Raw genomic sequence first — 45,211 nt, 5'->3', positions numbered from 1 at the left:
CAGACATCCTATCGGGTGCGCGCCGAAGCCGATGGTTTTGTACCGCAGGTGCTGCGAGTCAGCGGCGAGCAAGACGGCATCATGCCCATTCGGATGGTGCCGGTAAAACAGACGTTGCCGGTGGATGACATTGAAGCGGCCCGCACTTTGAGCGCTGTGGATCTTGGCGCCCGGGTGACCTTTCCGGCCAACGCCTTTGTCACTCCCGATGGCGAACCCGCCTCCGGTGAAGCCACGGTTCAGATTACTCCCTGGGATATCACCAGCGATGAGCTCAATGCCATGCCCGCCAATGGTCAAGCGACCGATGCCGGCGGTGAGTCGGTCGAGCTGATCAGCGCCGGTATGATTACCGTGGACGTGCACAACGCCGAGGGTGATTACCTGCAGATCGCACCCAACACCACCGCCGAGATCCAGATGGATCTACCGGTGGCGAGTATCAACAATGAGCCACTGTCGATCGGCAGCACCATTCCCATGTGGCACTTTGACGAAGACCAGGGCCTGTGGATTGAAGACGATTCCATTATTGGCACCGTGGTCGCCTCGGCCACCTCACCGGTGGGGCTGGCGGTCTACGCTGAAGTGAGTCACTTCTCCACCTGGAACTGGGACTTCAAATTCGAAAACGGCGGCAGCATCAATGTCGAGTGTCGGTTGAGTGACAGCACAGCCATTCCCTGCGGTATCAATGCCGGCGTAACGCTGGATGATGGCTCAGTGTTTACCCGCAACGGTTACCTGCCCGAAGGTGGCTCTACCATTATCAATATGCCCAACAGTGCCACCATTGACTGGTACGCGACTTCCGACACCGGTCTGATTGGCGAGAAAACCACCGATATGTCCGCCGATGTGATTATCGAGTTGGAAGACCCGAGCAGTGAAAATGTGGTGCGCTGTGAATTGCCGGACGGCACCGGCGTGGGCTGCTCGGTAACCCTGACCGATGGTACTGAAACCCTGACTCAATCTGTTCCGGCGGGAGGTGCCACCATTGTTACCGGTTGGGACAATCTGGATGAGAACAGCGAGTTGACCTGGACCGCGGAAACCCCCTTTCCGATCAGCGTGGGTGGTCAACAAGTCATCGCCGAAGGTACGGCAACATCCGGCATAACCGGAGACGTTGATGTGGCCCTCGCAATCACGCCGATTGATGAAGTAGAGGTTCAGTGTCTGGGCGAGTCCGGTGTGTCGATTCCCTGCACCGTTGATATCACCGCGACCTTGTCCGATGGCACGGTGTTCACCGATACCGATATTCTGATTCAGGACAGCCTGGCAGTAGCGGTTCCCGCTGAGGCGACACTGCTCCAGTGGACAGCCGAATCCAACGGCGCCTTCAGCCAGAATGGTCAGTTCGTCACCATGGCCGGCAGCATGGAAACCAGCCTGGTCAGCAGCGTAGCGCTGGTGCTGGATGAAACCGTGGTGCAGGGTCCCGCAGCGCAGAGCATCGAAATTTCCTGCATCAACGGTCCGGACACCTCGGCAACCAGCTGTGATATCGATGCTTTCCTGGAGGGCAACCGCACGGGTTATGTCGAGCTGGGTGAGTTCGAAGCGGTAGCGCTGGGTGATTCGGTCACTCTGGAATTCCCGGAAGGTATGGCTGACGAAAACGAGTGGGTACAGGTGATGGTCACCGGCGATGATGGATCCACGGCCTACACCTTCTCCCAGTATGGTTCCCTGACTGACGGTGAGATGATTGAACTGGAGCTGCAATGTTCGGATGCCGTCGGTGGTGTAAGCTGCCCCCAGTAACCCGAAACCACAACCTTTGATCTTCAGGCCGGCTGCTCGCAGCCGGCTTTTTTATGGAAGAGCGTGCCTACATCAGTGGCGCGTCAGTTACACCAGGTTCCCACCTGCACCAACCCCCGGCCAAAACGATCATCCCGCCCCGTGGGCCCCAGGTCTTTGACCGCTGCCATCAGGTCCGCACCTTGCTGTCGGGCCAAAAGAGAGGCGGCTGTGACCAGCGGCGCGGCGAAGGAAGTGCCGGTGTGATAGCGCCCGGCCGTCTCGCCATCGGCGGCCCAGATATCCATGCCCGGTGCGGCCAGATCGATGTAGTCGCCCCGGTTGGCATCGGGGTACAGGCGCTCGGCGGCGTCCACGGCGGTTACGGCGATCACACCGGGCTGGGCGGCGGGAAAGCTTGGCGGTGCCTCCGGCCCCTGATTACCAGCGGCGGCAATCAGCAGGATCTGGCTGCCCAGCAATTTTTCCAAGGCCAGTTCAAACACCCGGTTGCGCTCACCGCCCAGGCTCAGGTTGATGGCCTGTACCTCCTGGCCGACCAACCAGTCCAGCGCGGATAGCAGAATTTCGGTGCTGGTGTCGGTACGCTCTCCTCTCTGGCGGAACACTTCGGCGGCCCACAAGGTGCTGCCGGGCAGCAGACCCGGGGTTTCCGAGTTGACGCTTCCCACCAACAGACTGGCAACCGCGGTACCGTGCAGTGCTTCGGCCGAGGGGCCGCGCACAAAGTTGCGTCGGGTCAGTTGGCTGTCCGTCAGGGCAGGGTGCTGGTCATTGACGGGGGTATCGAGCATGCCAATGCGGAATTGACCGCTGCAGGCGCCGGTATCTTTTGGCCAGGCGATCATCTGCTGGGCGTAGCGGCGCCGGGCGTTGAGTAACTGGTAGCGCTGGTTGGTGTCCAGGTCCAGATCCGGCAGGTCCTCTTGCACCTGAGCGACCAAATCGGGTGTGTCGGTCCCCGGAGGCAGACGGAAAACGCTGATCACCAGGCCCAGGTTGTCCAGGCGCTGACGGGATTTGACCCGCAGTTGGTAGCTTTGAAGTTGCCGGGCCGCCGATTGCGCCTCGGCCATATCCGCACTCACCAAAAGTAATTCGCCCGGCTCGTAGGGTAGCGAGTCCGGGGCCGGGGGGATGGGATCGTTTGATGGTGCTGGGGGTGGCACCGGCGGCGGTGGCGGCGGTGCGCGCCCGAGCAGACTGCCACCGCGCTGGATTGGCGGTCGAGTGGGCTCCGGTTCGGCGGCTTCCGGTTCCTCGCGATCGCTTGACGTTGACTCTGCCTTTTCGGTTCNNNNTCGNNTTCGGGTTCGGGTTCGGGTTCNNGNTCCCGCTCGATCACCTCTGCTTCCCGGGGCTTCGCCGGAACCGGCCGGGTGAGTTGTGGTTGAGCCTCTGCCTCTTCTATCGGACGCTCCTGTTCTACTTCTGAAGTCTCGGTTGTCCGATCGAGCGTCTGTACGGCGGTTTTGCGCTCTGTGTCTTGCACCGCTTCCCCGCGCCTGAGTTCAGCGGCGCGTTCGCGGTCGATGGTGATACTTTCCCTTGCTTTTTCCCGGTCCTGATCGTCCTGGGCCAGCAGTGTCACCGGGCAGAGCGCCAGGCTCCCGAGACAAAAGCAGGATGCCAGCCGTAGCGCTGCCNTCATGGTGCGATCACCTCATCCACAAAATCGTAGGCNCTCAGCGCATCCACCGCCGCCTCGATTGAGGCATCTTCCGGTAGCCCCAACTGGATAATGCCNAGGGCGCTGGGTCCGGAGACNATACTACCGTTCACGCTCAATACCGCCGTCTGCACATCTGCCATGGTGGCGGCCGGGTCGAANACCATCTGGACCCGTGGCCCCTGGGGCGCTTCNTCGCCGGAGGCGGGNACCATGTCCACCGCTGAGCCGTCGTCCCAGGGTTCCGGCCCCAGCAGCAGGGCGGCCTGNANGNCCACNATCANGCTGGCGGCGATGGCTACCGGGCGCCAGAAATTCCTCCGGGGCAAGACNACGGGTGCCTCCTCCTGCTCGGCCCGAATGGCTTTCTGCAGNCGCGCCAGACCCAGTTCGCCGGGGCCCGTGGCCGGTTCNCTCTGNACCGTGCTTCTCAGCGCTTTCAGGAACTCGGCTTCCCGGGCCAGGGCAGGATCGTCCGCCATTTTCTGNTCGAGTGCGNGGCGTTCCGCCTCCGGCAGTCGGCCGTTGGCCCACAGGTTCAGTTGTTCATCTATGTCTTTCACGATGACCTCATGGCTCTGGCCAGTTGTTTCTTCAGTAAGTNTTTGGCGTGGTAGACGCGGGACTTCACCGTACCTTCCGGTACGCTCAGGATACGGCCAATCTCCGCGTAATCCAGCTCTTCAAAAAACACCAGGTGCAACACCTCCCGGTGTGGGGGCGACAAGGTCTGCATGCCTGAGCGTACCCGTTCTGCGTCTTTGACCGCTGAGAGAGCCTGCTCCAGATCGGCCGCCGGGGTCTCATCCGCCAGGGTGTCATCCACCTCGGTAAATTCCCGGACGCCCAACTTGCGCCAGTGGGTCAGCACCTTGTTATGGGCGATGCCGAACATCCAGGTGGTGACCTTGGAGCGTCCCGCAAAACGGGCCGCCGAGCGCCAGACTTCCAGCATCACCTCATTGAGTAGGTCGGCGGCCACGAAGGAATCGTTCAACTTGGCCATCAGGAAGCGGTACAGCCGGGTTTCATGGCGGCGGTAGAAGGCGCTCATGGCCTCCATCTCGCCGCCGGCCATCGCGAGTAAAAGTTGTTCGTCGGTATCCTGTTCCGATAGGGCCATAGTGATTATCCGTGATTATTCTTCTTCGGTGCCTAGGGTCTGCAGGGGGCTGGCGGCCAATACGCGGCCGCTGGCATCCACCGCCACCACACGCCAGGAATAGGTTGTTCCCGGTTCCAACCGATGCAGCACCGCCGATGACAACCGAGTGCTTCGGGTGTTGCTCTTCAGCACCAGGCCGGTGGTCGGTTCCCGGGTGAAACGGTTGGGCACCCGGTCGGGTCCGGGTCGCTCGCTGGCGACATCGGGCTCGGGCGGCTGGGCGTAAAATTCCAGCTGATAGGCGTGGGTGGTGGCGATCGCCGGCCAGGTAAACTCGGTATCCGCCCCCAGGGTGGCTGCCACTGCTCGGGCGCCGTTCAGGTGCGGTACCCACTGGGCTTCATGGGTCGAGCGGCTACTGACCTGGTAGCGCAGCACTATGTCGTTTGGCTCCCGCGTGCCGCTCTGTTCCAGCGTGGGGTGTACCAGGCGCAGGCGCAACAGATACAGGCCGGGTTGATCGGTGGGCAGTTTCGGGCTGCGCAGGTTCGACTGCTGACCGGCTCCAAGATATTCGCGCACATTGTCCAGACGTCGAAACACCGGTTGGCCGCGGGTGGTGGCGGGCGTCGCGACCTCCCACACCGCCTCCAGCAAGCCGGCCCGGTCGTAATGGATGATCGCTTCGGCGCGCAGCGCCTCATCCCGTGAGACCGAGGCCACTGGCGCGCCATCGTCAAAGCGCAGGGCGAGCCGGCGGAGGATCAGGCCGCTGGCGGTCACCTCTGAATTTTCCGGTAAGGAGCGCGCGGTATTGGGCAGCGGAGCGGCAGGGTCGGTCAGGCGCAGTGCCTGCACACCGGTGACCGGAATGCCGTTGACGCTGAACGGGCGCACGTAGGACAGCTCGCGCGCGCCCTGAGCGGCGGCCTGGGTACTGATAGCCGCGGGGACGGTCAGGGTTTCACTGAAGCTGAACGCGGTCGGTTGACCATCGGCGGAGCCGGAAATGCGCTCCATCAAGGGCCGGCGAACCATCCCCAGTGGCTCGCTTGAGGCCGGGTCACCGAGCGTAAAATAACCCACATCCGAGCTGACATCGCCAATGCGGTCAAAAAAGGCGCGCCCCCGCCAGACCACTGACAGGGTGGTATCGGTGCCGATCACCACCGGGCGGGCGACCGAGCAGGGTTGCATGGAAGAGCACAGCTCCACCTCCTGGGCGGAGGAGGGTAATGCGTATCCCAGCGCGAGGAGACAGAGGAGCGCGAGGCGATAGCCGATCTTGGCTGAACGCTTGAGAGCGGGTCGGTTCATGGTTGAATCCCCGGATAGGTCACCGGTAAATGGGTGCGCAGTTCAATAAACGCCTGATAGCTGTTCACCGAGTTGGGCAGCACGAGCTGATCCCGGTAATCATTGCGGGCAATGGACAGAATCAGCTCCACCCCCGGGCGATGACCTTCGGCTTCGCGTAGACGCCAGTTGAGGTTGGCGTTGAGGTAGGTGGTCTGGTCCCACTGGGCAAAGAAGGGGTCGTCCCGGGCACTGGTCTGGTTGAGCCCCATGCTGAAACTGCCCGCCAGGCGTTCCGGAACAAACGTGGCGTTGGCATCGAACGAATAAATGTGCCGGTCGGTGCTGAGGTTCTGTTCCGGGTAGGTGGTGTGTTGAAGCTCCCATCCGATATAGAAGTTGTAGTCGCTGTTCAGGTACCAACCGGCGTCCAGCCGGGTGGCCCGGGTGCGATTGTCGGGCTGCCAATCGGTGCCGTCCTCCAGGGTGTCATAGTGAATGCCGGCGGACCATTGCAACTGTTCTTTGCTGAAGGCGGCGGTCAGCTCAGCGCGCCGGGTTTTCAGGTCGTTGGCCAGGTAACCCTGGGGGGTGTAGTCATCTTTCAGGGTGGTGCCGCCGAGGTTGAGCGAATAGGTGGGTTGGCCCAGCAGGGTCAGCAGGGGATTTTCCGGAAGGTCATAGTCAAAGTAGGCAGTGCCCAATTGCCACTGCCGGGTTTCGGAAATCGCGTATCGGTCATCCTCGGTGAGGTTTGATTGTTCCACCGCGTAGTGGCCATCCCAGGTCCATTTGTCTTTGGTGGCATCAAAGAACGCGCGCTCGAGCTTTTTGTCGGCGGGGGCGTGACGGTTGGCGAGGCTGCGAAACCAGGTGCCCATTTTTCGGGCTTCCAGCCCCAGCCGCCAGTCCAGCGCATCGGTGCCCGAAGCGGTCGGGTCCAGCACCAGCAGGGCCGACCAGGCATCGCCCTGTTCCGGATCGAACCCCTGGTCCATGCCGTCAAAATCGTATTCGCTTTCTGCCTGCTCCAGACGCACCCGGAGCTGACGCTGGAAAAACAGGCCGTCCAGGGTAAGGTTCCAGGCATCCCCTTCGTGCACTACCGGGTCGGCATTGGGGTCCAGGCTACCGTAATCCGGTTGACTGACTCGCCCGGACAGGTGTTCACCGGCAAGCATCACCTGGGTGGTATCGCTGCGCCAGGGCCAGAACGTCAGCCGCCCGCCGGTCATGCGGTTGTTTTCTTCATCGGTTCCGAGGCCGGCATCAACCCCCACCGTCTGGCGGCTGGCCGCTTGATAGATCGACGCGGTACCGTCCCAGAGGGGCAGCTTGGCGCCGGTGGAGACGCCACGGCGTTCAAAGCCGTCCTGAATCAGACTGGCGGTGGTGAGTTGCTGGTCGCCCAACGCCAGGTGGTAGCGGTCGAACTCGCCGCGTAGCTGAAACCGGGCAAGGTCCACACGCCGGTCGGCGATGGCCAGGGCCTGGTCGTTTACCGCCATCAGGTCCAGATTGCTGCTTAACGTCCAGCGATCGCCGCTGAGTTCGGATTCCAGATGGCCGCCGCCCTGGGCCCGAAAATCGTCGCCGCCGATGCCCTCGCTCTCCGCCACCCGCTGGCTGAGCGCCAGATCGAGTTGGCCGTCGACATGGGCCGAGCGAAGTCCGCTGGAGTGGCGCACCTCGACCGACCAGTAACCCAGCTCCTGCACTTCGCCCTGGTCGCCATAGAACATCAATCGTAGTTCGTGGTGGCCGGGCGCCAGTGGGCGCACCGGGACATAAACCCAGCCCTCGGTGCGACGCTGTGCCAAGGCAGAGACGTCCATGCCGTCCAGCTCTAGGCTCAGTTGTCCCGGGTCTGCGGGGCGTGTGTCGGCGGCGAGCGTGATACGCAGCGGTTCGCGCGGTTGGAAAAAACCGTCGATTTCGGAAGGGGCCAGCCGGGCGTCAGCCTGGGCAATCGCGTGGGCGCCACTGAGCATCAGCCAACCGCCGAGCAGCAGCGTCAATGGCGTTGCGCCCCGTCGCTTCGGCGCCGGTGTTGTCAGGGGGGGAAATCGGGCCATCCAGTGCTCGCTCTGCAAGAACCGTCGTTATCGGTGGGTTGCAACCGATCCGATGCGGGTTCAATGTTTTTCAGTTATTTTTGCAGTGGGCCACTCACACCCTGCCCCTACCTCGGGTTAAAGCTACACGAAAATGGGTACGCTTCCAAACACAGCGGTCGCATCCCGAGACCGGCGTCGCATTTCACCTGCAAGGAGCTCCACGGGTTTGGGCACTAGCCGGCGTCAGTCCGCTTCAAGCGAACGCTTCCGGTATTGGGAGGGGGTTTGTCCAACATGCTTTTTGAAGATGGCGTTGAAGGTCGATTTGCTGGTGAAGCCTGCGCCCGCCATGATTTCCAGGATGGTGCGAGCGCGGTGGTCGGGGTCGATCAACAGCTGTTTGGCGCGCTCCACCCGGTAGCCGTTGATAAACTCAAAGAAGTTTTTTCCAAAGTGCTGGTTGAGTATGCGCGAGAGGGTGCGCTCGGGTAGGGACAACTGCCGCGCGAGTGATTCCAGTGATACCGTGCTATCCAGATACGGACGGCGCTCCGTCATCAGGGCTTCCACCCGGCGGACCTGCTCGGGCTTGTAGGGCTCGGCGTCGTTGCCTGGCGCGCGCTCGGGCAGGCCGCTGAACAGATGGGTGTAGCGAATGCTGATAAACACCAGCGAGTTCACGAACACAAAGTTGAGGTAGTTGCTTGCCACCCCGGTCAGATTGGCCAGGTGGGCGGGCATGTATTCCGCCGTGAGGTGCACCCCGAGTTGCCAGGAGGCAATCAGAACGAAGCCCAGAATGATCCAGGTCAACCAGCGACGTTCGCTGACCTCGACATTGGCATAGCGCTGCTGGAGCTGGCGGCGATAGCGCCAGAGCAACAGCAGGCAGTAGCCGCCGTAGCCGATGACGCTCAGATGCCAGAGGGTGACGGTGTGGCTCATCAGCGAAGACCAGATGAGATCCAGCTCGCGCATCAGCGCGACCTGTTCGGTGGCGGGGCGCCAGTGATACTGGCTGAGCATCATCAGGGTGGCCAGTAACGCCGGCAGCAGGTGTAGCCCGTGGTACCAGCGAAAGCGCGTCTGTCGGTACAGCACGGACAACACATAGGCATAGAGCAGCGGCCCGATGAGCCAGTAGCTGAAGCTGCCCAATAGCAGCAGGTTCGGGTTCCATTCCAGAATGAGTTGGCGCAGCGGGTCACTCCAGATCAGCAGGGTATCCAGATAGCGGACCGCACTGGCCAGCAGAAGACCGATCAGCAAATAGGTGCTGCGTATGGCGGGGCGGCGGGTGAAGAACAACAGGGCGGCCAGCAACAGATACTGACTGGCGGACATCAGCAGCACCAGGTCGTGAATGTTGAAGAGCAGTGCGTCGTGGGTCAGGTTTTTCAAAGGCCCGTCTACCGCCTCTGTTATAAAGTGATTCGTTGCAGCCCAATAGTAGTGGGACTTCCGCAGGGGTGCGAAGTCCCGCCCACCGGTATTCGGACGTGCGGTTTAGTGTTTCTGCCGGAAGTCGGGCGCGTGACTGTCTGTCCGATGATACCGTCATGGACAGGTCGGGACTGTAACCAGTTGCCGACGGCTCCACAAGCGCCGGGCCGGTTTTTGAGTCTGTCCCCAGCGCTCCAGCTTCCATCCAATAATAAGGTCATACCATGTCATCGAATGTATCGATCATTGTCCGCGCCTGCCTGATCAGCAGCCTGTTCAGTCTGGTGGCCTGTGGCAGTTCCGGCTCCACGCCCGAGCTTCCGAGCTCCAGCAGCGAATCGAGTTCCAGCAGCAGCTCGGAAACGTCCTCCAGCGCCAGCGCACCGGCCATGACCGCGCCCGATGACCCTCTGGAGCCTCACGCGACGGTGGCGGAGATGGGTATCGGTATTAACCTGGGTAACACGCTGGACGCTTACCCCAATGAGGGCGACTGGGCGCTGCCCGCTCAGGAGCGGTATCTGGAGGATTTCAACGAGGCCGGCTTCCAGCATGTCCGTATCCCCGCCACCTGGGATGATCACACCGCTGAATCCGCGCCCTATACCGTCGACAGTGGGCGTATGAATCGCGCTGAAGAAGTGGTGGACTGGGCGCTGGACCAGGGCTTCTACGTCATTCTCAATGCGCACCATGAGCGCTGGATCTGGGAGGGTGAAGGCCTGACCGAGGAAAAGCGGGCGCGCTTCCAGGCCATCTGGACCCAGATCGCCGAACGCTTCAGTGGCAAATCCCACCGGCTGATATTCGAAATTCTGAACGAGCCCATTGGCTTGAGCGCCGAACAGACCAATGACTTGAAAGCGGACATCCTGCCCATCATCCGGGCGCAGAATCCGACCCGCTTGGTGATCATTTCGGGGCACAACTATAGCGGTGTTCACACTCTGAGTGATATCGACCTGCCGGACGACGATTACCTGATTGCCAACTTCCACTCCTACGACCCCTGGGCTTTTGCCGGCCAATGCACGCGCCGGTGGGGCAGTGAGGCGGATCGAGCGGAGCTGGCCCAGATCTACGCCACCGCCGCCGCCTGGCGAGAGCAGAGCGGTGTGCCGGTGATGCTCAATGAGTTTGGGGCAGCAAAGTTCGACTTCCAGAACCCGGAGAACGTCTGTGAGCTGGAAGACCGGCTGGCGTATATCGGTCACCATGTGAATCTGGCGATCGAAAACGGCATCCCGGCCACTTTCTGGGACGACGGCGGCTCCTTCTCCACCTACGATCGTGAGGCCGGAACCTGGGGACCGGAGAAAGACGTATTGGTTGCGCCGAACAATCCCTGATGACGGGGCGATGCCACTCTTATTCGGTACGCTCCAGGTAGCGCCGGGCGAGGACTCTCAGTCGATCACGGTTGAAGCTCGGATCGTGGCCGGCATGCACTACTGACACCGGCAGGTCAAGCAACCGCTTCATGGTATGCCGGTACTGCTCAATGTCGGACTCGGGGAAATTGTCTAACAGGGGACCATCGTAGATGGCGTCCCCGGAGAACAGTACGCCTGAGTGGGCGTTCCAGAGGCCGATACTGCCCGGTGAATGGCCGGGCAGGTGAAGGACCTCAAAGGTCTCGTCTCCGAGGTCCACGATCTCACCGGCGGACAGCGTATCGGTGAGTTCACAGGCCGGGATACGAAATTTCAGTGGCTCGAAGTCGGCCTGGGGCAGGGCGTCAATCATTGATTCTGGCACTTCGTAGCCCGCCGCCTCGATATCGGCCTTCATCCCGTCGGGCCAGTGGTGGCTGCACAGCACCGGAAAGTCCTCCGGTTCGCGGAGTGAGGACTGCTCCAGCGGATGGGCCCGACGATCACTGAACTCCCCGATCGCCCCGACGTGATCCAAGTGGCTGTGGGTGGCAATGGCGGTCACCGGTTTGTCCAACTGATCGGCGATGATCGGCAGCAGCGGGCGGATTCCCATCCCGCCGTCAATGAGGAGGTGCCGGTGGCGGCCCCGCACCAGCCAGATATTGCATTGCAGTACTCGGGCGACATGGGGCTCCCAGAGTCGGTGAATACGATCGTCTATGCGCTCGCGCCCAAACCAGGTGTCGGCGATGGGCAGGCTCATGATGACCAGCTCTCGGTCAGGGCCTGGACGGACGCGTGGGCGCCGAAGATGCCTCCCTCGTTGTCCATCATCGCCAGCGCGGCGTCATGCAGAGCCTGGTCGCCAGCGCCACAGCCGTCCTCCAGCACGAGGCAGTCGTAGCCGCGATCGTTCGCTTCACGCAACGTGGAATGCACGCAGACATCGGTTGTGACACCGGTGATCAAAAGGTGCTTTATTCCCTGAGCCCGCAGCATCTGGTCCAGGTCGGTGGCGTGGAAGGCGCCATTGCCCGGTTTGTCGAGCACCGGCTCGCCGGGTTCGGGGGCCAGTTCCTGGATGATGTCGCAGCCCGGTTCGCCGCGCACCAGGAACCGACCGAGGGGACCGGGGCCACCGATGGGGGTGCCCATGGATTCGGCCCGCGCCCGCTTGGTGGGGCTGAGGTCGGTCAGGTCTGGACGATGTGATTCGCGGGTATAGATTACCCGGATACCCCGGGTCCGGGCGGCCTGCAAGACCCGTTGTAATGGCTCTATCGCGGCCCGGGTGCCTTCCAGTGAATTGCCCATCCGGGCGAAGTAACCATCAGGACTGAGAAAGTCGGCCTGCATGTCGATCACCAGCAAGGCGGTGTCGGCCGCGCTCCACTGACCCGCGAGGGGCCAGTGGTAGGGGTGGGACTGAGTCAGAGGTGACCAGCTCATTGCGCGGCTGACTCCATAAACGTTGTGGGGAAGCGAAGTTTGATGTAGCCGGGGTCGCCCAGCACCGTCTCTCCCGGAAACTCCACGCCGATCACTTCTGGGCCGCTGGCGCCCTCACCCAATAGGCCTTTCTCAAAGGCGAACTGGGTCATTGCCTTGAGGCCGTTCGAGAAGTCGTCGCTGCTCACCAGGTCGATGGCCTCTTCGGGGCTGAAAAAGTTGATGGTGGCGATCTGGCTCATAAAGCCGGCCCGATCCGTTTGCACAGCATCCGCCATGTCGGCGATGGCTTTATCGTGGTTGGGATGATCCGGTTCCAGCATGGCGATGACTTCGTACCAGGCGCCAGCCAGTGCCTTGCCCAGCTCCGGGTGTTGCTCCAGTGTTTCGGTGTGAACCAACAGAGCGTCGGTGATTTCATTGGGAATGTCTGAGCTGTCGAACAGCAGGCTGCTGTTGGGCATTTGGTCGAGAATTTCGCTCAACTGCGGTTTCCATGTGACTACAGCCTGACTGTCATCGGTCTGGAAAGCGGCGATGATGTCGGCATCTGAAGTGTTCACCACGGTCAGGTCGCGCTCGCTCATGCCCTGTTCATCCAGGGCTCGGGCCAGCAGGTAGTGTGATCCCGAGTACTCCACCAGGTTGACCCGGCCGCCTTTGAGGTCGGCGATGGTTTTGTCCTTGCCTTTCATGATCAGTCCGTCGCTGCCATTGGAGGCGTTGAGCAGCACCGCTACGGTGGAGTCGACGCCGCCGGCGGCGGGAATGGTGAGCGCGTCCAGTGTAATGGCAATTACGCCGTCAAACTCGCCCGCAGTGTACTGGTTCTGAGCTTCGATGTAGTCGTTCAGCTGCACCGCTTCAATGTCGATGTCGTAACGCTTGGCCCACTTGTCGAGAATTCCGGTTTCTTCGGCGTAACCCAGAGGCATGCTACCCGCGTAGATGGTCCAGGCGATCCGGAAAGTGTCGTCGTCGGCGAGTGCAGGCTGGGCGCCGGCGAGTAAAGTGGCGGCCAGGCCGAGGGGAATGAGTCGTTGCATGATGATCTCCAGTGAGAATCGGGAAAAGACCCAATTAGTGTGGCCTGCGTAAAGGCTCGGAAAAATGACCGTGTCTGCAGGTTTACCTGACGCCCGCCGCCGGTAAACCCCGCATCTCAACGATGGTGGCCAGGTCCTGACGAAAGGCGGCCACAGCCGGATGAGGCATTTCCTTGCGGCGGGGAATCACCATCTCAATGGTGGAGCGTCTCTGATAGTGGTCGGGTCGGATCGCGACCATCTGCCCATTTTCCAGCCAGCGACGCGCGTAGTGGCTGGGCAGGAAGCCTACGTGGGTGCCCGCCAGAATCAGCAGCGCAGCCGCCTCAATATTACTGACCCAGGCGGTGATTCGCCCCGGCTCTCCTCCCAGCGGGCGGGTGTCTTGGGCATTGAGAAATTGCCGGGCCACCTTGGCGCAGGCGCTAAGAGTGTCCTTTACCTCTTCCAGGGACTCGGCCTCCGCAAGTGGGTGAAAAGGGGAGCAAACCAGCCAGTCCGTTTCCGCATAAAGGGGTTGATAATCCAACTCTTCCAGATGAGTGGGAAAAATACCGATACCCACATCGGCCCTGTGATCCAGCAGTGCCTGTTCAATCTGGGCCGGACTGAACACATCGACATGCAGGTGCACCTGGTTGTCCGAGCGCCCACCGTAACGGGCCAGCAACTCCTTGAGCGGGCAGTTGGGGTCGGTGATCAGATTGTCGATCATCGCCAGATGAACATGCCCAGAAAGTTGTCCTCTCAGACGGTCCGCGCGTTCCTCGAATCGTCGCAATGCTTGGTTCAAGGCAAGCGTTTCGCGATAGACGCGTTCCCCATGGGGCGTAAGGGAAAAGCCACTGCGGCCGCGCTCGCACAGGCGCAGCTTCAGTCGCTCTTCCAACTGGCGTAGCTGCCGACTGATGGTGGAAGCGTCCCGGTTGAGTAGGGTCTGGGCGCTCGCGATACCACGGCTTTCCACTACCGCGACAAAAACATCCAGCAGCCGTAAGTCAATATCGGTCAGGTGCATAAGTGATACCGCCTAAGAGCAAGTCGATTGACACAGTCTTCAACGGTCTCACGCCGTCTGAACCATTTACCGCTGCAAGGCTTGTACCTACAGGGAGTCCTTGTGAGTCCAGGGGCTGACGCTGCAAACTGCTCAATCTTGGTGCAGTCCATGGAGTTGCACGGGCAGCTGCTCCATTTCGGTGCCCACGATAATATTCTTTCGCGTCAGCTAGCGGTTGCCATGAACCTGGGACTACACTTTATAGAAGGGACTCGCGCGGTTGGGAGTGGCTGGCATGGGAATTGCCCATCGGAATAGTGTAGATGGGCTTTTGCGGTGCGGTGGCCGAGTGGTTTCAGCGGCGAAAGAAGTCCTGCAAGAGACACAAGAGACAACCCCGATTCACCGGTGAGGGGATGCACGATGCAGGCCCTCCCGATTGACAGGACAACAGCGAATGGCCAAAAACTTGTATATGCTGCCCGAGGGCTTACCGGAGCCTCAGGACGATGGCGCCTGCGATCATCTGCAGGGCATGGCAGTTCCCAGTCTGGCGCTCCCGAGCACCGGGAAGGAAACGGTAGACCTCAGTGCAATCAGCGGCACCGCCGTGGTGTTCTTTTACCCCATGACCGGCAAGCCGGAACAGCCACCCATGAGAGGTTGGAACAAAATTCCCGGGGCACGAGGGTGCACCACCCAGTGTTGCGCGTTCCGGGATCGGTATCCGGAGTTCCAACAAATGGGGGTGGAAGTGTACGGGGTGAGCGCCCAGCCCCTCGAGGATCAGCGCGAAACCGTCGCGCGCTTGCGCCTGCCGTACCCCCTGCTCAATGACAGCGAGCTCAAGCTTGCTCAGGCACTGGAGCTCCCCACCTTCGATTACGATCAGTCCCGTTACATCAAACGGTTGACGCTTTTGATCGAGGGGGGCGTGATCCGGCAGGTGTACTACCCGGTGTTTCCGCCCCACCTCAATCCCACGGATATTCTCACTAAGCTCAGGCGTTGAGACGCAGGCCGATATCCAGGTTGGCCGCCAGGCAGGGCCAGCGACGCAGCTCCTCGGACCAACCCCGGTCCCGGTGCTGCGCAATATAGGCGTTGAAGTTATCGCCCTCGAACGGGTACTCGTTGAGCAGTAGTTCGGCGGAGAAGAGTACCGCCTGATCCAGCTCGTTGGCGAAAGGTTCCCCGATCAGTTCATGAGCAATGACGTTGGCGCGGGTGGTATCCATGGGCGCCAGTGGAATGCCGCAATAGCCGATGAAACGGTCGTTGACCTCTTCAAGCAGGCGATGGGCCAAGTAGGCTTCGTCCAGCAATGCCACCAGATGACTGCGGCCTCTGACCAGATCCGGGGGGGACAGAAAATAATCGCAGGCGATATTGAGCAGTGGCGCCACCCGATCATTGACCCCCGCCTCCCGAGTGAGGGCATCAATGGCCCCGATAAACGCGGGCACATGCTCCACGTAGCGCACCACGAAATCATGAAGTGCGGCCTCGGCCTGAAGGGGTGGTAACTGAATCGCCACGTGCAATCGATCCGCCCGACGTTGAATGATCCGGCTCAGTTGCCCTGTCTCCAGGTCCTGTTGTTTCGCGGCCTGAATCAGGGCGCGAATGTCGTCGAGTGGTCGCAGACACATGACCTTGGCATGAACCTCCCGGCCCGTGATGGTAAATGCTCGATGAGTGTGGCGGTGGCGGTATGCACCGCGGTCGGCGTCCAGCCAGGGTCAGTCGGGTGTCGACTCGGCCGGTAATGCGTCGGCGGGGGATACCCGCAGAGCGAACAGTCGCACGGCGTGTGCTCACCCTTAAACTTAATTCAAAACCCGGTAAATACAAGGCGGTTTTAAGAGTGATTGCTTATAACCGTTGGCGAAAAACGTATGGAACGTTACTTGGGTCAGGCCGGTAGCAGCCAGCGACGGCGACGATTCAGGTAGTAATACACCGCACCCAGGGAAATCCCCCGGGCGCCGTTAAAGGCCAGAAACGCCAGCCAGAGGCCGTGATTGCCCAGTGGCTGCAGCCACCACCATAGCGGCAGAAACACCAGCAGCGCCGACCCGACGACGGAGTACTGCATGATAGCGGTCCGGCCGCTGCCCAGGTAAACCCCGTCCAACTGATAACCCCAGACGCCCACCAGAGGAACCAGGCAAATCCAGAGGTAGTGCGCCCGGACCTGTTCGAGGACCGGCTCCAGACTGGTGAACAACCCGGGCCACCAGGGCGCGCCGGCGATAAAAACCAGACTGATCAGCGCCGCGCAGGCCAGGGCCCAGAGGGTAGTCAGCCGCACCGTCTGGCGCAGAGCGTCAGCCTGACGGGCGCCCACCGCTCGACCCGCCAGCGCCTCGGCGGCGTGAGCGAAGCCGTCCAGTGCGTAGGAGGTGCAGCAGAACCGCATTGGCCGCCAGTATCTGGTCGCCCAGTCGGGCCCCCTGGGCGGCAAAAAAGGCAAAGACCAACAGCAGACACAAGGTGCGGACAAACAGGTGGCGATTGACCTGCAGCAGTGCCCGGTAGGCGTTCCACTGGCGCAGATGGAGCCGATCAAGCTGTCCGGGAAGCCGAATCAGGTGGTGCCTGAGCAGGCCCAGACCGACCAACAGCCCACCATACTCGGCCAGCACACTGGCCCAGGCGGCACCGTCGCTCTTCATCCCCAGCCCCAGAATCAACAGGGCGTCGAGCAGGATATTGAGCAGGTTGGTGGTCAGCAGAATCATCAGCGGGCGTCGGGTATCCTGACGGCCAATAAACCAGCCGATCAGGGCGAAGTTCATCAGGCTGGCCGGGGCGCCCCACAGGCGGATCTCGCCGTAACTCTGGGCCAGCGCGGCCACCTCCGGGCTGGCTCCCATCCAGCCCAGCGCCGTGGGGATCAGCCAGGGGCCGAGGGCGATGATCAGCAGTGCCAGGCCCAGGGCGAGTATCAGACTCTGGGCGAGCACCAGGCGGATGGCGTCATGGTCTTCCGCGCCGGTCGCCCGAGCGGCCACGCTGGTGGTGCCCATGCGCAGAAATCCGAAGGACCAGAACAAGAGTGTCAGAACGCTCGCCCCCAGGCTCACGGCACCGAGATAAACCGGGCTGCCCAGGTGGCCGAGAATGGCGGTATCCACGGCGCCGAGCAATGGAATGGACAGGTTGCTCAGCATCATCGGCCAAGCGAGTTGCCAGATCTGTCGGTGGTTGGGGCGGGTATCGGTCATGGCGGCAGTATCAACTTGGAGGTACCCGTTAAGGCCCGGGCGGAGCGGGAGTGTAACGCCTGTCTACGCAACAATAAATAAACGCTAAGGGTATAAAAGCATTGACTTTTTTTTGTCGCTATGGCCTCCTTGTTGTCGGTGGTTGCGACAATTAGCCGCAGTGCACTGGCCGTACCCCGCCACGCGAACCCGTTGGTTATTCAGCCGACATTGACTCTTACCCCTGATTGCCGATGAATGACGGCAAGTGAGGGAGTGTCGTATCGTGTGTCGGTTGATCCCGGGCCGNGGGGCGACGCGTCGCAACGGTGGGGCATTGAAAGAGCCCCGGTAGTTTCACAATAAACATAAGCTAGCTACACGGAGAATTTGGGCGATGTTTAAACGAGCGCATAGGCGGTCTGCCTGGCTGCTTGCCCCTGCCGTGCTGATGACCAGTTATCAGACCCTGGCAGACGAGGTTGAGCGTTGGAAGTTTAATATGACCGAGGGGGTAACGCCGGTCAGTCGCGAGATCCAGGGTCTCCATATGGAGATGTTCTGGTGGTGCGTGGCGATTGGTGTAGTGGTCTTCGGGATCATGTTCTACAGCATGATCATGCACCGCAAATCCCGCAACGTAAAACCGGCCAACTTTCACGAACACGTCGGCCTGGAGATTCTCTGGACGGCCATTCCGCTGGTGATTCTGGTCATCATGGCCATTCCTGCCACCAGTAGTCTGATCAAACTTTACGATTCCACAGAAGCGGAAGTCGATGTCCTGATCACCGGCTATCAGTGGCGCTGGAAGTATGANTACGTCGAAGACGATGTCAGCTTTTTCAGTAACCTGAGCACCCCGCGGGACGAAATCGACGGCTTTGCCCCTAAAAACCCCAACTATCTGCTCGAAGTGGATGAGCCTCTGGTGTTGCCTGTGGGTCAGAAAGTCCGCTTCCTGATTACCGCCTCGGACGTGATTCACGCCTGGTGGGTGCCGGATCTCGGAGTGAAGAAAGACGCTATTCCCGGCTTCATCAATGAATCCTGGGCGCTGATTGAAGAGCCCGGTATCTACCGCGGTCAGTGCGCNGAATTGTGCGGCAAGGACCACGGCTTTATGCCGATTGTGGTCGAGGCGCTGCCGGAAGAAGAGTACAACCAGTGGCTCGCGGACAAGAAGGCCGAGGCCGAAGAGCTGGCCAAACTGACCGAGCAGACCTTCAGCTTTGATGANCTNTANGNNCGNGGTGANGANGTNTANGGNCGCTGGTGTGCCGCCTGTCACCAGGCCGACGGCTCGGGTGTNCCCGGGANTCTTCCCNNCNCTNNANGAGNGATAGNNTGGCGGTNGGNNCNATNGANGATCATATCGATGTGATCGTCAANGGNGTGTCCGGNTACCGCGATGCAGGCGTTCGGNGAACAGCTCAGCGAAGTGGACATCGCCGCGGTGGTGACCTACGAGCGCAACGCCTGGGGCAACAACATGGGCGACGAAGCCCAGCCCATTGATATCTATAACCATAAACAGGGCAACTAGGAGGTATCGCAATGGCTCACGGCCCCGCAAAAGGTATTACTCGCTGGTTGTANACCACCAACCACAAAGACATTGGTGCAATGTACCTGTGGTTCAGCTTTNCCATGTTCTTCCTGGGNGGCCTGTTCGCCCTGGTGATTCGTGCCGAGCTGTTCCAGCCCGGTCTGCAGATTGTCGAACCCAACTTCTTTAACCAGATGACCACCATGCACGGCCTNGTGATGGTCTTTGGTGCGGTCATGCCGGCCTTTGTCGGCCTGGCCAACTGGTTGATNCCGGTCATGATCGGNGCNCCCGATATGGCGCTGCCGCGGATGAACAANTGGAGTTTCTGGATTNTGCCGTTCGCGTTTCTGATGTTGGTGTCCACNCTGTTTATGNAGGGCGGTGCCCCCAACTTCGGCTGGACCTTNTACGCGCCGCTGTCCACCACCTACGCGCCGCCGTCGGTGACCTTCTTCATNTTTGCCNTCCACATNATGGGTGCCAGTTCCATCATGGGGGCGATCAACATCATNGCNACCATCATGAANATGCGCGCCCCCGGCATGACCATGATGAAGATGCCGCTGTTTGTCTGGACCTGGCTGATCACCGCCTTCCTGCTGATTGCGGTCATGCCNGTANTGGCNGGNGTGGTNACCATGATGCTGATGGACATNCANTTCGGCACCAGCTTCTTCAACGCCGCCGGTGGCGGTGANCCGGTACTGTTCCAGCANGTGTTCTGGTTCTTCGGNCACCCCGAGGTGTACATCATGATTCTGCCGGCGTTCGGCATTATCAGNGCGANCATCCCCACCTTCGCGCGCAANCCGTTGTTCGGNTACTCCTCCATGGTGTACGCCACCGCNTCGATCGCCTTCCTGAGCTTCATCGTNTGGGCGCACCACATGTTTACCGTGGGNATNCCNATCNCCGGTGAGCTGTTCTTCATGTACGCCACCATGCTGATNGCCGTNCCNACCGGGGTGAAGGTATTCAACTGGGTGGCCACCATGTTCCGCGGTGCCATGACNTTTGAAACNCCGATGCTNTTNGCGGTGGCCTTNGTNATNCTGTTTACCATNGGCGGCTTNTCNGGCCTGATGCTGGCCATNGCCCCGGCGGATTTCCAGTANCACGANACCTACTTNGTGGTNGCGCACTTCCANTANGTNNTGGTGCCCGGNGCNATNTTCTCGATCACCGCNGGCGTNTACTANTGGCTGCCCAAATGGTGTGGCCGGATGTACAACGAAACCATGGGNAAGACCCACTTCTGGCTGGCGTTTATCGGCCTGAACCTGACNTTCTTCCCCATGCANTTCTCCGGNCTGGCGGGTATGCCNCGGCGGATTCCGGATTACCACATGATGTTTGCNGACTGGAACATGATCTCCTCCGTGGGCGCCTTCCTGTTCGGNGCNGCACAGGTNNTGTTCCTGTACATCGTGGTATCCACCATNNTNCGNGGCAAGCCGGCNACCGCCAAAGTGTGGGATAACCCGGAAGGTCTGGAGTGGACGCTGCCNTCACCGGCGCCGTACCACACCTTCAGCACGCCGCCGGAAATCAAGTAAACGGCATCATNAAGGGGGCATGGTATGAAATGGCTTTTCCCCAATAANCCGANCGCCGCACTCAGCGCNAAGCTGGGTGTGACGGTGGTGGGCATGTTCGTCTTTGCCATCTGGATCATGCCNCCCCTGTACGATGCNTTCTGTGAAGTAACGGGCCTGAATGGNAAAACCGGTGGTCGCTANGAGGCGACCGANTCCGGNATNGATACCAGCCGGACCATCAAGGTCCAGTTTGTGTCCACCAACAATGAAGGTATGCCCTGGGAGTTCAAGCCNGCGGTGCGCACGGTGACGGTTCACCCCGGTGAGCAGAAGCNGATCGACTATCTGGCNCGNAANCCGACCGACAAGNCCATGGTCGGTCAGGCGATTCCCAGCCTGGTGCCCTTCAANGCGACCAATTATTTCCACAAGACCGAGTGCTTCTGCTTCGAGCAGCAGCCCTTGGAGGCAGGNGCGTCGGCNGAGCTGCCGATGTTTTTTATTGTCGACCGGGACATCCCGAAGCACATCAACACCATCACCCTGTCCTANACCTTGTTTGATGTCACGGACCGGTTTNGTGATGACCACAATGACTTGGCTAGTTTGAAACAATAAAAACGAGCGCGGAGTAATCGATATGGCGACAAGNGAAGGAACTTATTACGTACCGGAACAGAGCCGGNTGCCCATCTGGGCCAGCTTTGNTCTGTTTNTNACGGTNTTNGGTGCCGCNNACTGGATGAACGGCAATGCNNNNGGCCCCTANNTGTTNNTGGCGGGNGGNCTGGTNTTNGCNNTTGTGNTGTGGAACTGGTTCGGTTCGGTGATCAATGAAAATATGGCCGGGCTGAACAGTGCCCAACTCAAGCGCTCCTATGTGTGGGGNATGNGTTGGTTCATTTTCAGNGANGTGATGTTCTTTGCCGCGTTCTTNGGGGCGCTNTTCTATGTGCGNAACCTGGCGCTGCCCTGGNTNAGCGGTGAAGGCANTAANGCNGCNACCAACGAGTTTCTCTGGAATGGCTTCGAAGCCGCCTGGCCGCTGATGACCACACCGGATATGGCGGTGAANGGCGATGCGGCNTCNNTGCGCGGNCCCGAGCAGAACATGAGCTTTTCCGAGGCCGGTTCACTCTGGACNTGGCTGCCGTTCTGGAACACCGTNCTGCTGTTGACCTCAAGTGTGACGGTACACTTCGCGCANAGCGCCATCAAAAACAATGCCCGCAAAGCNTTCAACTGGTGGCTNGGCGGCACCATCGTGNTGGCGATCGCNTTCCTGATTCTGCAGGTTGAAGAATACGTTCACGCCTACACCGCCATGGGGNTGACACTGGATTCCGGCATTTACGGCACCACCTTCTTCATGCTCACCGGCTTNCACGGCATGCACGTNTTCCTGGGNACCTTCATGNTGGCGGTCATGTGGNTCCGCTCGGTGCTTAAAGGTCATTTCAAACCGGATGATAANTTCGGNTTTGAGGCNGCCAGTTGGTACTGGCACTTTGTCGANGTGGTCTGGGTCGGTCNGTTCTTCGCGGTCTATATCTTCGGTTGATGNCACNCCCCGGCTCGCGTCTTANAGACGCGAGTCCCAGGGNGCNGAGCTGGTCAGAATGCCGCTGTAGAAACCGTAGAAAACACACAGCATCATCACNCTGGCCAGCACNATACGAATGCCCAGGGCGTAAAGCGTCCGTTTGGATTCCGGGACCCCGGCGTCCTTGAGCAGAAAGCGCAGGCCGCTGGTGAGGCTGNCCAGAACGCCGACAAACAGCACCAGGATAATGATTTTAAGCCACATAAAAATGCCTGTTGTTAAGCGNGTTGAGTGGTAAATTGTATTAGAACGGCAGCTCCCTCCACTGAGCGTCGGTGAGAGCTCCCCGAGGTATCCAGTGTGAACTCCCAGCCAACGTCCGCCGCGTCACAGTGTAGCACTGCCTTCCACTGGAAAGTCACNCTGCTGTGCCTGCTGACCTTNCCCGTNCTGATGGCGCTNGGCTTCTGGCAACTGGANCGCGCCGANCAGAAGCGGGCCCGGGAAGCCGCNCTGGATGCGGTGCGCACNCAGCCGCCGGCGANCCTGCCCGGCACCGACCTGGCCGNNATNGAAGANCAGCGCCGGTTGTTGCTGCAGGGACACTACCTGACCGGGCNCAACTGGCTACTGGACAATCGCCAGCGCGACGGNCAAGTGGGCTACGAAGTCATTACGCCCTTTGAGTTGAGTGACGGGCGGATCCTGTTGNTCAATCGGGGTTGGGTCGCNGCNGGCGAGCGCCGAGCCGANCGCCCCGACCCNCNNGCGCCGGAAGGGGAGCACACCCTGTTCGCCCGCTGGCAGGCGNCCAGTGACCATCCNCTGCTCGANGGTCGCACAGCGGATGCCGGCTGGCCCAANGTNATTGTCGCNATCGANCCNGAGGNCATGGCCGNGGCGTTTGANTCGCCGGTGNTGGACCATTACGCCAGNCTGGATGACGGCAGCCCGGGTGCCCTGATNACCGGGTGGCAGGANCTGGAAGTGAGCGCNGCCAAACACCTCGGTTATGCGGTGCAGTGGTTTGCCATGGCGGCCGCCGTGGTAATCTGGTTGNTTGTGACCCTCATGGGCCTGCGCAAACGCAGGCGTACAACAACAGCGAACTCCGCAGAATGCGGTAGCGGGAGTAGCCCTAATGACTGATCAAGATCCGAACGAACGCCAGCGCCNATTCAAGCGTCGGGGCCAGATCACCGCCATTGGTTTGATNACGGTGGTGGCGCTNCCCATGCTGATTGCCTACGTGCTGTTCCAGACCGGTGTCGGNATCCCGGACGGGCAGGTCAATCAGGGCGAGTTGCTGGACCCACCCCAGCGGTTTACNCAGTGGCAGCCAGAGACNCTGGCGGGCGAAGCCTGGACGCTGGACCCGGANCAGAAACGNTGGCGCTACGTGATCCCGGTGGACGCGGAGTGCGGTGAGCGCTGCCANGCCAATCTGTACCTGACCCGTCAGGTNCACGTTCGTCTGGCGGATAAAGCCTATCGGGTCAAACGCATCATTCTGCCGGTCGGCGGNGANCCTTCGGACGCACTGNTGGAGCAGTGGCGGGANGANCATCCGGGCACCGAGGTGCTGCGCCCNGAGNAAGCCNCNATGATGGCNTCNNTGGCGGACACCAACCTGCCGGGTAACCCGGTGAGCGAAGGCCGGTATTTTCTGATGGATCAGGAAGGCTTTGTGATGATGGCCTATGGCCCCGATCACACCGGTAACCAATTACTGAAAGACATCAAGCGCTTGCTGCGCTACTCCTACGAAGATTGATGGTCCGAGGAGACTGAATCGTGGCGCCAATAAAAAATCAACAAAAACACGGCTATCGCTGGGCCCTNTTTGCCGCCGCTCTCTGCGCNGTGGTGGTGGTNCTGGGGGCATTNACCCGGCTGGTGGATGCCGGCCTGGGCTGCCCGGACTGGCCNGGGTGTTATGGTCATCTGACCTGGCCGAGCTCGGACGAGCANGTNGCCAGGGCCGANGCNCTGTTCCCNGAAGCGCCGGTCGAGCACGATAAAACCTGGCCGGAAATGGTGCACCGGTATTTTGCCGGTACCCTCGGGTTGGTGATTCTGGGGATCACCCTGGCCACCTGGCGCTTCGCCGCCCGGGCNCCGGCCATGAACTATCCGCGTTGGCACGCTACNGGTCTGCTGGCNCTGGTGGTTGTGCAGGCCGCNTTCGGCATGTGGACNGTTACCCTNAAGCTCTGGCCGCAGGTNGTGACCGCTCACCTGCTCGGCGGCTTTGCCACCTTCAGTCTGCTCTGGNTNCTGGCGCTGCGCCTGCAGAACCGCCCCTGGAGCCTGTCCAGCAACAGNTATCGNCGNNTGGTNGGGNTGCGCCCGCTGATCTGGCTGGCGCTGATGGTTGTGGTNATGCAGATTGCCCTGGGGGGCTGGACCAGNTCCAATTATGCNGCCCTGGCCTGNACCGANTTNCCCACCTGCCACGGCGAGTGGTGGCCCGANACCGANTTNGTGCGGGGCTTCAATTTCGCCCAGAGTGTCGGCCCCAACTACTTGGGCGGTCTGCTCGAAGGTGATGCCCGCACCGCGATTCATTTGACCCACCGCATCGGCGCCCTGGTGGTGACCCTGGTGCTGCTGGTGCTGTTGTATCGCCTGTGGCAGGTGCCACTGAGTCGCGCGCGGCGTTTGGCCGGTGTGATCGGCCTGCTGCTGGTGGTGCAAGTCACGCTGGGCATTACTAACGTGCTGGCGTCACTGCCGCTGTCGGTAGCGGTTGCCCACAACGGGGTCGGTGCGTTACTGTTGCTGGGCTTGGTGACTCTGGCTCACCGGAGTTATTCGGCGATACGAATCTAGGGGTATAAAAAGCAGGAATCCCATGGCGAAAATAATTGATAACACGCGCACGTCCGGATCCAGCATGAGCTGGCGAGATTATTACGAGCTGTGCAAGCCCAATGTGGTGTTGCTGATGATCCTGACGTCGGTCATCGGCATGCTGTTGGCCGTGCCCGGTATGGTGCCGTTGGATGTGCTGCTGATCGGCAANCTGGGNATNGCGCTGTGCGCCGGTTCNGCCGCCGCCGTGAACCANNTGGTGGATCGCCATGTGGACCAGAAAATGGCCCGCACNTTNAACCGCCCCGTGGCCAANGGCCGGGTCGAGCCCCTGCAGGCGGCGATGTTCGCCCTNGTNATTGGNAGCCTGGGTCTGGCGCTGCTGGTNGTNTTCATCAACACCCTGACNGCCGTGCTCACNCTGGTGTCGCTGTTGGGCTACGCCGTGGTCTACACCCTGTTTCTNAAGCGCGCNACCCCCCAGAANATNGTCATCGGTGGTATCGCCGGTGCCGCNCCCCCNCTGCTGGGNTGGACGGCGGTGACCGGTGAAATTCACGGNCANGCGCTGCTGCTGGTNCTGATCATTTTTGCCTGGACGCCNCCGCATTTCTGGGCCCTGGCGGTNCACCGCAAAGACGAGTACGCCAAGGCGGACATTCCCATGCTCCCGGTGACCCACGGCGAGCAGTACACCAAACTGCACATCCTGCTGTACACCGTGATCCTGGTGCTGGTGACCATGCTGCCCTATATCACCGGNATGCTGAACTGGCTGTACNTGCTCGGNGCNCTGGTGCTCGGNGCGGGTTTCCTCTACTGGTCCCTGGCATTGATGTTCAGNAAAAAGCCCTCGGTGGGGATGGATACCTTCAAGTACTCCATCGTCTACCTGATGGCGCTGTTTGTGGTGATGTTGCTGGACCACTACCTGTTGCCCGTGCCGACCGACTATCTGCGCCTCTGACCAACCCCTGATGTACCGGAGTCAAGCCTGTGAGTGACACTGCCCCCAACCCCGACAATCGCCGCGCTCGACAGCAGCGCGGTATCCGCCGCACCGTGGCTATTCTGGTTGCCGTCGTGGCGGTGGTCGTGGGCTTGCAGGTGTACAAGGTCACCCGCGAGCCGGCCCTGGACCGGGAGGCACTGCGGGAGCAGGGCACCCTGGTGTTCGAGCAGCCCCGTCGGGTCAGTGACTTTGAGCTGGTGGACCATCGGGGCGAAACGTTCACTCCGGAGCAGCTCAAGGGCCAGTGGACCCTGGCCTTCTTCGGCTTCACCCAGTGCCCGGATATCTGCCCCATGGCGATGGCGGAATTGGCCCGGACCATGGAAGCGCTCCCGCCGGAGTTGGCCGAGCGCACTCAGGTGCTGCTGGTCACCCTGGACCCGGCGCGGGACACCCCCGAGGTGCTGGCGGAATACGTGCCCTATTTTCACGAAGACTTCGTCGGTGTCACCGGCGAATTTCTGACCCTCAAGCGACTGGCCAACGAGGTCAATGTCGCCTTTGCCAAGGTCACTCAGAGCGACGACGATTACACGGTCGATCACAGCGGCAATATCGTCCTGTTCAACCCCATGGGCGATTACCACGGTTTCTTCAAACCGCCGTTTGATCCCACCCGGCTGGCTGAACACTACGGGTCCATCGTCGCGGCATTCCCGCACTAGCCGATGCGTTGACGACACGGCATCGAGCGGTGCCAAGTCGGTGACCCTGTTGGAGAGACGGCCCCATGTCGCTATCGTCCCACACGACCCATCAGGCCCGAACGTCGTCCGGCGTCAGCCTGTGGCTGCCCCTGGTGCTGATCGTCAGCCTGTTTTTCATGTGGGGCGTGGCGAACAACCTCAATGACATCCTGATCACCCAGTTCAAGAAGGCCTTTGTCCTGAGTGACTTCGCGTCGGGCTGGGTCCAGTCCGCGTTCTATTTCGGTTATTTTGCGCTCGCGATACCGGCTGCGGTGGCGATGAAACGCTTTGGTTATAAAGTGGCAGTGATCATTGGGCTGCTGCTGTATGGCCTGGGCGCGAGCCTGTTCTATCCGGCGGCGCTGGCGCACGAATACAGCTATTTTCTGCTGGCGCTGTTTGTCATTGCCAGCGGCCTGGCCTTTCTGGAGACCTCGGCCAATCCGATGATCGTCGCGATGGGCGATCCGGAAACCGCCGAGCGACGCCTGAATTTTGCCCAGTCGTTCAACTCCCTGGGAACCATTTCCGGAGTGCTGATCGGCCGCGAGTTTATTCTCTCCGGGGTGGAGCACAGCCCCGATGCGCTGGCGCGGATGAGTGAGGTAGAGCGCACGGCCTTCTATACCAGCGAGGTTCAGGCGGTCGCCGGCCCCTATCTGGCGATCGCCGCCGTGGTTTTTTTCTGGGCTCTGGCGGTCGCCTGCGTGCGCTTTCCCCCTTTGGGTAGCGGGTGTGAGCAGGACAAGCGGGAGTTCCGGTTGGCGGATTTTCGGGCCCTGCTGAAAGAGCGCTATTACCTGTTTGGCGTGGTGGCGCAGTTTTTTTATGTCGGTGCACAGGTGTGTATCTGGAGCTACATGATCCGCTACGGTCAGAGCGCTTTGCCCGGTGTGGGTGAAAAGGCCCTGGCCGATTATCTGGCGGCGTCTCTGGTGGCGTTTATGGTCGGCCGCTTTGTGGCCACCGGGCTGATGGGACGGATTGCGCCGGCCCGTCTGATGTTTGCTTACGCCCTGATCAGTGTCGGTCTCTGTGCGGTGGCCATATTGTGGCCCACACACCTGGGGCTACTGGCGCTGGTGTCCACCAGCTTTTTCATGTCTCTGATGTTTCCCACCATTTTTGCGTTGAGTCTCAAAGGGCTGGGCCCCCTGGCCAAGGCGGGATCGTCACTGTTGATCATGGCGATCATTGGTGGGGCGATCATTACCGCCCTGATGGGTCTGGTTTCGGATCTCACGCGTATTAACATNTCGGTCGTGGTCCCGCTGGGGTGTTTTCTGGTGGTGGCGGCCTTCGCCNGGCGNTCGGTGCGGGGTGCTGGATGACCGGTCTGGGGATCATCGACGCTCACCAGCACTGCTGGCAGTTGACGCGGCCCGAGTGTTCCTGGCCCACGCCGGACCTGCGGGCCATTTATCGCGATTTCGGTCCGCAGGACTTCTGGCGGGANGCCGCCCCCCGGGGTGTNGTGGGCTCGGTTCTGGTGCAGTCCCAGCCGAACGAGGCCGATACCGATTATCTGCTGACGCTGGCCGAGCGCTGGCCCTCCATCCTCGGCGTGGTGGGCTGGACGGACCTGACCCGGGAGGCGGCCCCGGGGAGAATCCGGNCGCTGGCGCAGAATCCGTGGCTGAAGGGGTTACGGCCCATGCTCCAGGCGCTGCCAGAGGNCGACTGGATTCTGCATCGGGCCAACCCGGACGCGCTGTCCGCCATGGCGGTGCAGGGGTTGGTGTTCGATGCCTTGGTGTGTCCGAGGCACTTGCCGGTTCTGCTGGAGCTGGCCCGCCGGCACCCGGATCTGACCATCGTGATTGATCACGGNGCCAAGCCGGATATCGCCCGGGGCGGGCTCGGTGGCTGGCAGCAGGGGCTCAAGGCGCTGGCGAGCTGTCCCCNGGNGTATTGCAAGCTCTCGGGGTTGGCCACCGAGCTGGCGCCGGGTCAGCCCTGGGAGGAGTTGCTTCCCTACCTGGATTCGGGACTGGAGATCTTCGGCCCCGAGCGGGTGCTCTGGGGCAGTGACTGGCCGGTGCTGAACCTGGCCGGAGACTACAGCCGCTGGTTGACCCTGGCGTGGCACCGGGTCAATGCCGTTACTCCGGGGCAGGAGGCGGCGGTGTTCAGGGGCAACGCCCGAGCGGTATACGGCCTGGCGATTTGAGTCTGGCTTTCCAAAAAAATGGCGCGTCGCAGGGCGTTGCCGTGAACGATCGGCCTTGGGATATTCCAGAATGAACGACGACAAAAACCGCAATAAAACCGCAAACGGCGAGGCGGACGCCGAGCGCAAATACAAGGCGCCCGCACTGGAGAAAGGTCTGGATGTGCTGGAGCTGTTGGCGAGCCGTCGTGAGCCCATGACCACCTCCCAGATAGCCGCCCATCTGGGGCGTTCGGTGAGCGAGCTGTTTCGCATGGTGTTGGCACTGGAGTACCGGGGTTATATCGTGCCCGCCGAGGGGCGCGATGGTTACACCCTCAGCAACAANCTGTTTNCCCTGGGCATTGCCCGGGCACCCACCAAAACCCTGATTGAGCTGGCGCTGCCGGTCATGTCCGCGCTCGCCCGGCAGATCGGCCAATCCTGTCATATCGCCACGGCCTCCGGCGATCAGATTGTGGTGATCGGTCGCATCGAAAACCCGGGAGATCTGGGGTTTTCGGTGCGGGTCGGCTACCGGCGGCCCATGATTCAGGCGGCGTCCGGGTTGGCCCTCTACGGCTTTCAGAGCGGCGACACTCAGGCGGTGATGCGTGAACAACTGGCGGCGGCGGGCGAGGAAGCCCTGGCGGAGTTTATGGCCCGGGCCGAGGCGGCCCGGGAGCAGGGGTATGTGCGCACGCCCAGTGACTTCATCGACGGGGTGACCGACCTGTCGGCGCCGCTGATGGGGGCGCGGGGCGCTGTCGCGGCCCTCACCGTNCCGTTCGTGCGCTACCAACCGGAGCGTTGCACAGTGGACGAGGCGCTCAGCAAACTCCGTGCGGCGGCCACCGAGCTGTCCACCTTGCTCAGGCAGCACAGCCTGTAGCCATTGCCCGGACCGTCCCGCCGCGAAAAACCGGTTGACAGAGTACCGATTTTTACTTTTACTTGTGATCTGGTTTTTAATTATAAAAACTTTTCGCAACGCTTCGGGCGATTTAAAAAGGGCTATTGTGACGCACTCCCGTTCTCTGCAACGCCGTACGCTGGGCCGCACGGCAATGACTCTGCCAACACTGGGATTCGGTGCGGCACCCATCGGCAACCTCTACCGCCCCCTCCCGGAGGAGCAGGCGCAGGCTGCGGTGGCGCAGGCGCTGGCGGAGGGTATCGACTACTTTGATACCGCCCCCCATTACGGTTTTGGCCTGAGCGANCAGCGCCTGGGCCCGGCGCTGGCGGGGCGGCCGGTAACNCTGTCGAGCAAAGTGGGGCGAACCCTCCAGCCCGTTGATCCCGNAGCACGCNACGAGGTCCGCTTCGGCTTTGCCGGGGCGGCGGATTTTACCCCTGTCTTTGATTACGGTTATGACGCCGTGCAGCGTCAACTGGCGGCTAGCGCCGAGCGCCTCGGGCGGCTTCCCGATATTGTCTANGCCCACGACCTGGGCCCGGTGACCCATGGCGAGCAGGATAGGTGGTTCTGGCGGCAGTTTCGCACCGGCGGTTACCGGGCGCTGCAGGAGCGCAAGGCAGCCGGAGAAATCCAGGCGATTGGGTTGGGCGTCAATGAGGTTGCCGTGTGCGAGCGGGCGCTGGGGGAATTGGAACTGGACGTCCTGCTGCTCGCCGGTCGCTACACCCTGCTCGAGCAGGGCGCACTGGTGCGCCTGCTGCCCGAGTGCCAAGCCCGGGGGGTGTCGGTGGTCGTCGGCGGCGCCTTCAACTCCGGCGTGCTCGCCACCGGGGTGCACACCGCCGGCCCCCACTACTACAACTATGCCCCGGCGCCGGCCTGGGTGATCGATCGGGTCGCCGCGCTCGAGGCGGTCTGCGCCGAGTTTGCGGTGCCATTGCCCGCCGCCGCGCTGCAATTTCCCGCCGCCCATCCGGCGGTGGCATCGGTGATTGCCGGCTGTGCCAGCGCTGCGGAAGTGAGTCGCGCGCGCCTCTGGATGGATCAGCCGATTCCGACAGGGTTCTGGAGCGCACTGAAATCCCGGGGCCTGCTCCCGGAGACGGCGCCCTGTCCGGTGGAGGCGTCTTGAGCCATGTCCGAGACCACACCCGTTTCGACCGATGCCCTGATATTGCTGCACCCGGACGACAACGTACTGGTGACCACCCGAAGCCTGCCCGAGGGCACCGAGATTACCCTGGATGGCCAGGCGCTGGTGTTGAACGGCGCACTGCCGGTGGGCCACAAGCTGGCCCGTCACGCGCTGGCCGCCGGCGACAGGGTTCTCAAATACGGGGTGCCGATCGGCTCCCTGTTGGCCCCGGTGGCCCGGGGCGACTGGGTGCATATGCACAACCTGAGCAGCGATTACCTGGCCAGCCATACCCGTGCGTCCGGCGGCCAGGTCAGCCCACCGTCACAGGAGCCGCCTAATGACTGACTCCATAGCTCCGCTTCGGGGTTTTGTCCGCGCCGATGGCCGCAAGGGTATTCGCAATGTGGTGCTGGTCGCCTATCTGGTGGAGTGTGCGCATCATGTCAGCCGCCGGATCGTCCAGCACTTCGACGACCTGGATGTACACCTGATCGGCTTCCCGGGCTGTTTTCCCAATCAATACGCCGGCAGGATGATGCGCTCGTTGACCACCCACCCGAACGTGGGCGCGGTCCTGCTGGTCTCTCTGGGGTGCGAGAGCATGGACCGGGACGGCCTGCGGGAGCACATCGCCGCGTCCGGCCGACCCGTGGAGTTGCTGGTGATACAGGAGGCCGGTGGCACCGCCGCCACCATCGCGGCGGGGATCGAGAAGGTCGAGGCCATGGGTGTCGAGTTGGCCGGTCAGACACCAGTTCCCATGGCCCTGAACGAGCTGGTGGTGGGCACCATCTGCGGGGGCAGCGACGGCACCAGTGGCATCACCGCCAACCCGGCCGTGGGGCGCTGCTTTGATCATCTGGTGGCGGAAGACGCCGCATGCGTCTTTGAGGAGACCGGCGAGCTGATCGGCTGCGAAAACATCATGGCGCAGCGGGCTCTGACTCCGGAACTGGGGGAGCTGATTCAGGCCTGTGTGGCCAAGGCGGAGCGCTACTATCGGACCATGGGATTCGGGAGCTTTGCGCCGGGCAATGCGGATGGCGGACTCACCACCCTGGAAGAAAAATCCATGGGAGCCTATTCCAAATCCGGCGCCTCGCCCATCAGCGGTCTGATCAAACCCGGCGATATTCCGCCCGCGGGCGGGCTCTATCTGCTCGATGTGGTGCCCGATGGCGAGCCCCGGTTCGGTTTCCCGAATATTGCCGACAACGCCGAGATTGTGGAAATGATTGCCAGTGGTTGCCACCTCACGCTGTTCACCACCGGCCGCGGCTCGGTGGTGGGGTCGGCCATCTCGCCGGTCATCAAAGTGTGCGCCAACCCCGAAACCTACCGCCGCCTGAGCGGGGACATGGACGTGAACGCCGGGCGGATTCTCACCGGCGAGGCCAGCCTGGATGAGGTGGGAGAGGAGATCTATCAGCGCGTCAGAGCGGTTGCCGCCGGCGAGCGCTCTGTGTCCGAAGCCCTCGGGCACCAGGAATTCATCCTGACCTATAAATCGTTTGAGCCCATTGGGCCCGGCTGCTTGCCGGTGCGCCAGGGCTGAGGCATTCATCAGGCCCGAACCGGGTGCTATGATCGCACTGACCAATAATCACAATGAGGACAATACCCATGATTCGAAGGACTCCCGCGCTTTTACTGATGCTACTGGCAACCCTCTCGGGCTGCACCACCTCCGGCGAGCCGGAGCACAAGACTGACCAACAGGAGGCTACCGTGCCCGCCTTGACCCTGGCGCCCCTGGAAGAGGAGTGGGCCATCGACTGGTGGATGCCCCGTCACGAGGAAAAGCTGGCCGCCCGGGNGAGCGATCCGGAANTGGTGTTTCTGGGCGACTCCATTACCCAGGGCTGGGAAGGTGAGGGGGCCGAGGCGTTTGAAGCGACGTTTGGTCAGTGGCGTACCCTGAACCTNGGGTTCAGCGGCGACCGCACGGAAAACGTGCTTTGGCGGNTGGAGCACGGGGAAGTGGAGGGCATTGATCCGAAGCTCGTGGTGATGATGATCGGGACCAACAACACCGGACACCGGATGGATCCGCCGGAGGATGTGGCGGCCGGNGTCACGGCGATCGTCAACGANCTGCGCCNNCGGTTGCCGGACACCANNATTCTNCTGCTGGCCATCTTTCCCCGGGGTGAAACACCCGCCGATGAGATGCGGNCCAACAATCGCGACATCAACCGGATGATCCGNTCTCTGGCGGATGGCTCNGAGGTGTTNTACGCCAATGTGAACCGGGTNTTNATGGACGGACAGGGCCAGTTGCACNCCGACATCATGCCGGANCTGCTGCACCCCAACGCCGAGGGCTACNAGCGCCTGGCGGANGCNCTGAAGCCGATGGTTCAGTCNCTGATGACCCGGGGNACNCTGCCNGCGCAAGAGCGCTGANCCCAGTCNCCGNNNCTGCCNGNGCTCACTNCNGGGNNATGGCTCAGGCGGCCTGAGCCGTTTCCGATGANGCCAGCGCNTCTTCGGGGGCGCTGGTGTGCCACTGCACCTGATCACTGTAGTGCAGCAGATGAATCTGTCCCTGGTGATCTTCCAGCAGGGCNGTGCAGCTCTCGATCCAGTCACCGGTGTTGGCATAGTGCATGCCGTTCTGCTCCAGCAGCGCGGCGGCGTGGATATGCCCNCAGATCACCCCGTCAAAGCCCCGCCGCCGGGCCTCNTCCATGGCCTCGGTCTGGTAGGTCTCAATCGCGGCCCGGGCACCTTTGATATTGCTCTTGATCAGCCCGGCCAANGAAAAGTAAGGNCGACCGAACCAGCGCCGGAAACGGTTGGACCAGCGGTTGATGAACANCAGCANCTCGTAGGCCAGGTCGCCNCCAAAGCGGGTAATCCAGCTCAGGTTGATATAGGCGTCCATGGCATCGCCGTGCATGATCAGCCANCGTCGGCCATCGGCGCTCTGGTATTCGTGCTCCTCGGCGATNTCGATCGGCCCGAACAGGTCGCCGTCGAAGCGCCGCATGGGCTCNTCGTGGTTNCCGGGCACGTANATCACCCGCACGCCTCGCCCGGCGAGCTCATAGAGCTTGAGCATCACCTGGTAGTGTTCGGCGGGCCAGCAGAAGCGCTTTTTCAGCGCCCAGAAATCGATCACATCCCCCACCAGATAGAGCGTGTCACACTGGATGTCGTCCAGAAAACGCAACAGATATTGCGCCTTGCAGTCCCGGTTACCCAGGTGCAGGTCGGAAATCCAGATGGTTCGGCTGTTGATCAGTGGTGAGAGGTGTTTGGACGCCCGGTGTGGGGCTTGCATTGCGGGAGAGGTTGCGTCGGTCATTGAGGGTGTCCCGTCGGCCTATGATGCGAACAGTCTGGCGATGGGCAATGACGAAACGACAACAATGCGATGAAAATTTGATGACAGGAGCGCACTGCGGCGCCCCGGGTCGGGTCAGTGAGGTTCGCCGCTCTGGCTCAACCAGTCCAGCACCGCATAGCGGCTCTCCAACATATCCCGATACACTTTCAGCACCTGGGGGTTGGGATTGGTCTGGCTTTCGAGGCGGTGGAGGCGGTCGGTAAGGAAGGCGATATCCTGATGCACCTTCGCGGCGATAGCGTCACCGCGCACCGATTCTCTGCCGATGACGACGTTGGGGCTGGCCATAAGCACGTTCCTTCTGCACAACGTGAGTAGATAACCCAGTATTGCACAAAAATCGCACAATGAAAGCCGTCCGACGAAAATAATTTGCCCGGCTAAACCTCCGCCCGGCGCAGCAGCGAGAGGACAAACAGCCCCGTGGCGCACAGTACAATGGAAGGGCCCGCCGGACTGTCCCAATAGAAGGACGCCGCCAGCCCCCCGAGCACCGACAGCGCGCCAAGTAGGCTGGCGCCCAGAGCCATGGTTTCCGGGGTGTGGGTCAGCCGGCGGCTGGTGGCGGCGGGGATGATCAGCAAGGCGGTGATCAACAGCACCCCGACCACCTTCATGGCAATGGCGATCACCAGGGCCATCAGCAGCATCAGGGCGGTGCGCACGGCGGTGACCGGAACCCCTTCCACCCGGGCCAGATCTTCATGCACGGTAATCGCCAGTAGCGGTCGCCAGAGCAGGAACAGCAGGACGGAGACCAGCACCGAGATCACCCAGATGGTGACCACATCCCCGGCGCTGGCGGAGAGAATGTCCCCGAACAGGTAGCCCAGCAGATCGATGCGGCTGTTGGTAAACAGGCTCACCATGACCAACCCCAGGGCCAGGGTGGAGTGAGACAGGATCCCCAGCAGAGTGTCGGTGGCCAGAAACCGGTTGTGCTGCAGGGCCACCAGAATCAGCGCCAGGAGCAGACAGCCCAGTGCCACGGCAAGATTCAGGTTGATGTTCAGAAGCAGCCCGAAGGTTACCCCGAGCAGTGCGGAGTGGGCCAGGGTGTCGCCAAAATAGGCCATCCGGCGCCAGACCACGAGTGCCCCCAGGGGGCCCGCGACCAGAGTTACTCCGAGGCCGGCCAGCAGGGCATAGAGTAGAAAGTCAGGCATGCCGGTGTTGGTCCTTTTCCACAATGTTGCCGTGATCGTCGTGGGTGTGGTCGTGATGGTGGGTATAGGGCGCCACCAGGGGCTTGGCGCTCTCGCCGAACAGGGCGATATACGCCGGGTCGTTGGTCACATGCTCGGGGTGTCCGTGGCAGCACACGTGCTGATTCAGGCAGATGACCGTATCGGTGGTCGCCATGACCAGGTGCAGATCGTGGGATACCAGTAACACCCCGCACTGGCGCTGGCGACGGATATCATTGATCAGCCGGTACAGGGCCTCCTGGCCGGTCACATCCACCCCCTGCACGGGTTCGTCCAGAACCAGGAGATTCGGGTCGCGCAGCAGCGCCCGGGCGAGCAGCACTCGCTGGGTTTCGCCGCCGGACAGATTGCTCATGGTGGCCCCGGTCAGCGCCTCGATGCCGGTCAGTGCCAGCACTTCGTCCAGGGGCAGGCGCGGTGTGCCGCCCAGGGTGAGAAAGCGTTTGACGGTCAGGGGCAGGCTCGGATCGATATGCAGTTTCTGGGGCATATAGCCAATGCGCAGCCCCGGGCGGCGCTCGATCAGGCCCTCATCGGGCTGAATCAGCCCGAGCACGCAGCGCACCAGGGTGGTCTTGCCCGCGCCATTGGGGCCAATGAGGGTGACGATTTTGCCTGCTTCCAGGGTCAGGTCCGCGCCCTGAAGAATGTCTCTACCGCCCCGGCGCACTCCGATCTGGCGGGCGGTCAGCAGCGGTTCACTCATGGGCATGCTCCCGGCAGTCGGGGCACAGACCGGTCACCTCCAGGGAGTGGCCTTCCAGTTGAAAGCCGGCGTTGTCCGCATTGGCCTGAATGGCTTGGGTTATGGCGTTGCTTTCCATCTCCACGGCGACGCCGCAGGCCCGACAGAGCAGAAAATGACTGGGGTGGCGGTGTTCCGGGCTGGGGCAGCCGACGTAGGCGTTCAGGCCGTTGATCCGGTGGATCAAGCCCTGCTCCAGCAGAAAATCGAGCGCCCGGTACACGGTGGGGGGAGCTACTCGACGGGTGGAGGCCTCTGCCAGCTGATCCATCAACTGATAGGCGCCCAAGGGCTTGTGACTTTGCCATACCAGCTCGAGCACCTGCTCGCGCAGCGGCGTCAGACGCGCCCCGCGTTCGGTGCACAGGCTGCGCGCGGATGCCAGGGCACTGCGCACGCAGTGGCCGTGGTTGTGATGTCGAAAGGCGATGGGGGTGTCGGTCATGACCGTGCCTCGAAGCAAATGCTTTACTGCAAAGATGTTACACTATAACCTTTTACGCCCAATCACGCGAGTGTCTGACTATGCTGCCACCCAAGCCCCTGTTGTCATCCTGGTTTGCCGGATCTGCCGGTGGACGCGGCGTCGGGTATGCGCTGCTTTTATTGTGGGCTCTGGCGGCACCGGCCCGGGCCGAGGTCGAGGTGTTGACCAGCATCAAACCGCTGGCGCTGATCGCCGAGGCGGTGGTGGGGGACCAGGGCCGGGTGAGTCACCTGTTGCCGCCCAACGCCTCCCCCCACGACTACCCGCTGAAAGTCTCCGATATGCAGCGACTGGCGCAGGCCGACCTGGTGCTCTGGGTGGGTGAGGAGCTGGAGACCTTTTTGCGCCGTCCCCTTGGCAACCTGCCCGACGATCGACGTATGACCCTGATTGACTTGCCGACCCTGCACTGGCCGGATGGGGAGGAAGCACACGAAGGTCACGGCCATGAAACCGATCATTCAGACGGGCATCATCACGACCACGGCGGCCGGGATCCTCATCTCTGGCTGAACCCGGAGAATGGGCGGGGGATCGCCACCGCGTTGGCCGAGCGCCTGGCGGTATTGGCACCGGCCCAGGCCGAGGGCTTCCGGGCCAGAGCCGCGGCCCTGGCCGAGGTACTTGAGGCGCTGGATCAACGCCTCGAATCCCGGCTGCATCCGCTGAGGGAGAGACCCTTTGCGGTGTATCACGAGGGATACAGCCATTTTGTCAGCCACTACCACCTGAACCAGGTGGCCTCGGTCACCCTGTCCCCGGAGCGGCGTCCGGGGGCGCGACACCTGTACGAGCTGCGCCAGCAATTGCAGGGCGCTGTGTGCCTGTTCACCGAACCCTATTACGACATGAGTTCCGCCCGCAGCCTGGCGGATGAGCTCGATCTGAAACTCGGCGAGCTGGATCTGCTGGGCGCGACCGAGTCGACCGACACTTACCCTGAGCTGTTGGAAGCGCTCGGCGAGGCGGTGGCGACCTGTCTGCAGTAGCCGAAACGTGGACAAAAAAATCCCCGCCGGGCCAGAGGCCGGGCGGGGAGACAAGCGAGGAGAGTAAGTCGTTACGACGCCCGGTAGCAGCCACCGGGCGGGGAGAGTACAAAGTGCCCGCCGGAGGCGGGCGCAAGCGAGGGGTTAAAGGTCCGCCTGCAACTGACGGCTGAGCTTCTCGTTCAACCGCTCGTTGAGTTTTGCTTCCAGTTTCTCGTTCAGTTCCCGGGACTGCTTCTCCAGGTCCTGACGCATCAGGGTATCCTGCTCGGTGCTGTCGCTTTCCGGAAGATCCCACTGCATGGCGACGCCGGCTTCTGCCGCGGCGATGGCCATGTTGGGTTGAGCGCCGGCAGTAACCCCTTCGGCGGCCGCGTTGGCGGCAAACAATACAGATACGATCATCAGGCCAAGTGTCTTCATGGTTTCGCCCTCCATGGGTTTCCCCAGATGGAAGCTGCTCACCTTGGTATAGAGCAGCTTGTGAATGTGTGTTTAGAGGGATCGCCTCTATGTGTTACCTATAGTAACACAGTTGTTACTATAGTCTAGTGGTATTTCATATTGATGATAAAAAAGTGAGCGTTTTGTTAAGTAATTCGCATAGTTAGCGGTAATTCTGGAAGTGAAGCCTCAAAAATCACCGGGTAACAAGCCAGTAACAGACATCTGGTTATAAGGCGCGGCTGAATCCCCGCTCGGTTTTGGGGTATGCTTGCCCACAACCACATAGGATTAGACGCACAGCGTTGCAATTCAGATTCAGACTCAGAGACAAGTGACCTTATGACCCAGAAAGCCCCCCTGGTGTTGGTGGACGGCTCCTCCTACCTCTATCGCGCCTACCACGCCCTGCCGCCCCTGAATAACGCCAAAGGCCAGCCCACCGGGGCGGTGAAAGGTGTCATCAGTATGCTGCGCCGGCTGCTCAAGGACTTTCCGGAGAGCCCCGTTGCGGTGGTGTTCGACGCCAAGGGCAAGACCTTCCGCGATGAGTTGTTCGCCGAGTACAAATCCCAGCGCCCGCCCATGCCCGATGACATGCGCCCCCAGGTCCAGCCGATCAAGGACATTGTGGAGGCCATGGGCTTACCTCTACTGGTGATTGAGGGCGTGGAGGCCGACGATGTGATCGGTACCCTGGCCCACCAGGCCAGCGAGCAGCAGCGGGATATGATTGTTTCTACCGGTGACAAGGACATGGCGCAGCTGGTCAACCGCCACATCTCTCTGGTCAACACCATGACCGGCAGTCACCTCGATGAAGATGGGGTGAGGGAGAAGTACGGCTTTGAGCCGCCCCTGATGATCGACTACCTGGCCCTGATGGGGGACAAGTCCGACAATATTCCCGGCGTGCCGGGGGTCGGAGAAAAGACCGCCCGCGCGCTGATTGAGGGCCTGGGCGGCCTGGATGCAATCTACGACAACCTGGAGGCGGTGCGCGAACTGGGTTTTCGCGGGGCCAAAAAGATGCCGGAAAAGCTGGAAGAGCACCGGGATCAGGCCTACCTGTCCCGACAGCTGGCCACCATCAAAACCGATGTCGAGCTGGACCTGAGGCCGGAAGATATCGCCCGCGGGGAGCCGGATAACAATCGCCTGCGCGAGATTTTCACCGAACTGGAGTTTCGCACCTGGGTGGCGGAGCTGGAGCCAGCCACCGAGGAGGGCGAGGCGCCGACGGCCAGCGAGCCCGAGGTGGCGGTGGATTACGAGGTGGTCACCGAACAGGCGTCGCTCGATGCCTGGCTGAAGGCGCTCAAGAGTGCCGAGCTGTTTGCGTTTGATACCGAAACCACCAGCCTGCACGCCATGGAAGCCAAAGTGGTCGGACTGTCATTTGCCGTGGAACCTGGCAAGGCAGCCTATGTGCCCCTGGCGCACGATTACATGGGTGCGCCCGATCAGCTCGATCGGGACTCGGTGTTGGCGGCACTCAAGCCCCTGCTGGAGGATCCGAAAAAAGCCAAGGTGGGCCAGAACCTCAAGTACGACCGCAATGTGCTGCGCAATCACGGCATCGAGCTGCGCGGTATCGCCTTCGATACCATGCTGGAATCCTATGTGCTCAATTCCACCAGCGGCCGTCACGACATGGACAGCCTGGCGCTGCGCTACCTGGATTATCGCTGCACCTCGTTCGAGGACATTGCCGGCAAGGGCGCCAAGCAGCTCACGTTCAACCAGATCAAAATTGACGACGCGGCCCCCTACGCCGCCGAAGATGCCGATGTGACCCTGCGCCTGCATCGCCGCCTCTGGCCCGAGCTGGAGAAAACCGATTCCCTGAAGCGAGTGTTTACTGACCTGGAAATGCCGCTGGTTCCGGTGCTGGCCAATATCGAGCGCAACGGCGCGTTGGTGGACGGCAGGGTTCTGGGGGAACACAGCCGGCAGTTGGGTGAGCGTCTGGCGCAGTTGGAAAAAGAGGCCCACGAGATCGCCGGTCGGCCCTTCAACCTGGGCTCCACCAAGCAGCTGGGGGAGATCCTGTTCGACGAGCAGAAGTTGCCGGTGCTCAAGAAAACCCCCAAGGGTAAACCCTCCACCGCCGAGGAGGTTCTGCAGGAGTTGGCCCTGGACTATCCGCTGCCCAAGTTGCTGATGGAATACCGGGGGCTGAGCAAGCTCAAGAGCACCTACACCGACAAGCTGCCATTGATGATCAACAAGGCCACGGGGCGGATCCATACCTCCTATCACCAGGCGGTGACCGCCACCGGTCGGCTGTCCTCCTCGGACCCGAACCTGCAGAACATCCCCATTCGCACCGAGGAAGGCCGGCGCATCCGCCAGGCGTTCATCGCCCCCAAGGGCTACAAGGTGCTGGCGGCGGACTACTCCCAGATCGAGCTGCGCATCATGGCGCACCTGTCGGAGGATAAAGGATTGCTCAACGCCTTTGAGCAGGAGCTGGACGTTCACAAGGCCACCGCCGCCGAGGTGTTCGGTACCGAGCTGGACAAGGTCACCCCGGAAATGCGCCGGCGGGCCAAGGCGATCAACTTTGGCCTGATCTATGGCATGTCCGCCTTCGGTCTGGCGAAGCAGCTGCACATTGGTCGCCAGGAAGCTCAGGAATACATTGACCGCTACTTCGACCGCTACCCAGGAGTGCTGCGTTATATGGACAATACCCGCGCCCAGGCCCGGGAGCAGGGCTACGTCGAAACCTTACTGGGCCGGCGCCTGTACCTGCCCGAGATCAACGCCCGCAATGGCAACCTGCGCCAGGGTGCCGAGCGCACTGCCATCAATGCGCCCATGCAGGGCACCGCGGCGGATATCATCAAGGCGGCCATGATCGATGTGGATCGCTGGCTATTGAAGGAAAAGCTGGACGCCCGGATCATGATGCAGGTGCACGATGAACTGGTGCTGGAAGTGGCCGAAGGCCAGCTGGACGAGGTGCGCGAGGGTATTGTCGAGCGGATGTCGAAGGCGGCTGACCTGAAAGTGCCACTCTTGGTAGAGGCCGGGGTAGGGGATAACTGGGATCAGGCCCACTGAATTCTGGCCCTGTGATGCCGCGGGTAAAAAAAATTTTCAGAGGGAGTGAACTTTCGGGACCTATGCCCGGTCCCATAAAACATGAACAGTGTGTTTCATGTGCAACTCCCCTAACGTGGCATGACGCCACTTGGCTAACCGCTTTACTCAGCTACCCCGACCACTGGTCGGGTTTTTTTTGCCCGTCGATTGCGTGGCGCCGAGGCTTTACAAAACCTGACACATTCCGGAAGGCGGGGCCGGAACTTTCCTGAATGACCATCGTCTTAAAGAACAGACGCAACGATTGCAGTCTTTCCTCCGCTTAACTGGCGCCACCCCAAGGGTGCCAGTCATTGCCCCCGGCGGCCGCCCCCTGGTCGCCGGTTTTTTTATGTCCGGGGCTCAGAATCCTCACTTTCCTGTGCGACTTCCTGCGCCGGCGTCAGCCATTCGGTCAGTTTGCGCTTCAGATCGTCCACCCCGGTGCGCTTGAGTGATGAAAAACACTGGGCGGTGACCAGATCGCTCACGCCCGCCGCCTGCATCTGCTTGCGCACGGCCAGCAGGGTGCTGTTGGCCGGCCCCCGCTTGAGCTTGTCCGCTTTGGTCAGCAGGATATGCACCGGCATCTCCACTTCCACGGCCCAGTTGATCATCATGGAGTCAAACTCCTGCATGGGGTGGCGGATGTCCATCAGCAGCACCAGCCCCTGCAGGCAGTCGCGTTCCTGAAGGTACTCGGACAGGTTGCGCTGCCACTCCTCTTTCATGGCCCGGGCGACTTTGGCGTAGCCGTACCCGGGCAGATCCACCAGGCGCTGGCCTTCGCCCACGCTGAAAAAGTTGATTAGTTGGGTGCGCCCGGGCGTCTTGCTGGTTCGGGCCAGTTTGGAATTGTCAGTCAGGGTGTTGATGGCACTGGATTTGCCCGCGTTGGAACGCCCCGCGAAGGCGACTTCCAACCCGTTCTCCGGTGGACACTGATGAATACTGGGGGCGCTCTGTTCAAATGTGGCGCCGCGGAAGTTGATCTCTGTGGTCATAAAACCCTGCAAAAGCCTGTGTTATCCCATATAATGCGCGGTGCCCCCGTTGGGGCCCCGGCGCGAAAAGTGGCCCTGGGGCCGAGTGGGGCAGCCGATTGTAGCCCGTAGGCGGCCAAATGTCGCCCGAACACTGCGGAGCGGGCCCCACAATAAACGAATTGACAGGTTAGCCAATGAAATATTCAGTGAAGCATTTGCTCCTCGCGCTGGGCGCACTGGTTTTGGTTCCGGGCGCAAGCGCCGCCGGTGACCCGGAAGCGGGCTCCGAAAAAGTGGCTGTATGCGCCGCCTGCCACGGTCAGGATGGTAACAGCCCGGCGCCGAGCTTCCCGAAGCTGGCCGATTTGGGCCAGCCCTATCTGTACAAGCAGCTTCAGGACATCCAGGCCTGGGATAATGCCACCGGAGAGGCCAAGGCCACGACTGGCCGTGAGGTGGTGCAGATGACCGGCATGCTCAAGGGCATGAGCGATCAGGACCTGCAGGATATTGCCGCTTACTACGCCAGTCAGAGCATGCAGTTGAGCGGTGCCCAGGAAATGCAGGTGCAGGTGAACTCGGGCGCTGAAGTTGATGCGCTGGCCCTGGGTGAGCAGATTTACCGCGCCGGCAATCAGGAGACTGGTGTGCCGGCCTGCATGGGTTGCCACGCACCGAATGGTCAGGGTAATGAGCCGGGAGCCTTCCCGCGCCTGGGTGGCCAGTACCCACAGTACATCGAGGCCCAGCTGCGCGCCTTCCGCGCCGGCGACCGTATGAACGATGGTGAGTCGATGATGATGCGTCTGAGCGCCAAAAACCTCAGTGACGCCGAAATCAAGGCGGTGGCGAACTACATCGGCGGCCTGAACTGATTGCACGGCGGGAACTAAACCCGCCGGTTCGGGCTCTGAGTCACGTTGACCGGGCCCGAGCCCTCCGATAATGAATAACGTGGAGCCAACTATGCGCATTGTGTTAGCTGTTCTGGCGATGATGGTATCGCTGACCGCCGTCGCCCAGACCCCCGAGAACGGAACCGACTATAAAGAAGGCGAGCACTACGAGACCCTGGCCGAGCCGGTCCCCACCAGCACCTCGGACAAGATTGAAGTGGTCGAAGTCTTTGCCTATACCTGTGGCCACTGCTACAACTTCGAGCCGCTGATTCGGGCGTGGAAAAAAGAGCAGAAAGATGATGTGGCGGTTGTGCAGACCCCCGCCATGTGGAACGCCACCATGGAGGCCTATGCGCGCGGCTTCTATACCGCAAAGGCCATGGAGCTGCTGGATGAAGTGCATATGGCCGTGTTCACCGCCGTGCATCAGGAAGGCAAACAGTTCCGCAGTGCCGAGCAGTGGGCCGACTTCCTGGAGACCTATGGTGCGGATCGCGAGCGGATACTGAAAACCTTCAACTCGTTTGGCATCACCAGCCAGGTGCGTCAGGCCGACGCCCGGGTTCGCGGTTACAAGATCACCGGCACCCCGGAAATGGTGGTCGACGGCAAGTACCGGGTCAGCTCCCGGATGACCGGCAGCCACAGCGAGATGCTGCGAGTGGTGGACCACCTGGTTGAACAGATTCGCCAGGGAGCGCTCTGACTACCTGAGTTCGCGCCAACGTGCTGACAACGCCCGCTCCCAGAGCGGGCGTTGTCGTTTCCGGGTCAGGAAAAAGGTCGTTTTGGCCGACAGTGCGGGCGGGGAACGGCTATACTGTCTGGGCAGTTTTCAGCAAACGCGGGATTTTTCATGACCCTCCGAACAACGGACGACGATACTTGGCGAGAAAAGTACCTGGATGCTCTGGACGCCCACGACGCGCTTGAGCGTCAGGCCGATGACCAATACCAGCGACTGCGCCGGGCCCTGGTGCAACTGAGCATTATTGCCGATGGGCAGGACCGCCAGTTGGACGAATTGCTGGATGAGCTGCGCAAAACCCTGCGCGGCGACCAGGCGCTGGAGCGTCTGCCCGAACTGACCGATCGGCTCGACCAGAGCGTAAGAAGTTTTGAGAGCCGAAAAGAGTCCGCCGATGTTGAGATCCTCGACGCCCTGACGGCTCTGGTCAAGCAACTGCAATCCCTGGGGCCACCCCGGGAACTCAAGCGCGAACTGAATCATTACCTCAACCGGTTGCCCATGCGCAGCCAGAAGTTCTCCCTCTTCCCGGCTCTGCTCCAGCAGCTGGCGGACCTGCAGCAACAGGCCCTGACCCTGACCCGGGAAGCCAAGCCCGGCCTCTTGGGCCGGCTGCGGGGTGAGCGGGCGGCGGAACCGGGCTCGAATGAATCCCTGTGCGATGAGATCAATCAGGTGCTCGAAGGCCTGATGAATGCCGTGAACACCGAATATATGGGGCCAGAGACTCTGGAGGGCATGATGGTGCGCCTCAAGCAGGGCATCCCGCTGAACCAGTTGCCGGGCTTTCTTGAGGAAGTGCGGGACCTGATCATGCACTCCTGGCTGGCGGCCAACCGGGTGTTTGCCGGCTACCTCAACTCGGTCAACCGGGAGTTGGCGGAGATCGCGTCCCTGATCAACGGTGCGGCCAATAGCCAGGCCAGCCAGCGCGAGGCGGGGCGCAGCCTGTCCGAGCAGATGGCCGAGCGCTGCGACTCCCTGGCCGGGAGTGTCGAGTCCGCCCGTGATCTGGCGGAACTTAAAGGCCAGGTGGCCTCCCAGTTGGGGCAAATTCGCGAGAGTCTGAACCAATACCAGCGAGCCGAAGCCGACTCGGAGCCGCTCACCGATCAATTGGCCCAGCTTGCCTCCCGGGTCCAGCAGATGGAGCACGAAGCCGAAGAAAACCGGGAGAGCCTCCGTCGCCATCAACACAAAGCGCTGCACGATCCCCTCACGCAACTGCCCAACCGGGAAGCCTATGACGAGCGTCTGGCTCACGAGGTCAAACGCTGGGAGCGCTATGGTCACCCGCTGACCCTGGCGGTCTGCGATGTCGATCATTTCAAGCGGATCAATGATCAGTTCGGTCATCAGGCCGGCGATCGGGTACTCAAGGTGATCAGCAAAGCCATTCGTCGGCGCCTGCGGGAGGTGGACTTCTTTGGTCGCTACGGGGGCGAAGAGTTTGTGATTCTGATGCCGGAAACCCGAGCCCAGG

The 45,211-nt window shown here is 61.5% G+C and carries 42 protein-coding genes and 2 pseudogenes (1 of these 44 running past the window's edge); 24 read left to right on the top strand and 20 right to left on the bottom strand.

Annotated elements, in window-relative coordinates:
• Positions 1–1,773 (top strand): hypothetical protein (locus tag CMG77_RS06000; RefSeq protein WP_286903765.1); only part of this gene is annotated, 1,773 nt, incomplete at its 5' end.
• An 83-nt stretch (positions 1,774–1,856) separates the two neighbouring features.
• Here CMG77_RS06000 and CMG77_RS05995 read toward each other — a convergent pair.
• The 5 genes from CMG77_RS05995 to CMG77_RS05975 all read right to left on the bottom strand — a co-directional run bounded on the left by CMG77_RS05995 (position 1,857) and on the right by CMG77_RS05975 (position 9,301).
• Positions 1,857–2,849: a S8 family serine peptidase gene (locus tag CMG77_RS05995; RefSeq protein ID WP_286903764.1), complete on the bottom strand. Its 993-nt coding sequence runs from the start codon at positions 2,847–2,849 to the stop codon at positions 1,857–1,859.
• Between the two features lie 1,152 nt (positions 2,850–4,001).
• Positions 4,002–4,496 carry an RNA polymerase sigma factor gene (locus tag CMG77_RS05990; protein WP_502691765.1) on the bottom strand — a complete coding sequence of 165 codons (495 nt, stop codon included), beginning with the start codon at positions 4,494–4,496 and terminating at the stop codon, positions 4,002–4,004.
• 84 nt (positions 4,497–4,580) lie between these two features.
• On the bottom strand, positions 4,581–5,864 hold the full coding sequence (locus CMG77_RS05985; protein WP_286804165.1) for a hypothetical protein: 1,284 nt from the start codon (positions 5,862–5,864) through the stop codon (positions 4,581–4,583).
• Complete coding sequence (locus CMG77_RS05980) at positions 5,861–7,918, bottom strand: hypothetical protein (protein ID WP_286804166.1); 2,058 nt, start codon at positions 7,916–7,918, stop codon at positions 5,861–5,863. Before CMG77_RS05980 ends, CMG77_RS05985 begins: the two co-directional genes overlap by 4 nt.
• 225 nt (positions 7,919–8,143) lie before the next feature.
• The gene (locus CMG77_RS05975; RefSeq protein ID WP_286804167.1) at positions 8,144–9,301 is read right to left on the bottom strand and encodes a helix-turn-helix domain-containing protein; all 1,158 of its coding nucleotides are present in this window, start codon (positions 9,299–9,301) and stop codon (positions 8,144–8,146) included.
• Between the two features lie 266 nt (positions 9,302–9,567).
• Between CMG77_RS05975 and CMG77_RS05970 the strand changes: the two genes are divergently transcribed.
• Complete coding sequence (locus CMG77_RS05970) at positions 9,568–10,692, top strand: glycoside hydrolase family 5 protein (RefSeq protein WP_286804168.1); 1,125 nt, start codon at positions 9,568–9,570, stop codon at positions 10,690–10,692.
• Between the two features lie 19 nt (positions 10,693–10,711).
• On the opposite strand, the gene CMG77_RS05965 is transcribed toward CMG77_RS05970, so the two are convergent.
• From CMG77_RS05965 to CMG77_RS05950, 4 genes are all read right to left on the bottom strand, one after another.
• The gene (locus CMG77_RS05965; RefSeq protein ID WP_286804169.1) at positions 10,712–11,482 is read right to left on the bottom strand and encodes an MBL fold metallo-hydrolase; all 771 of its coding nucleotides are present in this window, start codon (positions 11,480–11,482) and stop codon (positions 10,712–10,714) included.
• A complete protein-coding gene (locus tag CMG77_RS05960) occupies positions 11,479–12,168 on the bottom strand; it encodes a cysteine hydrolase family protein (RefSeq protein WP_286804170.1) in 690 nt (229 codons plus the stop codon). The genes CMG77_RS05965 and CMG77_RS05960 overlap by 4 nt, the downstream gene beginning before the upstream one ends.
• Positions 12,165–13,214, bottom strand: coding sequence for a putative urea ABC transporter substrate-binding protein (locus tag CMG77_RS05955; RefSeq protein ID WP_286804171.1), 1,050 nt, complete (start codon positions 13,212–13,214; stop codon positions 12,165–12,167). The genes CMG77_RS05960 and CMG77_RS05955 overlap by 4 nt, the downstream gene beginning before the upstream one ends.
• An 82-nt stretch (positions 13,215–13,296) precedes the next feature.
• Positions 13,297–14,232, bottom strand: coding sequence for a LysR family transcriptional regulator (locus CMG77_RS05950; protein WP_286804172.1), 936 nt, complete (start codon positions 14,230–14,232; stop codon positions 13,297–13,299).
• 439 nt (positions 14,233–14,671) lie between these two features.
• Here CMG77_RS05950 and CMG77_RS05945 point away from each other — a divergent pair, with 439 nt between their 5' ends.
• Entirely contained in the window at positions 14,672–15,226 is a 555-nt protein-coding gene (locus CMG77_RS05945; RefSeq protein WP_123639449.1) for a peroxiredoxin, read from the top strand.
• Here the strand turns inward: CMG77_RS05945 and CMG77_RS05940 are convergent.
• From CMG77_RS05940 to CMG77_RS05930, 3 genes are all read right to left on the bottom strand, one after another.
• Positions 15,216–15,866, bottom strand: coding sequence for a hypothetical protein (locus CMG77_RS05940; RefSeq protein WP_123639448.1), 651 nt, complete (start codon positions 15,864–15,866; stop codon positions 15,216–15,218). The two genes, CMG77_RS05945 and CMG77_RS05940, sit on opposite strands and share 11 nt — an antisense overlap.
• 263 nt (positions 15,867–16,129) lie before the next feature.
• Positions 16,130–16,564: an MATE family efflux transporter gene (locus CMG77_RS05935; RefSeq protein ID WP_286804173.1), complete on the bottom strand. Its 435-nt coding sequence runs from the start codon at positions 16,562–16,564 to the stop codon at positions 16,130–16,132.
• A complete protein-coding gene (locus CMG77_RS05930) occupies positions 16,545–17,444 on the bottom strand; it encodes an MATE family efflux transporter (protein ID WP_286804174.1) in 900 nt (299 codons plus the stop codon). The genes CMG77_RS05935 and CMG77_RS05930 overlap by 20 nt, the downstream gene beginning before the upstream one ends.
• Positions 17,445–17,820: 376 nt before the next feature.
• On the opposite strand from CMG77_RS05930, the pseudogene coxB reads away from it, so the two are divergent.
• From coxB to CMG77_RS05910, 4 genes and pseudogenes are all read left to right on the top strand, one after another.
• Positions 17,821–18,807, top strand: a pseudogene (coxB, locus tag CMG77_RS05925) (cytochrome c oxidase subunit II).
• Positions 18,808–18,980: 173 nt separating this feature from the next.
• A complete protein-coding gene (locus CMG77_RS05920) occupies positions 18,981–20,531 on the top strand; it encodes a cytochrome c oxidase subunit I (protein WP_286903762.1) in 1,551 nt (516 codons plus the stop codon).
• Positions 20,532–20,555: 24 nt separating this feature from the next.
• The gene (locus CMG77_RS05915) at positions 20,556–21,131 is read left to right on the top strand and encodes a cytochrome c oxidase assembly protein (protein WP_286903761.1); all 576 of its coding nucleotides are present in this window, start codon (positions 20,556–20,558) and stop codon (positions 21,129–21,131) included.
• A 22-nt stretch (positions 21,132–21,153) separates the two neighbouring features.
• Positions 21,154–22,074, top strand: a pseudogene (locus tag CMG77_RS05910) (cytochrome c oxidase subunit 3).
• A gap of 21 nt (positions 22,075–22,095) precedes the next feature.
• On the opposite strand, the gene CMG77_RS05905 reads toward CMG77_RS05910, so the two are convergent.
• Positions 22,096–22,320 (bottom strand): DUF2909 domain-containing protein, encoded by a 225-nt coding sequence (locus CMG77_RS05905; RefSeq protein WP_286903760.1) that lies wholly within the window; start codon positions 22,318–22,320, stop codon positions 22,096–22,098.
• A gap of 96 nt (positions 22,321–22,416) precedes the next feature.
• Here CMG77_RS05905 and CMG77_RS15810 point away from each other — a divergent pair, with 96 nt between their 5' ends.
• The 12 genes from CMG77_RS15810 to CMG77_RS05855 all read left to right on the top strand — a co-directional run bounded on the left by CMG77_RS15810 (position 22,417) and on the right by CMG77_RS05855 (position 33,186).
• Positions 22,417–23,205 carry an SURF1 family protein gene (locus CMG77_RS15810; RefSeq protein WP_353743459.1) on the top strand — a complete coding sequence of 263 codons (789 nt, stop codon included), beginning with the start codon at positions 22,417–22,419 and terminating at the stop codon, positions 23,203–23,205.
• Positions 23,198–23,830 carry a redox-active disulfide-containing membrane protein gene (locus tag CMG77_RS16125; RefSeq protein WP_502691762.1) on the top strand — a complete coding sequence of 211 codons (633 nt, stop codon included), beginning with the start codon at positions 23,198–23,200 and terminating at the stop codon, positions 23,828–23,830. Before CMG77_RS15810 ends, CMG77_RS16125 begins: the two co-directional genes overlap by 8 nt.
• 20 nt (positions 23,831–23,850) lie before the next feature.
• Complete coding sequence (locus CMG77_RS05900) at positions 23,851–24,888, top strand: COX15/CtaA family protein (protein WP_286903759.1); 1,038 nt, start codon at positions 23,851–23,853, stop codon at positions 24,886–24,888.
• A gap of 22 nt (positions 24,889–24,910) precedes the next feature.
• Positions 24,911–25,837, top strand: coding sequence for a heme o synthase (gene cyoE / locus CMG77_RS05895; RefSeq protein WP_286903758.1), 927 nt, complete (start codon positions 24,911–24,913; stop codon positions 25,835–25,837).
• A gap of 29 nt (positions 25,838–25,866) precedes the next feature.
• Positions 25,867–26,547: an SCO family protein gene (locus tag CMG77_RS05890; RefSeq protein WP_286903757.1), complete on the top strand. Its 681-nt coding sequence runs from the start codon at positions 25,867–25,869 to the stop codon at positions 26,545–26,547.
• Positions 26,548–26,612: 65 nt separating this feature from the next.
• Positions 26,613–27,902, top strand: a complete 1,290-nt coding sequence (gene fucP, locus CMG77_RS05885) for an L-fucose:H+ symporter permease (RefSeq protein ID WP_286903756.1) — start codon at positions 26,613–26,615, stop codon at positions 27,900–27,902.
• Positions 27,899–28,741, top strand: a complete 843-nt coding sequence (locus tag CMG77_RS05880; RefSeq protein WP_286903755.1) for an amidohydrolase family protein — start codon at positions 27,899–27,901, stop codon at positions 28,739–28,741. The genes fucP and CMG77_RS05880 overlap by 4 nt, the downstream gene beginning before the upstream one ends.
• On the top strand, positions 28,668–29,612 hold the full coding sequence (locus CMG77_RS05875) for an IclR family transcriptional regulator (RefSeq protein ID WP_502691761.1): 945 nt from the start codon (positions 28,668–28,670) through the stop codon (positions 29,610–29,612). The genes CMG77_RS05880 and CMG77_RS05875 overlap by 74 nt, the downstream gene beginning before the upstream one ends.
• Before the next feature lie 175 nt (positions 29,613–29,787).
• Positions 29,788–30,774 carry an aldo/keto reductase gene (locus CMG77_RS05870; protein WP_286903753.1) on the top strand — a complete coding sequence of 329 codons (987 nt, stop codon included), beginning with the start codon at positions 29,788–29,790 and terminating at the stop codon, positions 30,772–30,774.
• 3 nt (positions 30,775–30,777) lie between these two features.
• Entirely contained in the window at positions 30,778–31,125 is a 348-nt protein-coding gene (locus CMG77_RS05865; protein ID WP_286804186.1) for a UxaA family hydrolase, read from the top strand.
• Positions 31,118–32,335 carry a UxaA family hydrolase gene (locus tag CMG77_RS05860; RefSeq protein WP_286804187.1) on the top strand — a complete coding sequence of 406 codons (1,218 nt, stop codon included), beginning with the start codon at positions 31,118–31,120 and terminating at the stop codon, positions 32,333–32,335. Before CMG77_RS05865 ends, CMG77_RS05860 begins: the two co-directional genes overlap by 8 nt.
• A 53-nt stretch (positions 32,336–32,388) precedes the next feature.
• The gene (locus CMG77_RS05855; RefSeq protein ID WP_502691760.1) at positions 32,389–33,186 is read left to right on the top strand and encodes a GDSL-type esterase/lipase family protein; all 798 of its coding nucleotides are present in this window, start codon (positions 32,389–32,391) and stop codon (positions 33,184–33,186) included.
• A 43-nt stretch (positions 33,187–33,229) separates the two neighbouring features.
• Here CMG77_RS05855 and CMG77_RS05850 read toward each other — a convergent pair whose 3' ends face one another.
• The 5 genes from CMG77_RS05850 to CMG77_RS05830 form a co-directional block, all read right to left on the bottom strand.
• Positions 33,230–34,066, bottom strand: coding sequence for a UDP-2,3-diacylglucosamine diphosphatase (locus CMG77_RS05850; RefSeq protein ID WP_502691764.1), 837 nt, complete (start codon positions 34,064–34,066; stop codon positions 33,230–33,232).
• Positions 34,067–34,204: 138 nt separating this feature from the next.
• Complete coding sequence (locus tag CMG77_RS05845; RefSeq protein WP_123639427.1) at positions 34,205–34,420, bottom strand: hypothetical protein; 216 nt, start codon at positions 34,418–34,420, stop codon at positions 34,205–34,207.
• Between the two features lie 92 nt (positions 34,421–34,512).
• Positions 34,513–35,298: a zinc ABC transporter permease subunit ZnuB gene (znuB, locus tag CMG77_RS05840; protein ID WP_024461895.1), complete on the bottom strand. Its 786-nt coding sequence runs from the start codon at positions 35,296–35,298 to the stop codon at positions 34,513–34,515.
• Positions 35,291–36,046: a zinc ABC transporter ATP-binding protein ZnuC gene (znuC, locus tag CMG77_RS05835; RefSeq protein WP_286804190.1), complete on the bottom strand. Its 756-nt coding sequence runs from the start codon at positions 36,044–36,046 to the stop codon at positions 35,291–35,293. Before znuC ends, znuB begins: the two co-directional genes overlap by 8 nt.
• Entirely contained in the window at positions 36,039–36,530 is a 492-nt protein-coding gene (locus CMG77_RS05830) for a Fur family transcriptional regulator (RefSeq protein WP_286804191.1), read from the bottom strand. The genes znuC and CMG77_RS05830 overlap by 8 nt, the downstream gene beginning before the upstream one ends.
• Positions 36,531–36,610: 80 nt before the next feature.
• Between CMG77_RS05830 and CMG77_RS05825 the strand changes: the two genes are divergently transcribed.
• Positions 36,611–37,561, top strand: coding sequence for a zinc ABC transporter substrate-binding protein (locus tag CMG77_RS05825; protein ID WP_286804192.1), 951 nt, complete (start codon positions 36,611–36,613; stop codon positions 37,559–37,561).
• Between the two features lie 144 nt (positions 37,562–37,705).
• On the opposite strand, the gene CMG77_RS05820 is transcribed toward CMG77_RS05825, so the two are convergent.
• A complete protein-coding gene (locus CMG77_RS05820; protein ID WP_123639425.1) occupies positions 37,706–37,984 on the bottom strand; it encodes a hypothetical protein in 279 nt (92 codons plus the stop codon).
• A gap of 363 nt (positions 37,985–38,347) precedes the next feature.
• Here CMG77_RS05820 and polA point away from each other — a divergent pair, with 363 nt between their 5' ends.
• Positions 38,348–41,074 carry a DNA polymerase I gene (gene polA / locus CMG77_RS05815; RefSeq protein WP_286804193.1) on the top strand — a complete coding sequence of 909 codons (2,727 nt, stop codon included), beginning with the start codon at positions 38,348–38,350 and terminating at the stop codon, positions 41,072–41,074.
• 371 nt (positions 41,075–41,445) lie between these two features.
• On the opposite strand, the gene yihA is transcribed toward polA, so the two are convergent.
• Entirely contained in the window at positions 41,446–42,099 is a 654-nt protein-coding gene (yihA, locus tag CMG77_RS05810; protein WP_286804194.1) for a ribosome biogenesis GTP-binding protein YihA/YsxC, read from the bottom strand.
• Between the two features lie 176 nt (positions 42,100–42,275).
• Here yihA and CMG77_RS05805 point away from each other — a divergent pair, with 176 nt between their 5' ends.
• The 3 genes from CMG77_RS05805 to CMG77_RS05795 all read left to right on the top strand — a co-directional run.
• Positions 42,276–42,956, top strand: coding sequence for a c-type cytochrome (locus CMG77_RS05805; protein ID WP_024461902.1), 681 nt, complete (start codon positions 42,276–42,278; stop codon positions 42,954–42,956).
• A gap of 91 nt (positions 42,957–43,047) precedes the next feature.
• Positions 43,048–43,686: a thiol:disulfide interchange protein DsbA/DsbL gene (locus tag CMG77_RS05800; protein WP_286804195.1), complete on the top strand. Its 639-nt coding sequence runs from the start codon at positions 43,048–43,050 to the stop codon at positions 43,684–43,686.
• A 150-nt stretch (positions 43,687–43,836) separates the two neighbouring features.
• Positions 43,837–45,211: the 5' portion of a GGDEF domain-containing protein gene (locus tag CMG77_RS05795; RefSeq protein WP_286903750.1), read on the top strand. 203 nt of this gene lie beyond the right edge of the window; only the first 1,375 of its 1,578 coding nucleotides appear in the window; its start codon is at positions 43,837–43,839; its stop codon lies off the right edge, out of view.

Origin of the sequence: Marinimicrobium sp. (assembly GCF_002695945.1) — a bacterium.
GTDB lineage: Bacteria > Pseudomonadota > Gammaproteobacteria > Pseudomonadales > Cellvibrionaceae > Marinimicrobium > Marinimicrobium koreense.
Note: the sequence above shows the minus strand (reverse complement) of the source record. Positions and strands in the feature narration are given on the sequence as shown.

What these genes read in the sequence shown, in the direction of transcription:
- CMG77_RS05985 (WP_286804165.1), bottom strand. Translation starts at nt 5,864, where the DNA reads ATGAACCGACCCGCTCTCAAGCGTTCAGCCAAGATCGGCTATCGCCTC.
- polA (WP_286804193.1), top strand. Translation starts at nt 38,348, where the DNA reads ATGACCCAGAAAGCCCCCCTGGTGTTGGTGGACGGCTCCTCCTACCTC.
- yihA (WP_286804194.1), bottom strand. Translation starts at nt 42,099, where the DNA reads ATGACCACAGAGATCAACTTCCGCGGCGCCACATTTGAACAGAGCGCC.
- CMG77_RS05800 (WP_286804195.1), top strand. Translation starts at nt 43,048, where the DNA reads ATGCGCATTGTGTTAGCTGTTCTGGCGATGATGGTATCGCTGACCGCC.
- CMG77_RS05965 (WP_286804169.1), bottom strand. Translation starts at nt 11,482, where the DNA reads ATGAGCCTGCCCATCGCCGACACCTGGTTTGGGCGCGAGCGCATAGAC.
- CMG77_RS05945 (WP_123639449.1), top strand. Translation starts at nt 14,672, where the DNA reads ATGGCCAAAAACTTGTATATGCTGCCCGAGGGCTTACCGGAGCCTCAG.
- CMG77_RS05830 (WP_286804191.1), bottom strand. Translation starts at nt 36,530, where the DNA reads ATGACCGACACCCCCATCGCCTTTCGACATCACAACCACGGCCACTGC.
- CMG77_RS05980 (WP_286804166.1), bottom strand. Translation starts at nt 7,918, where the DNA reads ATGGCCCGATTTCCCCCCCTGACAACACCGGCGCCGAAGCGACGGGGC.
- CMG77_RS05845 (WP_123639427.1), bottom strand. Translation starts at nt 34,420, where the DNA reads ATGGCCAGCCCCAACGTCGTCATCGGCAGAGAATCGGTGCGCGGTGAC.
- CMG77_RS05820 (WP_123639425.1), bottom strand. Translation starts at nt 37,984, where the DNA reads ATGAAGACACTTGGCCTGATGATCGTATCTGTATTGTTTGCCGCCAAC.
- CMG77_RS05940 (WP_123639448.1), bottom strand. Translation starts at nt 15,866, where the DNA reads ATGTGTCTGCGACCACTCGACGACATTCGCGCCCTGATTCAGGCCGCG.
- CMG77_RS05950 (WP_286804172.1), bottom strand. Translation starts at nt 14,232, where the DNA reads ATGCACCTGACCGATATTGACTTACGGCTGCTGGATGTTTTTGTCGCG.
- znuB (WP_024461895.1), bottom strand. Translation starts at nt 35,298, where the DNA reads ATGCCTGACTTTCTACTCTATGCCCTGCTGGCCGGCCTCGGAGTAACT.
- CMG77_RS05860 (WP_286804187.1), top strand. Translation starts at nt 31,118, where the DNA reads ATGACTGACTCCATAGCTCCGCTTCGGGGTTTTGTCCGCGCCGATGGC.
- CMG77_RS05865 (WP_286804186.1), top strand. Translation starts at nt 30,778, where the DNA reads ATGTCCGAGACCACACCCGTTTCGACCGATGCCCTGATATTGCTGCAC.
- CMG77_RS05805 (WP_024461902.1), top strand. Translation starts at nt 42,276, where the DNA reads ATGAAATATTCAGTGAAGCATTTGCTCCTCGCGCTGGGCGCACTGGTT.
- CMG77_RS05825 (WP_286804192.1), top strand. Translation starts at nt 36,611, where the DNA reads ATGCTGCCACCCAAGCCCCTGTTGTCATCCTGGTTTGCCGGATCTGCC.
- CMG77_RS05955 (WP_286804171.1), bottom strand. Translation starts at nt 13,214, where the DNA reads ATGCAACGACTCATTCCCCTCGGCCTGGCCGCCACTTTACTCGCCGGC.
- CMG77_RS05930 (WP_286804174.1), bottom strand. Translation starts at nt 17,444, where the DNA reads ATGACCGATACCCGCCCCAACCACCGACAGATCTGGCAACTCGCTTGG.
- znuC (WP_286804190.1), bottom strand. Translation starts at nt 36,046, where the DNA reads ATGAGTGAACCGCTGCTGACCGCCCGCCAGATCGGAGTGCGCCGGGGC.
- CMG77_RS05970 (WP_286804168.1), top strand. Translation starts at nt 9,568, where the DNA reads ATGTCATCGAATGTATCGATCATTGTCCGCGCCTGCCTGATCAGCAGC.
- CMG77_RS05995 (WP_286903764.1), bottom strand. Translation starts at nt 2,849, where the DNA reads ATGGCCGAGGCGCAATCGGCGGCCCGGCAACTTCAAAGCTACCAACTG.
- CMG77_RS05960 (WP_286804170.1), bottom strand. Translation starts at nt 12,168, where the DNA reads ATGAGCTGGTCACCTCTGACTCAGTCCCACCCCTACCACTGGCCCCTC.